The sequence below is a fragment of the Variovorax sp. GW821-FHT09D05 genome, assembly GCF_059416325.1.
In genome coordinates this window covers 443,768-501,438 of sequence record NZ_JBWKOZ010000006.1, presented here as the reverse complement: position 1 = coordinate 501,438, position 57,671 = coordinate 443,768, and the positions used below count along the sequence as shown (strand labels likewise).

Genomic DNA, 57,671 nt, shown 5'->3' with positions numbered 1-57,671 from the left:
GCGCTACAACCAGCTGGCCCGCGACAACGGCCTGACGCCGACGCAGCTGGCGCTGGCCTTCTGCTACACGAAGTGGCAGGTGGCGAGCACGATCATCGGCGTGACCTCGGTGGCGCAGCTGGAAGAAGACCTGGACGTGTACGGCACCACGTTGTCGGCGGAAATCCTGGCGGAGATCGACAAGATCCGCTGGGAGATTCGCGACCCTGCTGCGTAATTCAACGGCCACATTCGCCCTGGGCGGCGGCCAGGGCGAGGGCTGGCAGGCTCAGCAGGCCCATGTTGCCGCCTTTGAACTGGCCCTTCATGCAGTCGCCGTGTGCAGCGCTTGCGACGCCTGCGCTCAACCTGGAATCAAAGGCTGAGCGCGGGGTGCCGTTGAGGTTCTGGCCGGCGCGTTCCGCGAATGAGCGCTCGCGGCCGATGTCGCGCAGGGCGCGGCGGGTGCTTTCCGAATGAAGGATCAGCGGCGCGGGGGTTGTCGTGGCTTGCGGCGGCTGTGTGACTGGCGTAGCGGGGACGGTGATCGCCTTGCCGCGAGCAGTTCGGGGCATGCGCGTGGTTGTCGCGCGTGTGGTCGCAGTCGTGGTTTGCGGCGCCGCTTCCCGCGGTGCGGGAGGCACGGCCTTCACTGGGGCTTCGACCTGCACCACCTCCATGACCATTCGCTTCACCGGGGCGGTCTCGCGGCCGTGCGGCTGCGTGGCGACCAGCAGCAGCCAGAGCACCGCCGCGTGCATCGCCACCACGGCCAGCACCAGCCCGAGGTAGAACGAAGCCGTGGCCACCGGGGCTGGCGTATGCTGCATGGCTGGAATGGAATTCAATGTAGTACGGCAGATTTTTTGCCGTGGAACACCAGGTTTTCTGAAGCGATCCTGAACCCGCAGTTGCCACCGAGATGGCCAAGAAAAGCACTCACACCTCCGAGACGCCCGCCACCCAGCTGCTGCGTGCGCACAAGATCTCCTTCACCGAGCACCCCTACGAGTACGTCGAGCACGGCGGTGCGCAGCGCGGCGCCGAGATGCTCGGGCTCGACCCGTTCACCGTCATCAAGACGCTGGTCATGCAAGACCAGGACGCCAAGCCGCTGATCGTGCTGATGCACGGCAACCGCACGGTGTCGACCAAGAACCTCGCGCGGCAGATCGGCGCCAAGTCGGTCGAGCCCTGCAAGCCCGAGGTGGCGCAGCGGCACAGCGGGTACATGGTGGGCGGTACTTCGCCGTTCGGCACGCGGCGCGAGATGCCGGTGTATGTGGAATCGACCATCCTCGAACTGCCGAGGATCGTGCTCAACGGCGGGCGCCGCGGCTACCTGATCGGCATCGATCCGCAGGTGTGCGTGGGGTTGCTGGGCGCGAAGCCCGTGCAATGTGCGCTGGCAGAATAGCCGGCGCCATGGCGACATCCTCGTCTTCCGACTTCTTTCCCCTGCGAGCCGCTGGCAACCCGGGCCAGGGCACGGCGTTCGCACTTGCCTTTCGCAACGACGAGCGCGAATGGACCGAATCGCTCGACCTGTCGGCGTTGCTGCGCGACGCACTGCTGGCGCGCGGCCAGGCCGCCGCGCTCGCACGCGATGGCTGGGTCACGCTGTCCGACGGACTCTGGCTGCTGCCGCAGATCCTGAGCTACTCGCGCGCCGAGGACGGCAGCGTGCGCACCTCCAGCACCATCGAGGTGGCCCATGCCGGACTCTTGCCGCAGGGCGTCTTCGAGTACCAGCATTCGGGCGGCGAAACCACCGAGCAGGCCCTGACCCGCGGGTTCGACCTGTGGGCGCAGGTCGATCTGGTTGTGTTCCAGGATGCGCTGGGCGGTGAACTCGCCCACTGCACGTCGATGGACATGAGCTGGAAGGAGGGGCGGCAGCGGCGCGTGCTGTTCGGCCCCGTGGCGCACCGGGCGGCGCTGCCGGCGGCCGAGGTTGAGGAAGAGCACCCGTTCTGCCCCTGCTGCCTGTTCACCAATACCTGGGACGCCTTCAAGCCGCAGATCGAATCGGACAGTCTCCACGCCGTGCGCCTCTATGCCGTGCGCGACGCCGAGGGCCAGGTGCAGGCCGACTGCCGCGTCAACGGCGAGGACTGGTCCGCCGGCGCCGAGGCCCTGCGCGCCTATGTGACACAGTGGCCCGACCGCGGCTTCGAGTTTCGCAAGCAGTATGTTGTGATCCAATCGCCGCCCCAGGCGCTCGTCGCCGAATAGAACAACAACCATCCCCCGCGGAGTGCCGTCTTGAGTTTCAACTTGCCTTCCCTCATCGCCATCGTGGCGTCGTACCTGATCGGCTCGCTGTCCTTCGCGGTCATCGTGAGCAAGGCGCTCGGCATGGCCGATCCGCGCAGCTACGGCAGCAAGAATCCCGGCGCCACCAATGTGCTGCGCTCGGGTAATAAAGGTGCGGCGCTGGCCACGCTGCTGCTCGACGCTATCAAGGGCTGGGTGCCGGTGTTCCTGATTCACCGGTTCGGCGCGCAGTGGGGGCTAGGGGAGGGCGTTGCTGCCCTGGCCGGCCTGGCAGCGTTTCTTGGCCACCTGTATCCGGTGTTCTTCGGCTTCCAGGGCGGCAAGGGCGTGGCTACGGCGGCAGGCGTGCTGGTGGGCGTCGCGCCCTGGCTGGGGCTGGCCACCGGCGCCACCTGGCTGATCATCGCCGTCTTCTTCCGCTACTCGTCGCTGTCGTCGCTGGTGGCGGCCTTCTTCGCACCGGCCTACTATCTGATCGGCGGCGGCATCGCGTGGCCGCTCGACCGCACAGTGCTGATCGCGCTCATCGTCATGAGCCTGCTGCTGATCTGGCGGCACCGCGAAAACATCCGCCGGCTCGCGGCCGGCACGGAGTCGAAGCTCGGCTCCAAGAAGAAACAGGACTGAAGAAAGAACACCATGGCCTCCATCACCCGCTTCCACGTCGGCCCCCGTCTCTCGGAGACGGCCGTGCACAACGGCACCATCTACCTCGCGGGCCAGGTGCCCGACGACACCTCGCAGGACATCCGCGGCCAGACCACGCAGGTGCTGGGCATGGTCGATCGCCTGCTGGCCGAGGCCGGCAGCGACAAGTCGCGCATTCTCATGACGCAGATCTTCCTGGCGGACATCACCGACATCACGGCGATGAACGAGGTGTGGGACGCCTGGATTCCGGCCGGCAACACGCCGCCGCGCGCCACCGTGCAGGCCAAGATGGCCAATGCGGCCTACAAGATCGAGATCGTGGTGACGGCCGCGCAGGCCTGACGCTCAATCAATAGCGTTTTTCGAGGACCATCTGGTCCGCGTCGCGCCGCATCGAGAAGCGATTGATGAAGCTGTTGCCCAGCAGCACGAAGGGCATGGCCTGCGGCGAGACGATGGCGTCGATGTCGTAGACCTCGACGTCGCCCACGCGCACCGACTGCAGCCGCAGCTTGTAGCCCGAAGTCGTGCCGTTGGCGGTGTTCATCATGACGCGCTGGCCCTTGCTGTAGTCGAGCCCGATGCGCTGGGCGTCGTCGGCCGAGAGCGCGATGGACGTCGCACCCGTGTCGAGCATGAACGTGACCGGCCGGCCGTTGATGGCGCCTTGCGTCATGAAATGCCCGCGGCTGTCGGCCGACAGCACGACACGGTTTCCGCCCCCGCCTGAGCTGCCACCGCCGCCGATGCTGACCGGCGTGTCCATGCGCAGGCTGACGCGCTTGCCGTCGAGTTCGACCACGGCCTGTTCGGCCTGCAGCGAGAGCAGTTTCACGCCCTGGTAGCTCTCGCCGACCGCCACGGTCTTGGGCGGGTTGCCGTTCACGATCAGGATCGCGCGGCTGCCGATGCTGCCGGTCAGGGTGACCGAGCCGGCGGCATGCGCCACTGCAGCGGCAGCCAGCAGCTGCGCTGCGACGACAAGGGCTTTCATGAAGGGAGCCGCTCAGTCGCGGAAGTTGTTGAACGTGAGCGGCATGTCCGGCACGTCCTTCTTGATGAGTGCCATGGCGGCTTGCAGATCGTCGCGCTTGGCGCCGGTGATGCGCACCGCGTCGCCCTGGATGGCTGCCTGCACCTTGAGCTTGCTGTCCTTGACGATGCGGGTGATCTTCTTGGCCTGCTCGCTTTCGATGCCGCTCTTGACCTTGATGACCTGCTTGACCTTGTCGCCGCCCATCTTCTGGACGTCGCCCTTGTCGAGGAAACGCACGTCGACGCTGCGCTTGGTGAGCTTGCTGCGCAGGATGTCTTCCACCTGCACGAGCTGGAACTCGGCGTCGCCGATCATGGTGATCTCCTTGTCCTTGAGCTCGACGGCGGCGGCCGTGCCCTTGAAATCGAAGCGCGTTCCGATTTCCTTGGCGGTGTTCTCGACCGCGTTCTTCACCTCGGGCAGGTTGGGCTCGCAGACGGTATCGAAGGACGGCATGGACTCTCTCCTGAATTCACTGGTGCTGGATGCGACAATTCTCCCATGATCGTGGAGTCCAACGTCCCGCTGCAGCCCTACAACAGCTTCGGCATCGTCGCGCGTGCGCAGCATCTGGCGCGCATTGCGGGCGAGGCCGACCTGGTCGCGCTGCGCGCCGATCCGGCATGGCGCGACGCGCCCCGGTTCGTGCTGGGCGGCGGCAGCAACATCGTGCTCACGGGCGACGTCAAGCCGCTGGTGCTGAAGATCGAGATCAAGGGCCTGCGGCTGGTGGAAGAAACGCCGCGCGCCTGGATCGTCGAGGCCGGTGCCGGCGAGATCTGGCACGACGCCGTCGAGTGGATGGTGCGCAACGGTTACCCGGGGCTGGAAAACCTGGCTCTCATTCCGGGCACGGTGGGCGGCTCGCCGGTGCAGAACATCGGCGCCTACGGGGTCGAGTTGCAAGACCGCTTCGATTCGCTCGACGCCTTCGACCTGGAAACCGGCCGCAGCTTCACGCTCGACGCCGCCCAATGCGCCTTCGGCTATCGCGATTCGGTGTTCAAGCACGTGCGCAGCGGCCCGAACGACTTCGGCCTGGCGGGCAGGGCGGTGATCACCCGGGTGCGCTTTCGCCTGCCCAAGCCCTGGAAGGCCGTGGTCGGCTACCTCGACCTCGAACGCAAGATGGAAGAAACCGGCAACTTCACGCCGAGCGCACAGGACGTCTTCGACTGGATCTGCGCTATTCGCCGCGCGAAGCTGCCCGACTGGCGCGTGCTGGGCAACGCCGGCAGTTTCTTCAAGAACCCGACCGTCACGCCCGAGCAATGCGCGGACATCATCGCGCGCGACCCCAAGATCGTTCACTACCCGATGGACGACGGCAGCATCAAGCTGGCAGCCGGCTGGCTCATCGATGCCTGCGGCTGGAAGGGCAAGTCGGTGGGCAATGCCGGCGTTTACGAGCGGCAGGCGCTGGTGCTGGTCAACCGCGGCGGCCGCGAGAACCCGGTGACCGGCGGTGAGGTGATGACCCTGGCCAAGGCCATCCAGACCAGCGTGTACGAGCGCTTCGGCATCCGGCTGGAGCCGGAGCCGGTGGTGGTCTGACGGCATGGATCTCGACTTCCTGCACTTGAATTTCCGCCGCCGCATCGGCGCGCTGCTATGGGCCCGACGGGCGGTGCCGCTCATTGCGCTGCTCGCGTTGTTTCTGGGCTCGCGCCGCTGGGGCTCGGTGGTGGCCGTGATTGTGGTGGCGCTGCTGTTTTCGGCGGTGCTCAAGTTCCTCGAAACCAGCTTGCGGCGCCAGTTCATCCGCGAAGCGCGGCTGCCGCCATTCATTGTCGGCAAGCTGTGCGAGGCGCATCCGCAGCTCAGCCGGCGCGATGCCGAACTGGTGCTGCGCGGCCTGCGCCAGTTCTTCATGGCGCACCTGCGCAGCGAGCGCAAGTTCGTGGCGATGCCTTCGAAGGTGGTCGACACGGCCTGGCACGAGTTCATCCTGCACACGCAGGGCTACCAGAGCTGGTGCAAGGCGGCCTTCGGCGGCATGCTGCACCACAGCCCGGCTGAGGTACTGGGCAAGGATGCCCGGCGCAACGACGGCCTGCGTCGCACCTGGTACTGGGCCTGCAAGGAAGAAAGCATCGATCCGCGCAAGCCGGCGCGCCTGCCGCTGCTGTTTGCGCTGGACGTCAAGTTCGCGATCGACGGCGGCTTTCACTATGTGCCCGACTGCCGGGCGGTCGAGCGGTACATCGGCTCGGACGCCCAGTGCGGCACCAGCTTCGGGGAATCGTCTTCGTCGGATGGTGGAAGCGCGGGTGATGCCGGCGGGTTCGGCGGCAGCGAGTCGTCGAGTGGTGGCGGTGACGGTGGCTCCGGCGATGGGGGCGGCTCGTCTGACGGCGGTGGCGGGTGTGGAGGCGGCTGCGGCGGAGGCGGTGGGGACTGACCCTCGCAGCGCACCAATGAAAAACGGGCCCCGAGGGGCCCGTTGTCGTTTCTGCCTCGCGGGAGGCAGAGAGCGGCGATCAGCTTGCGTCGCCGTCGTTGGCCAGCTTCGGCAGCGAAGCGCCTTCGCCCGACGATAGCAGGCCGACCCGGGTGTAGATCGCGAGCTTCTCGCGCGTGTCGACGATGTCGAGGTTGCGCATCGTGAGTTGGCCGATGCGGTCCAGCGGCGTGAACGCGCCCTCGACCTTTTCCATGCTCAGGCGCTCGGGCTTGTACGTCAGGTTGGCCGATTCGGTGTTCAGGATCGAGTAGTCGTTGCCACGGCGCAGCTCGACCGTCACTTCGCCGGTGATGGCGCGTGCCACCCAGCGTTGAGCCGTTTCGCGCAGCATGATGGCCTGAGGGTCGAACCAGCGGCCCTGGTACAGCAGGCGGCCGAGGCGGCGGCCGTTGTCGCGGTACTGCTCGATGGTGTCTTCGTTGTGGATGCCGGTCACGAGGCGCTCGTAGGCGATGAACAGCAGCGCGAGGCCCGGAGCCTCGTAGATGCCGCGGCTCTTGGCCTCGATGATGCGGTTCTCGATCTGGTCGCTCATGCCCAGCCCGTGGCGGCCGCCGATGCGGTTGGCTTCGAGGATCAGGTCGACCAGGTTGGCGTAGCGAACGCCGTTCAGCGCAACGGGCACGCCTTCTTCGAAGCGCACCGAGACGGTTTCGCGCTTGACTTCGACTTCGTCCTTCCAGAAGGCCACGCCCATGATGGGCTGCACGATCTGGATGCCGCTGTTCAGGTGCTCGAGGTCTTTGGCCTCGTGCGTGGCGCCGAGCATGTTCGAGTCGGTCGAGTAGGCCTTTTCGGCCGACATCTTGTAGGCGAAGCCGGCCTTCTGCATGAACGCCGACATTTCGGCGCGGCCGCCCAGCTCGTCGATGAAGACCTGGTCGAGCCAGGGCTTGTAGATCTTGAGGTTGGGGTTGGTCAGCAGGCCGTAGCGGTAGAAGCGCTCGATGTCGTTGCCCTTGTAGGTGCTGCCGTCGCCCCAGATGTGGACGTCGTCTTCCTTCATGGCCGACACCAGCATGGTGCCGGTGACGGCGCGGCCCAGCGGCGTGGTGTTGAAGTAGGTGACGCCGGCGGTGGTCACGTGGAAGGCGCCGGCCTGCAGGGCGGCGATGCCTTCGTTGGCCAGCTGCACGCGGCAGTCGATCAGGCGGGCATTTTCGGCGCCGTAGAGCATCGCCTTGCGCGGGATCTCGTCGTAGTCGGGCTCGTCGGGCTGGCCGAGGTTGGCGGTGTAGGCGTAGGGGATCGCGCCCTTGTTGCGCATCCAGTGGAGCGCCGCGCTGGTGTCCAGGCCGCCCGAGAAGGCAATGCCGACCTTCTGGCCGGCGGGAACGTTTTGGAGGATGGTCGACATGTCAGGTTTCCCGGGTTCGCGGTTCAGCCGAAGTGGCAGATGTAGCTGTAGGGCTCGCCGCTCACGCGGATCTGGAAAGTGGAGTTGCCCGGCACGCTGAACTTCTGGCCGGGGCCCGAGGCCACCCATTCGCTGGTGCCCGACAGCAGGTATTCGCAGCTGCCGGCGGTGCCTTCCATGATCTCGGGGGCGCCGGTGTTGAAGGTGAGGGTGGACGGCAGGATCACGCCGACCGATTTCTTCGTGCCGTCCGCGAGCGTGAGGCTGTGGCTCACGCATTTGCCGTCGAAGTACACATTGGCCTTGGTGGCCACTGCGGCGCTGTTCAGAGTGTCGGTAGTCGTCGTCATTGGGTGGCGCCGGCGCCTGGGCGGTCGGCAAATCGAGGACGCACCGCACCAGCGGCGCACCCGTCAAGGGTTGGAAAAGTCCTCGATTTTAGGGGCTCAGGCAGCTTGGGCCGCCGGCCGGTGGCTCAGCGGTGCCAGCCGCGGTATCCGCCACCCCAGCCGCCACGGTAGCCGCCGCCCCAGCCGCGCGAATAGCCGAGGTTCAGCGAGATGCCGACCGGCGGGTAGACGTAAGGATAGGCATAGGGGTACGCATAGGCCGGCTGCACGTAGACCGGGTCGGCATATACCGGCGCCGGCTGGTAGACCGGGGCGGGGGCGTTGGAGACCACTACGCCCGGTTCGGGCACTACGTTGTCCCAGGGAGAGCCTCCGGACTGCGGGGCGTAGCCGCCGTTGTTGGCCTCGACCGGATAGGTCTGCACCTGCGACTGCGGCGCCACCGGCGAGGTCGTCACGCCGTAGCCGCTGGCCTGGATCGGAATGGTCGCGCCGGGCTGGCTGTTCATGCGGGTGGTGTACTGACGCCCGTTGTACTCGTAGGTGACGTTGTAGTTCACGTCGCTGCCGGTCGTTTCGCGGATCGGGGTGGCGGAAATCACCCGGGCCTGGACCACCTGGTTCTGCTGGGCGTGCACGAGGCCGGTGCCCGCGGCCAGCGTGCCGGCCACGGAAATGCCGGCGAGGGTGCGAAAAACGAGTTTGTTCATGGTGTGTCTCTCCTGCAGATCGCGGTTTGACGCCGGGCCTTGGGTCGGGTTCCGGGGTTTACACGGCGTTGACAGCCCAGGATTCGGCGTCGAACCCTGTCGTAACGGGCTTTTTCGGGCCCCAGTTGACCACCGGCCGCTTGATCAGGCTGGGGTTGGCCAGCAGCACCGCGCGGGCCGAACCGGCGTCGACCACGCCTTCTCGGGTGGCGTCGTCCAGCTTGCGCCAGGTGGTGCCCTTGCGGTTGACCAGGGCCTCCCAGCCGGGCTTCTTCAGCCACTGGTCGAGCTCGGCTTCGGGCACGCCCTGTTTCTTGAAGTCGTGGAAGGTGTAGGCCACGCCATGTTCATCGAGCCAGGCGCGGGCGCGCTTGACGGTGTCGCAGTTCGGGATGCCGTATAGGGTTGTCATGGCCGCGATGATGCCCCGAGCGGCGGGTCGGCGACAATGCCGGCCTCCATGGAAACCCTTAACGACTGGCTCGCGCGCGCCGAGCAACTCCATCCCAAGAACATCGAACTCGGGCTCGAGCGCGCCAAAGAAATGGCGCAGCGCCTCGGCCTGCGCTTCGGCTGCCCCGTCATCACGGTGGCGGGCACCAACGGCAAGGGCTCGACCTGCGCCATGCTCGAATCGATCCTCACGCATGCGGGCTACCGCACGGCGGTGTTCACCTCGCCGCACCTGGTGCGCTTCGAAGAGCGGCTGCGGCTCAAGGGCGAAGCCGTCGATGCTTCCAAACTGATAGCAAGCTTCGAAGTGGTGGAAAAGGCGCGCGGCGACATGCCCTTGACCTACTTCGAGTTCACCACGCTCGGCATCCTGCATTGCATGATCGAGGAAAAGCCCGACGTGGCGATCCTCGAAGTCGGCCTGGGCGGGCGGCTCGACGCGGTCAACATCATCGACACCGATTGCGCGGTCATCACCAGCATCGACCTCGACCACATGGAATACCTCGGACCCGACCGCGAAAGCATCGGCTTCGAGAAGGCCGGCATCCTGCGCCCGGGCAAGCCCGCCATTGTGAGCGACCCGATGCCGCCGCAGAGCGTGATCGACCATGCCAACGCCATCGGCGCCGACCTCTGGCGCTTCGGAACCGACTTCAACGTGTCGGGCGACAAGCAGCAGTGGGGCTGGTCGGGCCGTGGGCGGCGCTACAGCGGGCTGGCCTATCCGGCGTTGCGCGGGGCTAACCAGCTCATCAATGCGGCCGGCGTGCTTGCGGCGCTCGAAGCGCTGCGCCCGCAACTGCCGATCACGGCGCAGGCCGTGCGCAACGGGCTCGCGATGGTCGAGTTGCCGGGCCGCTTCCAGATCGTGCCGGGCGAGCCGGCGCTGGTGCTCGACGTGGCGCACAACGCCCATGCCGTGGCCGCGCTGGCCGAGAACCTCGATGCGATGGGCTTCTACCCCACCACGCATGGTGTGTTCGGTGTGATGGCCGACAAGGATCTCGCACCGATCCTCGCGCGCATCGGGCCGCTGATCGACCGCTGGTACTTCACCGACCTGCCCACCCCGCGCGCGGCCAAGGCGGCCGACCTGCTGGCCAGCTGGCAGGCGCAGAACACGCGCGCCGATGCCTCGGGCAGCGTGTACGCGGGCCCGATGGAAGCGTTGCGCGCAGCCATCGAGCAGGCGGGGCCCGCTGATAGAATCGTGGTCTTCGGATCGTTCTTCACCGTGGGTGGCGTGCTCGAAAACGGCACCCCCCGGCTGCAAGCCAAACACCTGCTGCCAGGCGGCTGATCGTCGGGCTGTCCATACCATCTGGCACCACCTCGCTGCACTCCTTCAGGGATCGAACTTCATGGCGTTTTTCAAGTTCCGCACGCGCGGCCCACAAGGCAACGAAGGACGCAGCGCCCCGGCCGCTGTCCCCGCGGAAAGTGTCGAAACCATGCGTCGGCGTGCGCGCCACCGGCTGCTCGGTGCAGCGGTGCTGGTGCTGCTTGGCGTGATCGGTTTCCCGCTGCTGTTCGATACGCAGCCGCGGCCCGTGTCGGTCGACATTCCCATCGAGATTCCCGACCGCAACAAGGTCAAGCCGCTGCCCGTGCCCGCCACGCCGGTACCCGCCACGAGCACTGCGCCGGCGGCACCCGACAACAGCAGCTCGCGCGTGGCCTCGGCATCGCCCTCGTCCGGCGGCATGATCACCGAGACCGCCGACGGCACGGTGATCGACTCCGGCAAGCCCGTGCCCAGCACGCCGCCCGTCGCGGCCGCCGAGCCCAAGCCTGAACCGAAGCCCAAGCCCGAGCCCAAACCGGAGTCGAAGCCCGAACACAAGCCGGAACCCAAACCAGAGCCCAAGCCGAAGCCCGAAGCCAAGCCGGACCCCAAGCCCGAAGCGAAGCCCAAGTCGGCCGCCTCGGACGACGGCGCCCGAGCCCGTGCGTTGCTCGAAGGCAAGCCCGTCACCACTGCTGCCAAGCCCGCCGCTTCCGATGAAGGTGGCCGCTTCGTGGTGCAGGTGGGTGCCTTCGCCGATGCCGACAAGGCGCGCGAAGTGCGCCAGAAGCTCGAAAAAGCCGGCCTCAAGACCTATGTGCACGTGGCGAAGACTGCCGACGGCGAACGCACGCGTGTGCGTGTCGGCCCCTTCAGTTCACGTGCCGAGGCCGACCGCGCGGCGGAGAAGGTCAAGGGCTTGTCTTTGTCGGCCGCGATCCTCACGTTGTAAGAGCCGTCGCCAGCTGTTGCCGTGGCCTTGCTCGACTGGATCGCCGTCGCGCTCATCGGGGTGTCGATGCTGTTCGGCCTGATGCGCGGGCTGGTGTTCGAAGTGATTTCGCTGATCGGCTGGGTGGCAGCCTTCATTGCAGCCCAGTGGCTGGCTTCCGGTGTGGCGGCATGGCTGCCGTTCGGCGATCCGCAGGGGGCGTGGCGCTATCCGCTGGCCTTCGTGCTGGTGTTCGTGGCGGTGGTGTTTGGCGTGGGCCTGGTGGCCGCGCTCACGCGCAAGTTGATCACGGTCGTGGGTCTGCGGCCGGTGGACCGGATTTTGGGAGCAGCGTTCGGAGCGGCGCGGGGTGCGGTGGCCCTGCTCGTGCTGGCCGTCGTTGTTCATTTGCTGGTGTTGAGCGACAGTGCCTGGTGGCACGAGTCGCGCAGCGCCATTGTTCTCGATGCGGCATTGCAGGGCCTCAAACCCTCGCTGCCTGAAAAGTTGGCAAGCTACCTGCCCTGAGAGGAATCGTTCATGTGTGGAATCGTCGGCGTTGTCAGCAGCGCACCCGTCAATCAGCTGCTCTATGACGCGCTGCTGCTCCTGCAGCATCGCGGCCAGGATGCCGCTGGCATCGTGACCTTGCTCGAACGCAAGTTCTTCATGCACAAGGCCAAGGGCATGGTCCGCGACGTGTTCCGCACGCGCAACATGCGTGCGCTGCCGGGCAATGTGGGCCTGGGCCAGGTGCGCTACCCGACCGCCGGCAATGCGTACAGCGAGGAAGAGGCCCAGCCCTTCTACGTGAACGCGCCGTTCGGCATCGTGCTTGTGCACAACGGCAACCTGACCAACGCGCATGCGCTGCGTTCGGAGCTGTTCTCCACCGACCACCGCCACACCAACACCGAGAGCGACTCCGAAGTGCTGCTCAACGTGCTGGCGCATGAACTCGAGCGCTCTTCGCGCGGCGTGCCGCTGCATCCGGCCGAAGTGTTCGCCGCGGTCAAGAACATGCACAAGCGCCTGCGCGGCTCGTACGCCGTGGTGTCGCTGATTGCCGGCCACGGCCTGCTCGCTTTCCGCGACCCGTACGGCATTCGCCCGCTGTGCATGGGCCGCAGCGCCGACGGCACAGTGATGGTAGCGAGCGAATCGGTCGCGCTGGAAGGTTCGGGCCATGTGTTCGAGCGCAACATCAACCCGGGCGAGGCTGTGTTCATCGACCTCGAAGGCAACGTGCATTCGATGCAGTGCGCCGAAGCGCCGACGCTGAACCCCTGCATCTTCGAATTCGTGTACCTCGCGCGTCCGGACTCGGTGCTCGACGGCATCTCGGTCTACCAGGCGCGTCTGAACCTCGGCGAGACGCTGGCCAAGCGCGTGGTGTCGACCGTGCCGCCGAACCAGATCGATGTGATCATCCCGATTCCCGAATCGAGCCGGCCGAGCGCCACGCAGCTCGCGCACCTGCTGGGCGTGCCGTACCGCGAAGGCTTCGTGAAGAACCGCTACGTCGGCCGCACTTTCATCATGCCGGGGCAGGGCGTGCGCAAGAAGTCGGTGCGCCAGAAGCTCAACGTGATCGCCAGCGAGTTCAAGGGCCGCAACGTGCTGCTGGTCGACGACTCGATCGTGCGCGGCACCACCAGCCGCGAAATCGTGCAGATGGCGCGCGATGCCGGCGCCCGCAAGGTCTACCTGGCCAGCGCCGCGCCGCCGGTGCGCTACCCCAACGTCTACGGCATCGACATGCCGACCAAGGACGAACTGGTGGCGCACGACCGCACCATTGAAGAAATCCGCGAACTGATCGGCTGCGACGCGCTGATCTACCAGGACGTCGACGCCATGAAGCGCGCCATTGGCTCGCTCAACCCCAAGCTCGACGGCTTCGACGCCTCGTGCTTCGATGGCGTGTACGTGACCGGCGACATCGACACCGACGCCATCTCGCGCATGAACGGCAACCGTCCCCGCGTCGAAGAGACCGAAGAAGACTCTTCGCGTCTCGCACTCCCCAACCACAGCGAGTGAGAGCCAAAGAAGTGACCGACGAACGAACCCTGCCGCCCGGACTGCATCGCGACACGCTCGCGCTGCGCACCGGGCTGGCGCCGAGCCAGCACGGCGAGCACTCCGAGGCGCTGTTCCTGACAAGCGGCTTCGTGCAGCCTGATGCCGAAACTTCGGCGCGCCGCTTTGCGGGCACTGAAGCGGGCTTCACCTATTCGCGCACGTCCAACCCGACGGTGGCGAGCTTCGAGCAGCGCCTCGCGGCGCTCGAAGGCACCGAGGCCGCCATCGGCGCATCGACGGGCATGGGCGCGATTCTCATGATGTGCATGGGCCTACTGAAGGCCGGCGACCATGTGATCTGCTCGCGCTCGGTGTTCGGCTCCACGCTGAACCTGTTCGGCAAGGAGTTCGCCAAGTTCGGTGTGGAAACCACTTTCGTCTCGCAGACCGACGTGGCGGAATGGCGCGCGGCGCTGAAGCCCAACACCAAGCTGCTGTTCGCCGAAACCCCGACGAATCCGCTGACCGAGGTGTGCGACATCCGGGCGCTCGCCGATCTCGCGCACGGCGCGGGCGCGCTCCTGGCCGTAGACAACTGCTTCTGCACGCCGGCGCTGCAGCGCCCCACCGAACTGGGCGCCGATCTCATCATCCATTCGGGCACCAAGTACCTCGACGGCCAGGGCCGAGTGATGGCTGGCGCGATCTGCGGGCCATCGAAGCTCATCGTCGACGTGTTCGGCCCCGTGGTGCGCACCGCCGGCATGGCGCTGTCGCCGTTCAATGCGTGGGTCGTGCTCAAGGGCATGGAAACGCTGGGCATCCGCATGCAGGCGCAATGTGCGAACGCACTGGCCGTTGCGAAATGGCTCGAAGCGCAGCCGGGCATCGCACGCGTCTATTACCCGGGGCTCGCTTCGCATCCGCAGCATGAACTGGCGATGCGCCAGCAGGCGGGGAAGGGCGGGGCGGTCGTGTCCTTCGACGTGGTCGGCAACGACCCCGAGACGGCGCGCGCCAATGCCTTCCACGTGATCAACAGCACGCGCGTGGTCAGCATCGCGACCAACCTTGGCGACACCAAGACCATCATCACGCACCCCGGTACGACCTCGCATGGGCGCCTCACCGAAGTGCAGCGCCAGGCCGCAGGCATCAGCCAGGGGCTGATCCGCCTCGCGGTCGGCCTCGAGTACATCGACGACATCACGGCCGACCTGCAGCGCGGCCTGAGCACCCTGACAACCTGATTGATTCATGACCGGCAAAGTTCGCACCCGCATCGCACCGTCTCCCACCGGCTTTCTTCACCTGGGCACGGCCCGCACTGCGCTCTATTCGTGGGCTTATGCGCGCCACCACGGCGGCGAGTTCGTGCTGCGCATCGAAGACACCGACGTGGCCCGTTCCACGCAGGACTCGACCGACCAGATCCTCGCGTCGATGCACTGGCTGGGCCTCGATTACGACGAAGGCCCGATCTACCAGATGCAGCGCCTGGAGCGGTATCGCGAAGTGATCGCGCAGATGCTTGCGGCTGGCACGGCCTACCACTGCTACTGCACGCCGGCCGAACTCGACGAGATGCGCGAGGCGCAACGCGCACGCGGCGAAAAGACGCTGTACGACCGCCGCTGGCGCCCCGAGCCGGGCAAGGTGCTACCGCCCGTGCCCGAAGGCGTGCCGCCTGTTGTGCGCTTCTGCAATCCGCCCGAAGGCGACGTGACGTGGAACGACCTCGTCAAGGGCGAGATCACCATCAACAACCGCGAGATCGACGACCTCATCATCCTGCGGCCTGACGGTGTGCCCACCTACAACTTCGCGGTGGTAGTCGACGACTGGGACATGAACATCACGCACGTGTTCCGTGGCGACGAGCACATCAACAACACGCCGTGGCAGATCAACATCTTCCGCGCGCTCGGCGCACCGTTGCCCGAGTTCGGCCATGTGCCCGTGATCCTCGGCGACGACGGGCAGAAGCTGTCGAAGCGCCGCGGCGCCGTGAGCGTCACTGCCTACGAAGACAACGGCTACCTGCCCGAAGCGATGCTCAACTACCTCGCGCGCCTCGGCTGGAGCCACGGCGACGACGAACTCTTCACGCGCGAACAGATGGTGAGTTGGTTCGACGGTTCGCACCTGTCGAAGAGCCCCGCGCAGTGGGATGCAGCCAAGCTCGCATGGGTCAACGCGCAGTACATCAAGGCGAAGAGCGGCGACGAACTCGCACCGCTTGTTGCAGCACAGTTGCAAAAGCGTGGCATCACGGCCGACGAACGTTTGCCCGCGATCTGCGCGCTGTTCAAGGACCGTTGCGACACCACAGTGGCATTGGCCGACTGGGCTGCGGCGTTCTATGCGGACATCAACGTGAGCGATGCCGATCGCGCGCAGCACATCACTGATGCAGTGAAGCCAGCGATCGCAACGCTCGCAGAAAAATTGACGACGGCTGCCTGGGATAAGGCCTCGATCGCAGTTATCATCAAAGAAGTTCTCGCGACACATGCATTGAAAATGCCGGTGTTAGCGATGCCAGTACGAGTGCTTGTGATGGGGACATCGCAGACACCGTCCCTCGATTCAGTGCTCGAAATTTTTTCCCGCGAAAAAGTTATCGAGCGATTGAAAAAGGCCTGAAAAATCGGGCTATAATTCGAGGCTCGACACCCACACGGGGGTATAGCTCAGCTGGGAGAGCGCTTGCATGGCATGCAAGAGGTCATCGGTTCGATCCCGTTTACCTCCACCATCAAAGTGTCGAGAAGGTATGAAGTGCTGATCGCAGCACGTCCAAGGTTTTGACCCTATCGTCTAGAGGCCTAGGACACCACCCTTTCACGGTGGCTACCGGGGTTCGAATCCCCGTAGGGTCGCCAGTTTCACTTCGGTGAAGCAGGCACAAGTGGCAACACTTGGCTCCGTCAAACGAGCGAACGTTGTCTACCAGGAGTGGTAGTTCAGTTGGTTAGAATACCGGCCTGTCACGCCGGGGGTCGCGGGTTCGAGTCCCGTCCACTCCGCCAGTCAGAAGCCCTTGCAGCTCAATGAGTTGCAAGGGCTTTTCACTTTCTGGCTTCCCCACGCAATTACTTCATCTTGCTGCTTCGGGGCGTGTCACGCCTGCGAGTTGCTGCTCGTTCGACAGCAGGAAGTCGATGAAGGCGCGCACGCGCCGAGGCATCGCCCGGCTCGCGGGATAGACCAGTGATGCGAGCTTTGGCGCGGGCTCGAAGTCTTGCAGCAATCTTTCGAGCCGGCCATTGGCGAGGTGCTCGCCCACAACGAACATCGGCAGGTGCGCGATGCCCAACCCGGCCACTGCCATTGCCGCGAGGTGGTGCATGTCGTCCGACCGCACTGCGGCTCGTGGCTCGATCTGCAGCGGGCCTTCCGACGTCTTGAAATTCCACGGATCCTCGCGACCATCTGGCCGCGTGTAGGCCATGCATCGATGCTCAAGAAGCTCTTCGGGCCGTGATAGCCGCGACATCTCTTTGAAACAGGCAGGTGCCGCAACGGTGACGAACTGACCGTATCCAAGCGGCCGTGCCACAAGGCTCGAGTCGGGCAGGGCGCCCACCGCGATCGCGACATCCAGTCCCAGGTCGAAGATGTCTGACAGCCGCATGGTCGACACGATCTCGATGCGCAGCTTCGGATGCCGCGCGAGCAGTGCTGGTAGCAGCGGCGCCACGAGAAACGTTCCGAAGAGCGGCGGCAACCCCACGCGCACCGTGCCGGCCACCGCGCGCGTGCCCGCGCCAGCTTCTTCCGCCGCTTCGGCCAGCAGGTCGAAGGCCCGCGCACAACGCTCGTGAAACGCCATGCCTTCCTCGGTCAGATGCAAGGCCCGCGTCGTGCGCGCCAGCAACTGCACGCCGAGATCGCTTTCGAGCCGGCCAATGGCCTTGCTCACGGCCGATGGCGTCATCGCGTGCAGTGCCGCTGCGGCGGTGAAGCTGCCCGCATCGGCCACGGTCACGAACACGCGCGCATCGGCCTCCGAGATTGGCAACTCGTGAGTCCGGCTCATCAATCTTGTGCCCTCAACCCGCTTTTTCATGAAGCCCCTCGCGGCCACCATTCGTGGCGTGCACATCGATCACGTCAACACAACCCCGTCTGACCACCAACAGGAGCCGATCATGAAACTCTTCTACAGCCCCGGTGCTTCTTCATTGTCCCCGCACATCGTGCTGCGCGAGGCTGGTCTGACCGCGGAGATGGTCCGCGTCGACCTCGAGACCAAGACGCTGCCCGCCACCGGACAGAGCTATCTGCCGATCAACCCCATGGGCAAGGTGCCCGCGCTCGAATTCGACGACGGCGCGGTGCTCACCGAAGGTCTCGCCGTGCTGCAATACCTTGCCGATCTCGCGCCAGCCTCGCGGCTCGCGCCGGCTGCCGGCACCATGGCCCGCTATCGCCTGGCCGAAGCCCTGAGTTTCGTGGCCACCGAACTGCACAAAGGCTTTGCGCCGATGTTCGATCCCGACGTGCCGGCAAGCTACAAGCACAGCCTGATCGCGGACACACGCACCTTCGATCGCATCGCATCGCTGGTGCAGCCGGGGCCGTACATCCTCGGCGAACACTTCACTGTCGCGGATGCGTACCTCTATCCGATCCTGCGCCTCGGCCGTCATGCGGGACTCGATTTTTCCTCATGGCCGGCGATAGGCCACTACATGGAACTGGTTGCAAAACGCCCCTCCGTGCGCGCTGCGATGCGGGCCGAAGGCCTCATTGAAGACTGTTCGATGAAGGCCTGAAGCGACCGCGTTACATCCGGGCTCTCGCAGTCGAATAAACTCCGCCCCGCTTGCAGCTTGTATTCGTGCTGCGCCGCCATAGGCAACATGGCGAAATCAAACCTAATAGGAACTCAGTTGAACCGCATCGAACTCGTCGAAAAAATCGTCACCGCCCACAACGTCAGCAAGGCAGAAGCTGCGCGCATTCTCGAGACCGTTACCGGCTCGATCGTCGCCGCAGTGAAGAAGGGTGACCCCGTCCAGATCGTCGGCTTCGGCACTTTCAAGCAAGTGGCGCGCGCCGCACGCTCGGGCTTCAACCCCAGCGCGGGCACCAAGATCAAGATCGCCGCACAGAAGGTGCCGAAGTTCGTGCCGGGCGCTGCCTTCAAGGCCGCCGTGGACCCGAAGGCTGCAAAGCGCAAGGCCGACAGCAAGGCAGTGGCTGCCAAGCCCGCAGCAGCGAAGAAGGCCGCAGCACCCGCCAAGAAGGCCGTGGCTGCCAAGAAGAAGTAAGAAGCTGCGACTGCAGAAATAAGAACGGCCCCTCGGGGCCGTTTTTATTTGGTGGTGCATTTATGCGCCGCTTCAGTCGGGTTCGATCACACCTTCGCTCAGATAGCGCTGGTATTCGGCAATGGGAATCGCCGTCGTCTGCGTGCTGCCGCCATCGCCCCAACTCAGCACGGCGCTGTCGGGCGCCAACTGGACCTCTATCGGCCCTTGGGGAATGAGGATCAGGGGGCCGTCGCCGGCCCGGTATTCGACATTTCCTGTGACTTTCGCGTTCGCTGCCATGGTTTCGTTCCTCGGGATGTTGGGGAATGCGGGGGCGGGCCTCAAGCGTATCGGATATGGCGACTCGTGGGGTATCGCGCTGCGGCGATGCGTGTAGGCGAACGTCCATCGGAAGCGCCCGTCACATCGGCGTAACGCGCGGCGTGGCACGCTCGCGCTTCGAATGACGAAGCGTTTCAGAATTCTTGTTGCTGTGTCGATGGCCTGCCTGGCGATCCTGGCGGCAGCCGTCGCGTGGCGACTGACTGCCGGCAGCGATGCGCAGGCTCGCGTGGCGGATGCAGCCCCGTCGCTAGAAATCCGCTGGCACGGCGGCGGCATCGTGCTGCAGGGCGCGGTGCAGGACATCGCCACGCAGCACGCACTGGCGGAGGGCGCAGCCGCGCGCCTGGGCGGCGAGAGCGATCAGGTGACCGACTGGCTCGACATCACGCCCGCGGCGCTGCCGGTGGCCGATGCCGCATCGCTCGCCCGGCTCATCCTTCTAGGGCAGGAAGGCTGGCACCTGCAGCGGCGGCCGACCGAGGGCTGGCTCGCCGTGCAATCGCTGACTGACGAGCGCAGCGTGCAGGCAAAGGCGCTGCTGCAGGCCGCCTTCGGCCCTGGCGTTGCGATGCGTCTCGTGCTCCTGCCTTGAGCGGGCGATCTCCTTGCGGGCTCAAGGGGCCTTCACGGCACCGTCATGTGCCGTCCCCAGCATCCGCTGCATTCAAAACAGAGGAGAGAGGTTCCCATGCATCCATCGTTCAAGCGCCTTGCCGTTGCCGGCGTGGTGGCCGCCACCCTGACTGCCTGCGGCGGCAGCGACAACTCAAACAATTTCATTCCTTTCGTGCCACCGCCCGCGGCAACCAACCCGCCGCCGGCGTCGCCCACCGTGCCCGGCACCATGGACGTGAAGCTCATCGCCTTCAACGACCTGCACGGCAACCTCGAGCCGCCGAAGCTGTCGATCAGTGCGCCTGCCAAGGGCGGCGGCACGGTGCCGGTGCCCGCCGGTGGCGCGGCCTACCTGGCCTCGGCCATCGCCTCATTGAAGGCCAAGAACCCGAACAACGCGGTGGTATCGGCCGGCGACATGATCGGCGCCTCGCCGCTGGTCTCGGCACTGTTCCTCGACGAGTCGACCATCGAAGCCGTGAACGCGATGAAGATCGATTTCAACGCGGTCGGCAACCACGAGTTCGACAAGGGCCAGACCGAACTGCTGCGCATGAAGAACGGCGGCTGCGCGAAGAACACCGCGCTCGAACCCTGCCGCGTCAACAAGAGCTTCCCGGGCGCCAACTTCGGCTTTCTCGCGGCCAACACCGTGAAGGGCGACGGCAACACGCTGTTCCCCGCCACCGGCATGAAGACCTTCACGAAGGACGGCGCCACAGTGAAGGTGGCGTTCATCGGCATGACGCTGAAGGGCACGCCGAACATCGTGACGCCTGCCGGCGTCGCGGGCCTGACTTTCAAGGACGAGGCCGACACCGCCAACGCGTTGATCCCGCAGCTGAAGGCGCAGGGCGCGGACGCCATCGTCGTCGTCATCCATGAAGGCGGCACCACTACCGTGGGCTACAACGACAAGAGCTGCGCCGGCCTGAGCGGCGACATCCTGCCGATCCTCAACAAGCTCGACACCTCGGTCGACATCGTGATCTCGGGTCACACGCACCGCTCGTACGTGTGCGACTACGGCAAGACCAACCCGGCCAAGCCCTTCCTGCTGACCAGCGCCGGCCAGTACGGCACGCTGCTGACCGACATCAACCTGACCATCGACACCCGCACGCGCAAGGTGACGGCCAAGGCGGCCGACAACGTGATCGTGCAGGGCGAGGCCTACACCAGCGGCACCACCACCGTCGCGCTGACCGACCAGTACCCGACCTTCGACAAGAACCAGGAAGTGGCTGCGCTCATCAACCAGTACCTCACCATCGCCGGACCGCTGGTGCAGCGCGTGGTGGGCTCGCTCACCGCGACGGCCACGCGCACGCTGACCGCATCGAAGGAAAGCGTGCTGGGCAACCTGATCGCCGACGCACAACTGACAGCGACCAGCCCGGCCGGCAAGGGCGCCGCGCAGATCGCCTTCATGAACCCGGGCGGCGTGCGCGCCGACCTCGCGCCCGCCGGCGACGGCAGCGTGACCTACGGCCAGATCTTCGCCGTGCAGCCTTTCGGCAACAGCCTGGTGGTGAAGACCATGACCGGCGCGCAGATCAAGGCCGTGCTGGAGCAGCAGTTCAACAGCGGCTCCAACACCGTGGCCGCGCCGAAGGTGCTGCTGCCCTCCGCAGGCTTCACCTACAGCTACAGCACTTCGGCGCCCGCTGGCTCGCGCATCAGCAACTTGTCGCTCAACGGAACCGCGATGGCCGACGGCACCAGCTACCGCGTGACGATGAACAGCTTTCTGGCTACCGGCGGTGACAACTTCACCGTCTTCAACCAGGGCACGGACACGCTCGGCGGCGATCAGGACGTAGACGCCCTGGAGGCCTACATCAAGGCGAACAGCCCGCTGACACCACCGGCGACGAACCGCATTACGGTTCTGCCCTGAGCGGTTGCTGGCGAAGGGGGCGGGCCGTGTTCGGCCGGCCCGCCTGCCCGGATGACCAACGCGCCAGCCACCAGCAACTGAGCATCGCCTGCAGCACGGCGATGCCCAACAAGAAGCCGAAGCTCGGCCCGAGGGCGTAGAACAGGCCCAGCCCGAGCAGTGCCTGCGCGAGCCAGTTCGTCAGCGCCATGCACCCCATGGGCGAGAGCTTGCGCAACCAGTGCCGCCAGCGGGTCTGCTGGAACAGCAGCACGAAGGCCGCCATGCAGAACAGGCTGAGCGCGATCTGGTGCAGCAGGCGCATCACCCTGACACCCGCGCCGCCGGAGTCCCACAACATCAGCGGCACGGTCGTTGCCAAGCTCACGACGAGCGCCACCTTCAACAGGCGAACCCAGAGCCGCCGGTGGGCGACGGACTCCTGCAGCATGCGCCGAACGAGCAGGCGTATGGAGTTGGGCTTCTCCCCAGGCCGCACCGCCTGCATCGCGAAGCCCAGGCCGAAGAGCAGGGCGAGCAGTGCGATCGACGTCCCGATGAATTCGAGCAGTGAAGAACTGCGCAGATTGAACAGTGGTACGCCGAACAGCGCGAAGCCGCGTAGCGAGTCCAGCAGTTCAAGGCGGCGGGTGCTACCGGCGCCTGGGTGGCGCGACGGCCTTGCGAGGTCGAATGTCATGGGAGTGCGCAAAGTGGGGTCGCTGCGATGCTATGAATCTGCATTGCACGAACATTGCGTTTGGGCCGCCTCCAGTCCGGCCCTGGGCGCACTACCGTTCGCCAATGCCGTGACCTTGCGTAGGCCGATGTCTCCAACCCGATTTGTGCCGGTTTTGCAGACTTAGCATGAGCAAATCTGCTGTCGAAGGCAGAGATTTCTTCGCCGACTCATGTTCTTTGCAAAGGATTTCGTCATGAAAACCATGAACTTCCGCATGCTGGCGCGTTCATCCGCCGTGGCGGCGTGCAGCCTGGCCTTTGTCGGGTGCACCACCACGCGACCGCAGGATCAGTCCAGCAGCGCGTCTTCGCGCACTTCCATCGACGCCCAGGTCGATGCCTCGCTGTCCAAGCTGTACGACTCCGTGAGAGGCTCACGCGAGCTGGTCGCCAAGTCGAGCGGCGTGCTGGTGTTTCCTGCCGTGATGGGGGCCAGCTTGGGCGTGGGCGCTGAATACGGCCGGGGCGCCTTGCGCGTGAACGGGCGCACGCAGTCGTACTACAGCACCACCGCCGGGTCGGTGGGCTTCCAGGCGGGTGCGCAATCGAAGGCGGTGATCTATCTGTTCACCACGCAGGCGGCGCTGGACAAGTTCCGCAGCAGCAAGGGCTGGACAGCGGGCGCTGACGCCACTGTGGCGCTCGCGACCATCGGGGCCAACGGCAGCATCGACACCAACACGCTGCGCCAGCCCGTGGTGGGCTTCGTGATGACGAACGTGGGGCTGGAAGCCGGCGTCTCGCTGTCGGGCGCGAAGATCAGCGAAATCCAGCCGTAGCAGGCTGCTGGGCTCAGTGGCCGAGCCGGGCCTGCAGCTCGGCCACTTGTTTGCGCAGGGCCTCGTTCTCGGCTGTGAGTTCGGCCACGCGCTGTTCCAGCGCCTGCACCGCATCCGGCCTGGCTTGTTGTTGTTCGTCGTCCGAATGCGCTTCGGCGGACTCCTCACGCGGCTTCTTCTTCGACTCGCGCACGCGCTTGGCGGCCTGCTTGAGCTCGTCCTTGCCGGCGTTCGCGGCCGAGACCTGCTCCTCGGCCGGCAGCGTGGCCACGGCAGCTGCGGTGTTGATCGAGATCACGCCCGACTTCACGGCTGCCACCAGTTCTGGCGCGGCCTGCTTCTGGATCTTTTCGATCATCCCGACCTGGCTGCTGCTCAGGCGTGCGGCCTTGGCGATGGCTTCGCGGCTGCTCAACGGCGCGGGTGGCGGCAGGGTGGGGGCTGACGCACTGTCGTCCGGCGAGCCGTCGGCGGGGGGATCGACGTCGAACGGGGCGTCGGACGCCGAGGCTGGCTCAGCAGCGACGCGGCTGCGCTGCTTGTCGACGATGTCCTTCTTCCGCAGCGCCAGCACGCCGCGCAGGAAATCCGAAATGCTGCGCCGGCCCAGGTGCTGGTCGATCATCCAGAGATGCACGTCCTCGATGGTCTTGAAGCGCGTGTTCTGCACCGTCTTGAACGGCAGGTCGTGTTTCTGGCAGATGCCATAGCGGTTGTGGCCGTCCACCAGCACGTCGCCCCACAGCACCAGGGCGTCGCGGCAGCCCTCGGCCAGGATGCTGCGTTCCAGCGCTTCGTGTTCCTCCGGCGTCAGTGGGTCGATATAGGCTTTGAGTTCTTCGTTGACGACGATGTTCATGAGGGGGCGGGAAGCGGAACGGGGCAAAGGGGCGGAATTTTAGATGCGCCCGGCCGACGGGCTTTCGAGACGTCGTCCGGGTGTCTCTGTTTGGTGCATCCAAACGTCTATAGAGGTAAGGACACAGTCGCAAATTTGCGCTGTCATCCTTTTGTAAATATTAATGATTCTTATTTAAATATGTGGCCGGAGAGCCGCAGCCACGCCAATGCGCCCGACGCGCGCCGTTCCGAATTTCGACGCCTGGCCCCAATCTGGAGTTGCTCAAAAAATGCTGTCACTCACGTCCGAATCTTCTCTGGGAGATGTTTTCGTCGCCAACCGGGCCCAGCTTCTGCACGTGGCCCGCAGGATCGTCCGCACCACGGACCTTGCCGATGATGTCGTGCAGGACGCTTATCTCCGCATTGCCGACGGCGCCTGCGACCGCAAGGTCGACAAGCCCATGGGCTATTGCTGCCAGGTGGTGCGCAATCTCGCACTCGACCATTGCCGCCGCCAGTCCCTCGAAGCCACCTACCGCACCTTCGACGTGGACGTCGAGACGCTCGATGTCCCGGGACCAGCGTCGCCGGACCGCGTGATGCGCGACCGGCAGGCTGTCGGCCTGATCGAGAAAGCGCTGTCGGCGCTGTCCCCGAGGACGCGCGTGGCCTTCCAGCTCTACCGTCTCGAAGGCCTCACGCAGCGCGACATCGCGGCGCAGATGGGCTGCGCGCTCGGGCTCGTGAACCGCCTGATTGCCGAGGCGGACGAAGCCATCGGCGCGATGCGTCACCTGATCAAGGATTGACGCAGACAAACTCTCGTGCCGCTTCGTGTAAGGTAAAACCGTACACGCATGGCACAAGAGCAAGACGACCTCATCTGGCGCACCGCATGGGACTGGGTGCGGCGCGAGCACGACCGCGAGAATTTCGGCGAAGGTTCGCGTGTCGAAATGGTGGAGTGGCTTCTCGCCGACCCCGCCCACCGCAAGGCCTATGACAAGGCCGCCCGCCTCTGGCTGCTCGCGGGTCTGGTGCCTCCCACCATCGACGTCGATGCGTGGAAGAAAAACCAGAACCGGGCATCCCCCGAAGACGCAGCACCCAGCGACGACGACGCCTGATCGTCGCCAGCGCGCCGCCTGGCCGCTCCCCGCACCGGGGTGAACAGATTCGGTCCCGAATCGTCATGTTGATCAGAAGCCCAGCAATCGGCCACACACCGGCCCGCTTGCCCGCCTGCTTCCTCAATCAACCGCACAAGGACCGCCCATGTCTACCAGCTGCTTCGATCGCGAAGACGAAACCTTCATCGTCCTGGTCAACCAGGAAGACCAGTACTCCATCTGGCCTCACTGGAAGGCCGTGCCCAGCGGCTGGAAGGCTGTCGACGGGGTAAAGGGCGACAAGAAGACCGCGCTCGAATTCGTCGAGAAGAACTGGACCGACATGCGCCCCAAGTCGCTGCGCGACTGGATGGCCGCGGAAGCTGCCGCAAGCTGATGGCCGGGCCGGCGAGGGTTTCGCTGCTGTGTCTGCCCTGCGCGGGCGCCAGCGCGACGATGTATTTGCGCTGGCGGCATCAGCTGCCGCGCTGGATCGAGCTCGTGCCCGTCGAACTGCCGGGTAGGGGCATGCGCATGGGCGAGCGCTTCGTCGAAACCTACGATGCCCAGGTCGCGCGGATCTGCGCCGAGCAGACGAACGCGATGCACGGCAGCTTCGCGATCTTCGGGCACAGCATGGGCGCATTGCTGGCCTATGGCGTCGTGCAACGTCTGCGCGCGCTCGGCCGGCCGTTGCCGCTGGCGCTTTTCGCGTCGGGCAGTTCCGCGCCGTCGCGGCGCGACCTGAGCCGCCTCCCCGACACGCATGACGAAGCCGCGCTGATTGCCGATCTGCGCAAGCAGGGCGGCACCCCCGAAGAAGTCTTCGCCAGCGCCGAGCTGATGCGCATCACCCTCGACACGCTGGGCGCGGACTACCGCGTGTGCCAGAGCTTCGAATACACGGCCGATGCGCCTCTTCCAATGCCTCTGCATGTCTTCGCGGGCCGACAGGACGACATGGACGCGGCGCGCATCGAGGCCTGGTCGGCACATGCCGGTGGCGCGTTCACGCTCGACTGGTTCGATGGCGGCCACTTCTTCATCCGTCAGCACGAGGCGGCCTTCCTGGCTGCACTGACGCGCCGTCTGGGGCAGGCCATGGCCGGCAGGCATCAAGGCTCATTGCATGGGCATCGACTTGACGCGGCATGAGTGAACGCAGCCGGCCCGGTGCCGGCTGCGCCCCTACTAATTTTCTGGAGTGAGCGAGATGGCAGACACGGCAGCAACGACGGTGAATCCGGGGCATCACCCGGTGTCCGCAAACTTCGTGGAACACCTGCGGGCATTGGCGCAAAGCCGGCCGGACGACGTCTGGCTCACGGTGGTGGGCGAGGCGGATGGCGCCTACTTCGAGAAGCCGGTCACCTACGCCGTTTTCGAGTCGCGCGTGCGCGCGCTGGCATCCTGCCTGCAGCAGCAGTTTGCGAAGGGCGAGCGCGCCCTCGTCATGCTGGACAACGACGACCATTACGCGGTGAGCATGCTGGCGTGCTTCTACGCCGGCGTGATCGCGGTGCCGGTGTTCCCGCCCGAATCCATGCGGCCGCAGCATCTCGCGCGGCTGACGGGCATTGCGGAAGACTCGCAGGCGCGCTGCGTGCTGACCTCGGCGGCGATGCGTGCTGCGATGGACGGCGCGGCCGATGCGTTCGCGCAGGCCGAGATGATTGCCGTCGACGAGGTGAGTCCCGCGCTCGCCGATGCATGGATGCCGTTCGCGCCCGCTGTGGACGATGCTGCGTTCCTGCAATACACCTCGGGCTCGACCTCCGCCCCCAAGGGCGTGATCGTGACCCACGGCAACCTCATCGCCAACGAGCGCGCCATCCGTGACGGCATGGGCATCGGGCCGGAGGACAAGTTCGTGTCGTGGGCGCCGCTCTATCACGACATGGGCCTCATCGGCGGCCTCATGCAGCCGCTCTACAGCGGCATTCCGCTGGTGCTGACCTCGCCGCGCTACTTTCTCGAAAGCCCGGTGCGCTGGCTCGAACTGATCTCGCGCCATCGTGCCACCCTGAGCGGCGGTCCCGACTTTGCCTATCGCCTCTGCCTCGACCGCGTGAAGGGCGCGCGGCTCGCGGGGCTCGACCTCTCGACATGGCGCGTCGCCTACACCGGCGCCGAGCCCGTGCGCGCAGACACCGAAACCGAATTCATCGAGCGATTCGCGCCCGCAGGCTTCGGCCCCGACGCCGTGTATGCCTGCTACGGCCTCGCGGAAGCGACCCTGTTCGTCACCGGTGGACAGCGCGGCGCCGGGCTGGTCGCGCGCGCCTTCTCCGCCGATGCGCTGGCCAGGGGCGAGGGCGTGGAAAGCGCGCAGGGCACGATGCTGGTCGGCTGCGGCGCCGCGCCGGACGGCCACGACGTGCGCATCACCGACCCCGATTCGCTGGCCGCGCTAGACGCCGGCCGCGTCGGCGAAATCTGGGCCAGCGGCCCGAGCATCTGTGCCGGCTACTGGGGCAAGGAACGCGAAACCAGCGAGACCTTCGCCATGCATGAAGGGCAGCGCTGGCTGCGCACCGGCGATCTCGGCTTCATGCACGGCGGGCAGCTCTATGTGACGGGCCGCATCAAGGACCTGATCATCGTTCGCGGGCACAACATCTACCCGCAAGACATCGAGCGCACAGTCGAGGCCGAGATCGAGGCCGTGCGCAAGGGGCGAGTCGCCGCCTTCGCGGTGTCGAGGCCGGATGGCGAAGGCATAGGCGTGGCAGCGGAAGTTTCGCGCAGCATGCAGAAGCTCGTGCCTCCGCACCTGCTGGTCGATGCACTGGGTGCGGCGGTCAGCGAGGTGTTCGGCGAGGCGCCGTCCGCCGTGGTGCTGCTCAACCCGGGCGCGCTGCCCAAGACATCGAGCGGCAAGCTCCAGCGCCAGGCGTGCCGCGCGGGGCTTGCGGCACGCAGCCTCGATGCGTACGCAATCCACGAGCACGGCGTCTTCACACTCGGCGGCAGCGGGTCTTCGATTCCGGCGGAAGCGCCGGTGCTCGACGAAGTCGGAGAAGCGGTCTCGGCCATCTGGCAGGAAGTGCTCAAGTGGCCCGTAGACCGTGCGTTGGCGCACGACGCGCACTTCTTCACCTCAGGCGGCAATTCACTGGCCGCGGTTCAAGCGTGCGCGCGTATCGCCCGGCACTGGAACATCGAATTCGATCTGCGCGACCTCTTCGAGCAGCCCCGGCTGAATGCTTGCGCGGCCATCGTGCGCAGCCGCGAGGACCGTCCGGGCCGCGTGCCCGGCACGGCGGCCATCGAGCCGCTGTCCGCCGAGCGCCGGCTGCAGCCCTTGCCGTTGTCGCACGCACAGGAGCGTCAATGGTTCCTGTGGAAGCTCGCGCCGCAGAGCACGGCGTATCACATGAGCGGCGCGCTGCGCCTGTCGGGCGCGCTGGATGCCGCCGCGATGCATGCTGCGTTCGAAGACATCGCCGCGCGCCACGAGTCGTTGCGCACGGTATTCCTGGCAGGCGCTGACGGCACGGCAGAGCAGCTGATCAGCCCGTCGTGGGCACCGCTTCTGAACCTGATCGATCTGCATCACCTCGCGGCCAGCGAGCGCGAAGCACGTGCCGCAGAAGAAGCGCAGCGCCTGCATGCCGCGCCCTTCGACCTGACGCAGGGGCCGTTGCTGCGCGTGGCGTTGATCCGCCTGTCGGACACCTCGCACCTGCTGGTGGTGGTGATGCATCACATCATTTCCGACAGCGCGTCGATGCAGGTGCTGCTCGATGAACTGGCGGCCGGCTATGCCGCGCGGCTGAAGGGCGATGCCCCGTCGCGCCGCACCGCACCACGAATCCAATACGTCGATCATGCGGCGTGGCAGCGCAACTGGCTCGCCGCGGGCGAGGCCGAGCGGCAACTGGCCTGGTGGCGCGCGCAGCTCGGCGAAGAGCATCCTGTGCTGGCGCTGCCGATCGACCGTCCGCGCACGGCGCAGATCGGCTATCGCGCGGCACGCCACAGCGTCGAAGTGCCCGGGGCACTGCTGGCCGGCTTGCGCCAGGCCGCGGCTAGCGAGGGCGCCACGCTGTTCATGGTGCTGCTGGCCGGCTTCCAGGCGCTGCTGCACCGCTACACCGGGCAGGAAGACATCCGCGTCGGCGCTCCGGTGGCAAACCGCAGCCGTGTCGAGGCGGAAAACATCATCGGCTTCTTCGTCAATACGCTGGTGTTGCGCAACCGGATCGGTGGGCGCATGCGGCTGTCGGATGTCGTGGCGCAGGCGAAAGAAGCGGTGCTGGGCGCGCAGACGCACCAAGACCTGCCCTTCGAGCAATTGGTCGAAGCACTGCAGCCGCAGCGCAGCCTGAGCCAGAGCCCGCTGTTCCAGGTGATGTTCAACCATCTTGTCGAAGACTATCGGGCGTTGGCGCAGCTGCCGGGGCTCGAGGTTGCGCACCATGCGCTGCCAGACGGAACTGCGCAATTCGAACTCGTGCTGGAAGCCCGCGAGACACCCGATGGCCGGTTGACGCTGGGGCTGGTCTACGCGGCGGAGCTGTTCGATCGGGAGACGATCGAGCGGATGGCGGGGCACTACGTGGCGGTGCTGGAGGCATTGACTGCCCAGCCTGAGCTGGCAGTGGGCGATGTGGCGCTGGTAGGGGCGGCGGAGCGCGCGCAGCTTGTGGCGTGGAGCGAGAACCCGCGCCGCCACGAAGGCGCACAACCCGTGCATCGCCAGATCGAGGCGCACGCGAAGTCGAAGCCGCAGGCGCCCGCTTTGGTCTTCGGCGATGAAGCCCTGAGCTATTCGGAACTCAATGCCCGTGCGAATCGCCTTGCCCACCGCCTGATCGGCATGGGCGTAGGCCCCGATGTGCTGGTGGGCATCTGCGTGGAGCGCTCCACAGAAATGATGGTGGGCATCCTTGCAGTGCTCAAGGCAGGCGGCGCCTACGTGCCCCTTGACCCCGAGTACCCCGCAGACCGCCTTTCCTACATGGTCGAAGACAGCGGCATCGCATTGCTGCTGACCCAGAGCCACCTGCGAGATCTCATCCCCGGTGTCGACGCATTGCAGGTGCTGGAACTCGACACCCTCGATACAGCGTCCGAGTCCGAGGCCGATCCGCAAGTCAGCCTGCACGGCGAACACCTGGCCTACGTCATCTACACCTCAGGCTCCACAGGCCGCCCCAAGGGCGCAGCCATCCGCCATCAAGCCCTGTACAGCTGCATGGCCTGGATGCAGGAGTTCTACACCCTCGCAGGTGCTGACACGGTCCTGCACAAGGCCCCCTTCGGCTTCGACGTGTCGGTCTGGGAGATGTTCTGGCCATTGACCTCAGGGGCAAGACTGGTCATCGCCAACCCGGGCGATCACCGGGATCCGGTGCGCCTGGTCGAACTCATCCAGAAGCACCAGATCACGACGCTGAACTTCGTGCCCTCGATGCTGCAGGCGTTCCTGGCGTACGAGGGCATCGAAGCGACGACGAAGCTCAAGCACATCATCTGCGGCGGCGAGGCCATGCCCGCAGCCACGCAAAGAGAAGCACTTCAACGCCTGAGCGGCGCCACGCTGCAGAACCTGTACGGCCCGACGGAGACGACGATCCACGTCACGCAGTGGACGTGCCGGGATGACGGCAGCAGCCAGGTGCCGATTGGCCGGCCGATCAGCGAGACGCAGGCGTACGTGCTGGACGCCAGCCTGAACGAAGTACCGGCAGGTGTGGCGGGAGAGTTGTACCTGGGGGGCATCAACCTCGCACGGGGCTACCTGAAGCGACCAGCACTGACGGCAGAGCGCTTCATCGCAGCGGCCAACGGAAGCCGGCTGTACCGCACGGGCGATCTGGTGCGCTGGAACAACGAGGGGCAGCTGGAGTACCTGGGGCGCATCGACCACCAGGTGAAGGTGCGGGGCTTCCGTATCGAGCTGGGGGAGATAGAGGCGCAGTTGCAAGCCCAGCCCGAAGTCAGGGAGGCGGTGGTCGTCGCGAACGAAGGCCCCGCAGGAGCGCGGCTCGTGGGCTACGTCTCGGGGCAAGGCATAGACACAGCCACGCTGCGAGAGCGCCTTGCAGAGGCGCTGCCCGACTACATGGTGCCCAGCGTCATCGTGGTGCTCGATGCCCTGCCGCTGAACGCCAACGGCAAGGTAGACCGCAAGGCACTCCCCACCGCCGCCATCACCAGCGACAAACCCTACGAAGCCCCGCAAGGCCCCATCGCCGAAACCATCGCCGCCATCTGGGCCGAAGTGCTGCAGATGGACAAGGTCGGCACTCACGACAACTTCTTCGATCTCGGCGGGCACTCGCTGCTGCTGGTTCGCGTGCACCGCCTGCTCGAAGACAGGCTGCGCACCACCGTCGCACTGGTCCAGCTTTTCAAGTACCCCACGGTCGGTTCGCTGGCCCAGTGGATGGCGCGCGGCGCCGATGCACCCGCGGCGTTGTCGCCCACGGCCGGCGACGACCGTGCGCTGCGCCAGCGCGCCGCCTTGCTTCAACGTCGCAAATCCGCGGAAAGAGTCAACTGATGAACACCCTCAACGCGCAGGCCGCGCAGGCCGATGCAGCCACCGGCATCGAGATCGCCATCGTCGGCATGGCGGGCCGCTTTCCGGGCGCCGAAGATGTCGATGCGTTCTGGCGCAACATCCGCGACGGTGTGGAGTCCATAGCCGGCTTCACCGACGAGCAGCTGCGCGCGCAAGGCATCTCGCAGGAGCTGCTCGACGATCCGGCCTACGTAAAGGCGGGCGTCCAGTTCAAGGGCTTCGACCAGTTCGACGCCGGCTTCTTCGGCTACTCGCCGCGCGAAGCCGAGTACCTCGATCCGCAGCAGCGCATCTTCCTGGAGTGCGCATGGGCAGCACTGGAGCACGCCGGCTGCGACGCGCATACCTGGCCGGGCAAGATCGGCGTGTACGCGGGCGAGGGCCCCAACCTGTACCTCATGCGGCACCTGCTGCCCGCATTCGGCCTGGGCGACGGACGCGGCATCGCCGACCTGCTGGGCCTCATGAGCGGCAACTCCGGCGGTTCGCTGTGCACCCGCGTGGCCTACAAGCTCAACCTGCGCGGCCCGGCAGTGACGGTGCAGACCGCCTGCTCGACCTCGCTGGCCGCGGTGCACACAGCCTGCCAGGCGCTGCTGGGCTACGACTGCGACATGGCGCTGGCCGGCGGCGTGTGGCTCAACCTGCTGCAGGACGGCGGCTACCTCTACCAGGCCGGCGCCATCCTCTCGCCCGACGGCCACTGCCGCGCCTTCGACGAGAAGGCCGCGGGCACGGTAATCGGCAGCGGCGCAGGCCTCGTGGCACTCAAGCGCCTGGACGACGCGCTGCGCGACGGCGACACCATCCACGCCGTCATCAAGGGCACGGCCGCCAACAACGACGGCGCCGACAAGGTCGGCTTCACCGCGCCCAGCGTGAACGGCCAGGCCGAAGTCATCCGCGCGGCGCAACTGATCGCTGGCGTGACGGCCGAATCCGTCGGCTACATCGAGGCGCACGGCACAGGCACGGTGCTCGGCGACCCGATCGAGCTGGCCGCGTTGACGCAGGCCTTCCGGGCCGATTCAGATCGCACCGGCTACTGCGCCATCGGCTCCGTCAAGACCAACGTCGGCCACCTCGATGCGGCGGCCGGCGTCACCGGCCTCATCAAGACGGTGATGGCGCTCAAGCACAAGACGCTGCCGGCCAGCCTGCACTACGAGCGGCCCAATTCGCAGATCGATTTCGCGGCGAGCCCGTTCTATGTCAATGCCACCACCAAGGCATGGCCCGCGGGTGCCGCGCCGCGCCGCGCGGGCGTCAGCTCGTTCGGCATCGGCGGCACCAATGTGCACGTGGTGCTCGAAGAGGCGCCGGCCGCGAAGCTGGTTGAAAGCCCGTCCAGCTGGCAGGTGCTGCCGCTGTCGGCGCAGAACGCCGCTGCGCTGCAGGAGGCCGGCCGGCAGCTCGGCCGCCATCTCGAAGCGTCTGCCGGCCAACCGCTCGCCGACATCGCGCACACCTTGCAGAGCGGCCGCCGCCCGTTGCCGCTGCGCGCGGCCATCGTTGCCAACGGCCATGCCATGGCTGCGCAGACGCTGCTGTTGCCCGAGGGCGGCTTCGAGCAGGTGATGCGCGCGCCGGCCACCGCGCCCGAGGTCGCCTTCCTGTTCCCCGGCGGCGGCACGCAGCACGCCAACATGGGCGCGGCGCTGTACCGCGACGACCCGGTGTTCCGCGGTGAGGTCGACCGCTGCTGCGCCTTGCTGAACGACGCGATGGGCATGGACCTGCGCCAGCTGCTTTACCCCGCAGCCGGCGCCGAAGCTGCGGCCGACCAGAAGCTGTCGTGTATCGAATACACGCAGCCCGTGCTGTTCATCGTCGAGTACGCGATGGCCCGCGCCTGGATGGCGCGCGGCGTGCAACCCGCCGTGATGCTGGGCCACAGCCTTGGCGAATACGTGGCCGCCTGCCTGGCCGGCGTGTTCAGCCTGGAAGACGCGCTGCGCATCGTCACCACGCGCGGCCGCTTGATGCAATCGATGCCCGCCGGTGCCATGACGGCCATCGCGCTGACCGAGGCCGAACTCGCACCGTTCCTCCAGGCGGGCTGCGACATCGCCGCGATCAACGGCCAGCAGCTGTGCGTGCTCGCGGGGCCGCTGCAGGCCATCGAAGCGGCAGAAAAGCAACTGCTCGCCGGTGGCCTGATGCCGCGCCGCCTGCACGTTGCCATCGCTTCCCACTCGGCCATGACCGAGTCCATCGTGGCCGAACTGCAGCAGGTGGTTGCCTCGGTGCCGCGCCATGCGCCGCGCATTCCTTTCATCTCCAACGTCACCGGCCAGCCGATCACGGCCGAGCAGGCGGTGGACCCGGCCTACTGGGGTCGCCATCTGCGCAGCACCGTGCGCTTTGCCGACGGACTCGCCGCGCTGCTGGGCGTGGCCGGGCGCGTCGTGCTCGAAGTGGGCCCCGGCGAAACGCTGGCGGGCCTCGCGCGCCAGCATCCGATGGCCGGGTCGGCCGCAGGCATCTGGGCGAGCCAGGCGCATCCGCAGCAGCAGGCCCGCAACGAGCGGCAACTGGCCAGCGTGACCGGCGCGCTCTGGTGTGCCGGTGTCGAGATCGACTGGGCCGCCTGCCGCGCGGGCCAGCCGCGCCGCCAGGTGCCGTTGCCTACCTATCCGTTCCAGCGCCAGTCGTACTGGATCGAGGCGGGCACATTCGAGGGCAGCGCCAAGGCAGGGCCGGCAGCCGACGCCTTCTACGTGCCCACCTGGAAGCGCACCGAGCCGCTGCTGGCGGTGCACACCCCCGCGCCGACCGGCACCTGCACGCTGGTGTTCGGCGAAACGCGCAGCCTCACCGACAGCCTGATCCGCCACCTGCACCGTGAGGCCGACGCGCATCCCGTGGTCTGGGTGGAGCAGGGGCCGGGCTTCGTCGAGATCAGCCCGCGCCACTACGCGGTGCGCCCCGGCGAGCGTGCCGACCACGAGCAGGTGCTGCGCAAGGTGCAGGCCGAGCTGGGGCCGGTCTCGAAGATCTATCACCTGTGGAGCGTGGACGACGAGCTTGCAGTGCCTTCGCAGTCGAGCGAGATGCTGGAGCGCGGCTTCTTCAGCCTGCTGGCCCTGGCGCAGGCCCTCGACAGCGCGTCGGCCGGCAGCGAGCGCAAGCTGGCGATCCAGGTCGTCACCAACCAGATGGAAGACGTGAGCGGGCTGGAGCCCCTGTGCCCCGAGAAGGCCACGCTGTTCAGCCTGGCCAAGGTGATCGGGCAGGAGTATCCCCACATCGACAGCCGCGTCGTCGATGTGGTGCTGCCCACAGCCGGCAGCGATGCCGAGGCATGGTTGGTGAAGCAGCTCGCGGCCGACATGCCGGCGCGCCACGACGAGCCGCTGGTGGCGTACCGCGGCCCGCATCGCTGGGTCAAGGCCTACGAGCCGCTGGCGCTGCCTGCGCCGGGCGCGGGGCCGCAGCAGCGGCTGCGCACCAATGGCGTCTACCTGATCACCGGTGGCCTCGGCGGCGTGGGCCTTTCCGTGGCGCGGCACCTTGCCAAGTCGTGGCAGGCGAAGCTGGTGCTTTTCGGGCGCACGCCGTTGCCCGAGCGCAGCACCTGGGAGGCGCTGGCCGCATCGCCGGAGCAGCCGGCGGCATTGCGCCAGAAGCTGCTGCAGCTGCTCGAACTCGAAACCCTTGGCGGCGAAGTGCTCGCGCTGTCAGCGGACGTGTCTGATGCCGCGCAGATGAAGGCCGCCACCGCGCAGGCCCGGCTGCGCTTCGGCGCCATCCACGGCGTGATCCACGCGGCGGGCCATGCCAGCAGCGGGATGATCGGCCAGCGCACCCGCGCCATGGTCGACGCGGTGTTCGCACCCAAGCTGCGCGGCACGCAGGCGCTGCTCGAAGCAGTGCGCGAAGACGCACTCGATTTCGTGCTCTTCTGCTCATCCATTTCCAGCATGGCCGGCGGCCTGGGCATGAGCGACTACGCCGCGGCCAACGCGTACCTCGACGCACTGGCCGCGCAGGTGCAGCGCAGTGCGCGCCACGCGGTGTTCTCGGTCAACTGGGACGCCTGGCGCGACCTTGGCATGGCCGCTGGCATGGTGCTGCCCGAAGGCGTCGGCATGGACGGCCCCGAAGGCGCGCTGGCGCTGGAACGAATCGTCAACGGCCCGGCGTTCTCGCAGGTCGTGATCTCCACGACCGACCTGACGCAGCGCCTTGGCGAGCTCGACAGCGGCATGCTCGAGCTGATCGAGTCCGGGCCGCTGGCCCACGCCGCGCGCGCGGGCCGTCGCAACCACCCGCGCCCCGCGCTCGACACGCCCTACGTCGCGCCCGACGGCGACCTCGAGACCGGCCTTGCCGCCGTCTGGCAGGACATGCTGGGCATTACCGCCATCGGCATCCACGACAACCTGTTCGAGCTGGGCGGCGACTCGCTGCTCGCCATCCAGATCCTGGCGCGCGTGCGCAAGGCTTACGAGGTCGAGCTGCACCCGGCCGCCTTCTTCAAGGCGCCAACCATCGCCGACTTGGCCCTGCTGGTCGAGACCCGGTTGATCGAAGAGATAGAGAACAGCGAGAACGGCGACCCGGCCGATGCCGCCACACCGGACCGACTGTCCGCCACCGTCTGAAACAAGCACCGTCATGCCCGAAATCCAGGATATCTCCGCACGCCGCGCCAGCCTGAGCGCCGAACAACGCGCCAGGCTGAAAGAAAGACTGCGCGGTGCGAATGTGGCCGGCACGCGAGAGGCCGGGAGCGCCATTCCCCCGCGCCCGCAGAAGGACCGGGCGCCGCTGTCTTTTGCCCAGCGCCGGCAGTGGTTCCTGTGGAAGCTGGACCCGGCCCGCACCGCCTATCACCTGAGCGGCGGCCTGGTGCTCACGGGGCAACTGGACACCGAGGCCCTGCGCGCGAGCATGCAGGCGCTGGTCGACCGCCACGAGTCGCTGCGCACCGTGTTCCGCGAGGAAGGCGACGGCGAGGCGGAGCAGGTCATTCTTGAGACCTTGACGGTTGAACTGCCGTGCATCGACCTGAGCGCGCTCGACACTGAAGCGTGCGAGGCAGCCATCCAGCACGAGGTGCGCAGCATTCGCACCGAGCTTTTCGACCTCACGCGCGGCCCGCTGATGCGCACCGTGCTGCTGAAGACCGGCGCGCAAACGCATCGGCTGCTGGTCGTGATGCATCACATCGTGTCCGACGGCTGGTCCGTGCAGCTCACGCTGGACGAGCTGGCCGCGCAGTACGCCGCGCGCGTGCAGGGGCAGCCAGCAGCGCAGCCCGCACTGACGGTGCAGTACGCCGACTACGCCGTCTGGCAGAACCAGTGGCTCGACGGCGGCGAGGGCGAGCGCCAGCTCGCATGGTGGCGCGATCACCTGGGCACCGAGCAGCCGGTGATCTCGCTGCACACCGACCGCCCGCGCAACGCCGATGGCCGCTACGGCTCGGCACGCGTCACCGTCGCGCTGCCGGCCGACACCGTCGCGCGGCTGCGCCAGCAGGCCCAAGGGCAAGGCGCGACGCTGTTCATGGCGCTGCTCGCAGGCTTCAATGCGCTGCTGTTCAGGCACACGGGGCAGACCGATGCGCGCGTCGGCGTGCCCATTGCCAACCGCAACCGCGCGGAGACGGCGGGCGTCGTCGGCTTCTTCGTCAACACGCAGGTGCTGCGCTCGCAAATCGGCGCGCGCACGACGCTGGCCGAGTTGCTGGTGCAGACGCGTGACACCGCCATCGGCGCGCAGACCCATCAGGACCTGCCGTTCGAGCAGTTGGTCGGTGCGTTGCGGCCCGAACGCAGCCTGAGCGCGAACCCGCTGTTCCAGGTGATGTTCAACCACGTGCGACGCGACCATCGCTCGCTGGCCGAATGGCCGGGCGTGTCGGTTCAGCGGCTGGATTTCGAGGAAGAGGATGCGCAGTTCGAGTTGACGCTGCAGACGCTGGAACTCGAAGACGGGCGGGTCGATGCGACTTTTCTCTACGCGGCGGAGCTGTTCGATCGGGAGACGATCGAGCGGATGGCTGGGCACTATCTGTCGGTGCTGGAGGCATTGGCTGCCCAGCCTGAGCTGGCAGTGGGCGATGTGGCGCTGGTGGGGGCTGCGGAGCGCGCGCAGCTTGTGGCGTGGAGCGAGAACCCGCGCCGCCATGAGGGCGCACAGCCCGTGCATCGCCAGATCGAGGCGCATGCGAAGTCGAAGCCGCAGGCGCCTGCTTTGGTCTTCGGCGATGAAGCCCTGAGCTATTCGGAACTCAATGCCCGAGCGAACCGGCTGGCTCATCGCCTGATCGGCATGGGCGCAGGCCTAGATGTGCTGGTGGGCATCTGCGTGGAGCGCTCCACAGAAATGATGGTGGGCATCCTCGCCGTGCTCAAGGCGGGTGGTGCTTATGTACCCCTTGATCCTGAGTACCCCGCAGACCGTCTTTCCTACATGGTCGAGGACAGCGGTATCGCGCTGCTCCTGACCCAGAGCCACCTGCGTTCGCTGATCCCGGGTGCCGATGCATTGCAGGTGCTGGAACTCGACACCCTCGATACAGCGTCCGAGTCCGAGGCCGATCCGCAAGTCAGCCTGCACGGCGAACACCTGGCCTACGTCATCTACACCTCAGGCTCCACAGGCCGCCCCAAGGGCGCAGCCATCCGCCATTGCTCGCTGTTCAGCTGCATGGCCTGGATGCAGGAGTTCTACACCCTCGCAGGTGCAGACACGGTCCTGCACAAGGCCCCCTTCGGCTTCGACGTGTCGGTCTGGGAGATGTTCTGGCCATTGACCTCAGGGGCAAGACTGGTCATCGCCAACCCGGGCGATCACCGCGACCCGGTGCGCCTGGTCGAACTCATCCAGAAGCACCAGATCACGACACTGAACTTCGTGCCCTCGATGCTGCAGGCCTTCCTGGCCTACGAGGGCATCGAAGCGACGACGAAGCTCAAGCACATCATCTGCGGCGGCGAGGCCATGCCAGCAGCCACGCAGAGGGAAGCACTTCAGCGCCTGAGCGGCGCCACGCTACAGAACCTGTACGGGCCGACGGAGACGACGATCCATGTCACCCAGTGGACGTGCCGGGACGACGGCAGCAGCCAGGTGCCGATCGGGAGGCCGATCAGCGAGACGCAGGCGTACGTGCTGGACGCAAGCCTGAACGAAGTGCCCGTGGGCGTGGCCGGTGAGCTGTACCTGGGGGGCATCAACCTCGCACGGGGCTACCTGAAGCGGGCAGGACTGACGGCAGAGCGCTTCATCGCGACAGACAACGGAAGCCGCCTGTACCGCACGGGCGATCTGGTGCGCTGGAACAACGAAGGGCAGCTGGAGTACCTGGGGCGCATCGATCACCAGGTGAAGGTGCGGGGCTTCCGTATCGAGCTGGGGGAGATCGAGGCGCAGTTGCAGGCGCAGCCGGAAGTAAGAGAAGCAGTCGTCGTCGCGAACGAAGGCCCCGCAGGAGCGCGGCTCGTGGGCTACGTCTCGGGGCAACGCATAGACACCGCAACGCTGCGAGAGCGCCTTGCAGAGGCGCTGCCCGACTACATGGTCCCCAGCGTCATCGTCGTGCTCGATGCACTGCCGCTGAACGCCAACGGCAAGGTAGACCGCAAGGCGCTGCCAGCACCGGAGTTCACGAGCGACAGGGCGTACGAGGCGCCCGAGGACGAGATCGAGCAGGCGCTCGCAACGATCTGGGCCGATGTGCTCGGCGTCGCCCGCGTGGGCCGCAACGACAACTTCTTTGAACTCGGCGGCGACTCCATCCTCAGCCTCAAGGTAGCGGCGCGCGCCGCCAGGGCCGGCGTGCAACTGAATCCCCGACAGGTGTTCGAACACCAGAGCCTGTCGCGCATCGCCCATGCCATCAGGATCGATCACGCTTCACAGGCACCGGCAATTCCCGTACTGACGACAACGCAGCGCGTCGGCACCCTCGCGCTGTCCCACGCGCAAATGCGCCAGTGGTTCCTGTGGCAGCTCGACCCCGCAAGCACCGCGTACCACATCAGCGGCGCACTGAAGCTGGAAGGCAAGCTCGATGTAGAGGCCGTGCGCGCGAGCTTCAACGCGCTGGTGCAGCGCCACGAGTCACTGCGCACAGTGTTCCGCGCCGACGCGCAAGGCCTGGCCCGGCAACTGATCCGCGAAGCCGGGGCGCTGGACATCGCCATGGTCGATCTCGCGGCACTGCACACCGGGCAGGAACGCGAAGCGCGCAGCAGGGAAGAAGCCCTGCGCCTGAGCCACACGCCCTTCGACCTGGGCGAAGGCCCGCTGCTGCGCGTAGGCCTGATCCGCCTGGCGCCCGAGGAGCACATGCTCGTCGTGGTGATGCACCACATCGTGTCCGACGGCTGGTCGATGCAGGTCATCGTCGACGAATTCGTGGCGCAGTACAGCGCACGCGTGCAAGGCTCGGTTGCAGAGTTGCCTCCATTGCCGATCCAGTACGCCGACTACGCCGCATGGCAGCGCGACTGGCTGGAAGCCGGCGAGCGCGACCGCCAGCTGGCGTACTGGACGCAGCACATCGGCACCGAGCAGCCCGTGCTGCAACTGCCCACCGACCACGCAAGAAAGGCCGACGGCCGATACAGCGCCGTGCGGCATGGATTCGAACTGCCGGGCGATCTCGTGCAGCGGCTGCACCGGCGCCTGCAGGGTCAGGGCGCGACGCTGTTCATGGGCTTGCTTGCGGGCTTCCAGGTGCTGCTCAGCCGCTACACCGGCGAGTCCGACATTCGCGTGGGCGTGCCGGTTGCCAACCGCCACCGCGCCGAAACCGAAAGCGTGATCGGCTTCTTCGTCAACACGCAGGTGCTGCGCAACGTGCTGGACGGTCGCGAGAGCCTGACGCAGGTGCTGCTACGCGCCAGGGACGCCGCGCTCGGCGCACAGGCCCATCAGGACCTGCCGTTCGAGCAGTTGGTGGAGGCGCTGCAGCCCGAGCGCAGCCTGAGCACCAGTCCGCTGTTCCAGGTCATGTTCAATCACCAGCGCGGCGACCTGAAGGCGCTGCAGAACCTGCCCGGCCTCACGCTGACCGAGTGCGACCTGGGCGCGCAGGCCGCGCAGTTCGAACTGACGCTGGAAACCACTGAAAGCGCCGATGGGAGTGTGCGAGCGAGCCTGCGGTACGCCGCGGAACTGTTCGAGCCTCGAAGCATCGAGCGCATGGCGGGACACTACCTCGCGGTGCTGTCCGCCCTGGCCGATCACCCCGAACAGCCGGTGGGCGACGTGGCGTTGCTGGGCGAAGCCGAGCATGCGCAACTGGCGGCATGGGGCGCGCGCAAGCGGGCGGCTGAAACGAGTGAGCCGATTCATCGGCTGATCGAGAAGCAGGTTCGGGCGCATCCCGAAGCGCCAGCGCTGTCCTTCGGTGAGCAGACGCTCAGCTACGCCGAGCTCAATGCACAAGCCAACCGCCTCGCACACCGGCTGATCGCCTTGGGCGTGCGGCCCGAGACCAAGGTGGGCATTGCAGTGGATCGCTCCATCGAGATGGTGGTGGGCATCCTGGCGATCCTGAAGGCCGGCGGTGCCTACGTGCCGCTGGATCCGGAATATCCGGCCGACCGGCTGGCCTACATGGTCGGCGACAGTGGCATCGCCCTGCTGCTCACGCAGAGCCATCTGCAGGTGCCAGGCACCGAAGCGCTGCAGGTGCTGGCGCTGGACACGCTCGGCCTGGCCGAAGAGCCGTCGCACGATCCGCAGGTCGAACTGCACGGCGAGAACCTCGCCTACGTCATCTACACGTCGGGCTCCACGGGCCGGCCCAAGGGTGCGCAGCTGTGCCATCGCAACGTGAGCCGCCTGTTGAGCGCCACAGATGCGTGGTTCGGCTTCGGCGCTGACGACGTCTGGACGATGTTCCACTCCTACGCCTTCGACTTCTCCGTGTGGGAGATCTTTGGCGCCCTGTGCACCGGCGGCAAGCTGGTGGTCGTGCCGTTCTGGGTGAGCCGCTCGCCTGAAGACTTTCTGCAGCTGCTGCGCAAGGAGCGCGTCACGGTGCTCAACCAGACGCCCTCGGCCTTCGGCCAGCTGGCCGGCCTGCCCCAGGCGTACGAAGGCGGCCTGGCGCTTCGCACAGTGATCTTCGGCGGCGAAGCGCTGGACCCGCAACGCCTGCGCGGGTGGATAGAGCACCACGGCGACGACAGCCCGCAGCTGATCAACATGTACGGCATCACTGAGACCACGGTGCACGTGACCTGGCGGCGCATCACCGCTGCGGACGTCGGCGAGGCGCGCAGTCCGGTGGGCATCGCGATCCCGGACCTGGGGCTTCGGGTGCTCGACGGGCAGCTCAACCCGGTGCCGCTGGGCGTGGCGGGCGAGCTGTACGTCTCGGGTGCCGGGCTGGCGCGCGGTTACCTGAACCGCGAGGGCCTGACGGCAGAAAGATTCATCGCAGCAGAAGACGGAGAGCGGCTGTACCGCACGGGCGACCTGGTGCGGTGGAACAACGAGGGTCAGCTGGAGTACCTGGGCCGCATCGACCACCAGGTGAAGGTGCGGGGCTTTCGCATCGAGCTGGGCGAGATCGAGGCAGGGTTGCTGGCGCAGCCTGAGGTGCGCGAAGCCGTGGTCGTTGCGAACGACGGCCCTGCGGGGACCCGGCTGGTGGGCTATGTGTCGGGGCAGGACATCGACACCGCCGTGCTGCGCGAGCGTCTCGGCGAGGCGCTGCCCGACTACATGGTGCCCGCGGTGCTGGTGGTACTCGACGCACTGCCGCTGAACGCGAACGGCAAGGTGGACCGCAAGGCGCTGCCCGCACCGGAGTTCACCGCGTGCAGCGCGTACGAGGCGCCACGGGACGAGACCGAGGAGAAGCTCGCCGCCATCTGGGCGGAGGTGCTGGGTGTCGAGCGCGTGGGGCGCAACGACAACTTCTTCGAGCTTGGCGGGCACTCGCTGCTTTCCGCGCGGCTGGTGGCGCGCCTGCATGCCACCATGCAAAGCGAACTCACGATCCGCGACGTCTTCCAGTACCCGACCCTGGCCGCCATGGCCGCCCGGATCGCCGAGGCCCTTCGGGACAGCCCCGTGGTCCAGGCCCTTTCAGAAATCGATTCGCTAATCGACAGCATGGAGACCGTTTGATGGAAACCACAGCAACCCGTCGCATCGCCGAGCGCTTCTCCCGGTTGTCGACCGAGCAGCGCCGCGTGGTGTACGAGGGGATCCGTTCCAAAGGCCTGACGCTCGACCAGTTTCCCATCCTCCCGCGCGAAGACGCGGCGCAGGACCTCTGCCATGTCTCCTACGCGCAGCAGCGCCAGTGGTTCCTGTGGCAGCTCGATCCGCAGAGTACGGCCTATCACATCAGCGACGCGCTCAAGCTCACGGGCGCACTGGATGTAGACGCGGTACGCACGAGCTTCAAGGCATTGGTGGCGCGCCACGAATCGTTGCGCACGGTGTTTCGCGCCGATGCCGACGGGCTCGCCGAGCAGGTGATTCGCGAAGACGGCGAACTCGACTTCTCGCTGCTGGACCTCAGCCTGACGGACGCCGACGCCCGCGAAGCGATGGCCCGCGAAGCAGCACACCGCATCGGCAACACGCCCTTCGACCTGACGCAAGGACCGCTGCTGAGGGTGGCGCTGATCCGCCTGGCGCCTGAAGCGCACGTGCTGGTGCTGGTGATGCACCACATCGTCTCGGACGGCGGGTCGCTGCAGATCATCGTGGACGAGTTTGTGGCTCAGTACCGCGCCTGCGTGCAGCACGAAGCGGTGGCGCTGCAGGCAATGCCGATCCAGTACGCCGACTACGCCGTGTGGCAGCGCCACTGGCTGGAGGCCGGCGAGCAGGAGCGCCAGCTCGCCTACTGGAAGGCGCAGCTCGGCGCGACGCAGCCGGTGCTGCAACTGCCGCTCGACCGCGCCCGAAGGCCCGATGCCCGGTATGGCGCGGCCGCCCATCGGGTCGAGTTGCCCGTGTCGCTGGTTCAGGGCCTGCAGAAGCGGGCCCGGAGCCAGGGGGGCACGGTGTTCATGGTGCTGCTGGCCGGCTTCCAGGTGCTGCTCGGTCGCTACAGCGGCCAGCAAGACATTCGCGTGGGAGTGCCGATTGCGAATCGCCACCGTGTGGAGACTGAAGGCGTCGTCGGCTTTTTCGTCAACACGCAGGTGCTGCGCGCCGTGGTCGACAACCGCACCAGCCTGTTGCAGGTGCTGGCGCAGACGCACGAGGCGGCATTGGGCGCGCAGATGCATCAGGATCTGCCATTCGAGCAATTGGTCGAGGCACTGCAGCCCGAGCGCATTCCGGGAATCCAGCCGCTGTTCCAGGTGCTGTTCAATCATCAGCGCGCGGATTTCTCGGGACTGGAGGGGCTGACGGGGCTTGCGCTGGAGCCCTACGACCTGGGAGCCCAGGCCGCGCAGTTCGAGCTGATGCTGGTCACCGACGAGAGCCCCGACGGCCGGCTGCATGCGAAGTTCAGCTATGCGGCAGAGCTGTTCGATGCCTCGACCATCGAGCGCATGGCCGGCCACTACCTGACGGTGCTGCAGGCACTGGCGGACCACCCCGAACAGGCCGTGGGCGAGGTGACGTTGTTGAGCGAAGCCGAACGGGCGCAGCTCGCGGCCTGGGGTGCCGATTCGCAAAGCTTTCCGGATGCGACGCCGGTGCACCGGCTGATCGAAAGGCAGGCTGCGCAGCAGCCCGAAGCGGCAGCGCTGGTGTTCGGCGACGAGATGCTGAGCTACGGCGAACTCAACGCCAGGGCCAACCGCCTCGCGCACCACCTGATCGCGCTGGGCGTCAAGGCGGAAACGAAGGTGGGGATCGCGGTGGAGCGCTCCATGGAAATGGTGGTGGGCCTGCTGGGCATCCTCAAGGCCGGCGGCGCTTATGTTCCGATGGACCCGGAGTACCCCGCGGAGCGGCTGGCCTACATGGCGCAGGACAGCGGCGTTGCGCTGCTGCTGACGCAAAGCCATCTGCAGTCGCAGGTGCCGGGCGCCGAGGGATTGCGCGTGCTGGCGCTCGACACGCTGGACCTGGACGCACAGCCCGCAAGCGACCCGCAGGTCGCGCTGCACGGCGAGAACCTCGCCTACGTGATCTACACCTCGGGCTCCACCGGCAGGCCCAAGGGCGCGCAGATGAGCCATCGCAACGTGACGCGGCTGCTCGGCGCCACCGATGCCTGGTTCCGGTTCGGCCGGCAAGACACCTGGACCCTTTTCCATTCCTATGCCTTCGATTTCTCGGTGTGGGAAATCTTCGGCGCGCTGTGCACAGGCGGCAAGCTGGTCATCGTGCCGTTCTGGGTCAGCCGGTCACCCGAAGACTTCCTGCAACTGCTGCGGGCGCAGAAGGTGACGGTGCTCAACCAGACGCCTTCGGCGTTCGGCCAGTTGATCAGCCTGCCGCAGGCCTACGAGGCTGGCCAGGAGCGCCTGGCGCTGCGCGCGGTGATCTTCGGCGGTGAGGCCCTGGACCCGCAGCGGCTGCGCCGGTGGATCGAGCACCACGGAGACGAAAGCCCGCAGCTGGTCAACATGTACGGGATCACCGAGACGACGGTGCATGTGACCTACCGGCGGATCACGGCGGCAGACCTGGGCCGGCAGCGCAGTCCGGTCGGCCTTGCCATTCCGGACCTCGGGCTGCGGGTACTCGATGCGCATCTGAACCCGGTGCCGGTCGGCGTGGCCGGCGAGTTGCATGTCTTCGGCGCCGGCCTCGCGCGCGGCTACCTGCACAGGGCCGGCCTGACGTCGGAACGCTTCGTCGCGGGAGCGGACGGAGAGCGGCTGTACCGCACGGGCGACCTTGTGCGCTGGAACAACGAGGGGCAGCTGGAGTACCTGGGCCGCATCGACCACCAGGTGAAGGTGCGGGGCTTCCGCATCGAGCTGGGAGAGATCGAGGCGCAGTTGCTGGCGCTGCCCGAAGTGCGCGAGGCGGTTGTGGTGGCCGACGAAGGCCCCGCCGGCACGAGGCTGGTGGGCTACGTATCGCCGCATGCCGGCCAGGCGATCGACGTTGCGCAGCTGAAGGAGCGGCTGGGCCAGGCGCTGCCCGACTACATGGTTCCCGCGGCAATCGTCGTGCTGCAAGGATTGCCGCTCAACACGAACGGGAAGGTAGACCGCAAGGCGCTGCCGGCTGCGGAATTCACGAGCGAGCAGGCGTACGAAGCGCCCGAGGGCGAGGTGGAAGAGAAGCTCGCGGCGATCTGGGCCGAGGTGCTGGGCGTGGCGCGCGTGGGGCGGCAGGACAGCTTCTTCGAACTCGGCGGCCATTCGCTGCTGGCGCTGCGGCTTTTGGAGCGCATGCGCGCCCAGGGCTGGGCGGCACAGGTGCGCACGCTGTTCCAGCAGCCACGGCTCGGCGCCTTCGCGCAGGCGCTGGCGCAGGAGCCGGTGCGGCGGGAAGTGATTGTTCCGCCCAACGGCATTCCGGCGGATTGCAGGGCGATCCAGCCGGAGATGCTGACGCTTGTGGCGCTGGATGCGCGGCAGATTGCGCGCATCGAGGCGGCGGTGCCGGGCGGGGCGGCCAACGTACAAGACATCTACCCGCTGGTGCCGATGCAGGAGGGGATGCTCTTCCACCACATGCTGCAGACGGAGGGCGACGCATACATCACGCTGAACCGCCTGAGTTTCGAGAGCCGCGAAAGGCTCGAGCACTTCGTCGCCAGCTTCAACGAAGTGATTGCGCGCCATGACATCCTGCGAACGGCCGTGATGTGGGAAGACCTGCCCGAACCGGTGCAGGTGGTGCATCGCAAGGCGTTGCTCGAGCTCCAGTGGCTGGCAGATGCCGAGCCGAGTGGTGCGAGCGCGGCCGCGCGGCTCGATGCGCACGTCGACCCGGCCCGCTACCGCATCGACGTGCGCAATGCACCGATGCTCAGGGCCATCGCCGCTCACGACACGGACAACGGCCGCTGGCTCCTTCAACTGGCAAACCATCACCTGGTGGTGGACCACACCACGCTGGAGCTGGTCGTCGAGGAAATCGCGCTGATCCAGCAAGGGCGAAAGGCCGAGCTGTCGGCGCCCGTGCCGTTCCGGCGCTTCGTCGGGCAGGCCAGGCTGGACGTGAGCCAGGCCGAGCACAAGGCCTTCTTCAGCCGGATGCTCGCCGATGTGGAGGAGCCGACGGCGCCGTTCGGCCTGCTCGACGTGCAGGGCGACGGCACCCGCGTGCGCGAAACCTCGCTCGCGCTGGACGCCCGACTCGCGTTGCAGGTCAGGCGGCAGGCACAGAGACATGGCGTGAGCGCCGCGGCGCTGTTCCACCTGGCCTGGGCGCTGGTGGTGAGCAAGACCACGGGCAGGGACGACGTGGTGTTCGGCACCGTGCTGTTCGGCCGCATGCAGGGCGGCGCGAATGCCGACCGGGCGCTGGGCATGTTCATCAACACGCTGCCCGTGCGCGTTCGGCTGGGAACGCAAGGCGTGCAGGCATGCGTGCGCCAGACGCATGCGGCACTGATCGAGCTGATGCATCACGAATACGCCAGCCTCTCGCTGGCCCAGCGCTGCAGCGGACTGCCGGAGCGGATGCCGCTGTTCACGGCGCTGCTGAATTACCGCTACGGCGCGCAGCAGGGCAAGGCGGCGCAGAAGGGCCCGCTCTGGGAGGGCATGGAGATCCTCGGCAGCAGGGAGCGCACCAACTACCCGATAGAGATGTCGGTGGACGACCTGGGCGAGGGCTTCGGGTTGGTCGCGCAGATTCACGAGGCCGTGGATGCCGGGCGCGTGTGCGACCTGATGGTTGCAGCTGTCGAGGCCGTGGCGCAGGGCCTGTCGCTGCAGCCCGACTGGCCGGTCTGCGAACTCGGGGTGATGTCCGATGGCGAGCAGCGCCAGCTTGCCGCGTGGGGTGAAAACACCGTGCGGTATGCAGGAGATGTGCCGGTGCACCGGCTGATCGAGCGACAGGTCGCGGCACATCGCGATGCAGTGGCGCTGGTCTTCGGCGACGAGGTGCTGAGCTACGGCGAACTCAATGCGCGAGCCAACCGCCTCGCGCACCATCTGATCGCCCTGGGCGTGAAGCCGGAGACGAAGGTGGGGATTGCAGTGGAGCGCTCCATCGACATGGTGGTTGGCGTGCTCGCGATCCTGAAGGCCGGCGGTGCGTATGTGCCGCTGGACCCGGAGTACCCGGTGGACCGGCTGGCCTACATGGTGGCTGACAGCGGCATCGCGCTGCTGCTCACGCAGAGTCACCTGAGAGCCCTGGTGCCGGGCGCCGAGGCGCTGCAGGTACTGGCACTGGACACGCTGGACACCGGCGGCTGCTCCGATGCGGACCCGCAGATCGCGCTGGGCGGCGAGAACCTGGCCTACGTCATCTACACCTCCGGCTCCACGGGAAAACCGAAAGGCGTGATGGTGCGGCACCTGTCGCTCAGCCACTTCATGCTGAGCATGAAAGACGCACCGGGCATGACGCAGGACGACGTGCTAGTCGCAGTCACTTCCCTGTCGTTCGACATCGCTGCCCTGGAGCTGTATCTGCCGCTGCTCAGCGGTGCGCGCCTCGTGCTGGCATCGAGGGATGTGGTGCGAAGCGGCAGTGCGCTCGGGAAACTGATGGATGACTGCGGCGCCACGGTGCTTCAGTCCACGCCCGCGGGCTGGCGGCTTTTGCGGGCTACCGGATGGAACGGCGGTCGGCTTGCGAACTTCAAGGGCCTGTGCGGTGGAGAAGCGCTGCAGGAAGACCTTGCGGAAGACCTGCGGGCGATCGGCGTCGAGCTCTGGAACATGTACGGCCCCACCGAAACGACCATCTGGTCGACGGCGGCCGAGGTTCGCGGCAGGCCTCGCATCGGCGGACCGATTGCGGCCACAACGCTCCACGTGCTGGACGGATTCCTGAACCCGGCGCCGGTAGGTGTGCCGGGCGAACTGTTCCTGGGCGGCATCGGCCTGGCGCGCGGCTACTTCCAGCGCGCGGGCCTGACGTCCGAGCGCTTCATTGCGGCGAAAGACGGTCAGCGCCTGTACCGCACGGGCGACCTGGTGCGCTGGAACGCAGAAGGCCAACTGGAGTACCTGGGTCGCATCGACCACCAGGTGAAGGTGCGGGGCTTCCGCATCGAGCTGGGAGAGATCGAGGCGCAGTTGCTGGCGCAGCCCGAAGTGCGCGAGGCCGTGGTAGTGGCGCGCGAAAGCGCGAGTGGCGCATCGCTGGTCGCCTACATCGCATTGCAGGCGGGGCAGGCGATGGAGGTGGCGATGCTGCGCGACCGGCTCGCGGTGGTGCTGCCCGACTACATGGTGCCGGCCGCCATCGTCGTGCTCGACCGCCTGCCTTTGAACGGAAACGGCAAGGTCGACCGCAAGGCACTGCCGGAGGCGGAGTTCACGAGCGACCGCGCATACGAGGCGCCCGAAGGCGAGGTGGAACAAGAGCTGGCTGCGATCTGGGCCGAGGTGCTGGGCGTTGCACGCGTGGGGCGGCATGACAGCTTCTTCGAGCTCGGCGGGCACTCCCTGCTGGCCGCACAACTCGCGTCGAGGGCACGCGTCGACGGCGGCTTCGAGTTGCCGCTGCGCAAGATATTCGAGCACCCGGTGCTTCGAGACCTTGCGAATGTCGCCCGGCAGGCGAGGCATGGCACCCCGTTGTCCAGCCAGGCACCGGTGCTGCAACCGGTCGAGCGCATGGCCGACATGAAGCTCTCGCCCGCGCAACAGCGCTTGTGGCTGGTGAACCGGCTGTCGGACGGTTCGACCGGCAAGCACTCGGCCTATAACATCTCGGCGGCGCTGCGGTTGTCGGGAGCGCTCGATGTCGATCTGGTGCGGGCCACGCTCGATGCCATCGTGCAGCGGCACGAAGTGCTGCGGACCTGCTTCCCCGAGAACGACGACGGCGACCCCGTGGCGCGCATCGCGCCAGAGAGCGAGCTCGTCGTTCCGTTGACGGATATTTCGCACCTGTCGGGCGAGTTCCGGGCGACAGCGATGAACGACGCGCTCGCCGCGCATGCGGGCACCGCGTTCGACCTGACAACGCGCCCGACCTTTGCGGCGGCCGTGCTGCGCTTGCAGCCCGAGGAGCACGTGCTGCTTCTGTGCGTGCATCACATCGTGTTCGACGGTTGGTCGGAAGCCGTCTTCATCCAGGACTTCATGGCCCTCTATGCGGCGCTGCGGGAGGGGCGTGGCTCACCCCTTGCACCGCTCGCGATCCAGTACGCGGACTACGCCGACTGGCACCACCGCAAGCTCGCGCAGAACCTTGCGCAAGACACCGCGTTCTGGCGCGACTACCTCGATGCCGCTCCCGCCGTTTCCACGCTCAAACCCGATCGCACCCGTCCCCCTGTGGCTTCGGTGGCGGGCGACACGGTCGGCATCGATATCGGGAGCGAGCTCGCGCAGGCGCTGCAGGGCCTGGCGCGGGAGCAGAAGACCTCGCTCTACGTGCTGCTGCTGTCGGCCTTCCTGCTCGTGCTGCACCGGCAGGCCGCGTCGGACGACCTGGTGGTCGGCACTGACGTTGCAGGGCGCGACCATCCGGCGCTCGAAGACCTGATCGGCTTTTTTGTCAGCGTCGTGCCGTTGCGTTCCCGGCTCTTGCCAGCACTGCCATTCGTGCAGTGGCTCTCGACGGTCAAGGAGAGCACGCTGTCGGCCTTCGAGCACCAGGACGTGCCTTTCGACCAGATCGTCGAGCTGGTCGGCGCGCCCCGCAGCCGCCAGCACAACCCGCTGGTGCAGGTGCTGTTCGTCATGCAGAACATGCCCGAAGAACGCTTCGAGATCCCGGGTGTCGTCATCGAGCCGATCGCGAAACCCGGAACGACATCGAAGTTCGACCTCGCGGTCTTCGTGAGCGAGAACGAAAGCGGCCTGCGGGCCGAGTGGACCTTTGCCTCCAGCCTGTATGTGCGCGAAACCATCGAACGCGCATCCGCCGCGTGGCGCGATCTCCTGCAGCAGGTTGTCGCGGCACCCAACGGCGTGCTGGAGAGTTTCGTCATTCAATCCAACCCGGAAAGAAAAACCATGTCATCTACTTCGCCTGCGCTGGGCAAACTGCAGAAGCTCAAGAAATTCGCGGACAAGGACCGCGACGTCCAGTCGGCACCGCGCTCGCCCGTGCGCACGTCCTTCCTGTCGGACCAACGGACCTTTCCGCTGGTCATCGAGGCCACGAGCAGCGACATCGACGCGGTGGCATGGGCCCGGGAGCAGCGTGACTACATCGAGGCCAGCCTGCGCAAGCACGGCGGCATCCTGCTGCGCAATTTCGGCCTGCGTACGCCGCAGGAATTCGAGGCTTTTGCAGAAGTGATCGAGCCCGAGCTCTACGGCGGCTACGGCGACCTGCCGAAGAAGGAAGGCGGGCGCAACACCTATCGCTCGACGCCGTATCCCGAGCGCCAGATGATCCTGTATCACAACGAGAGCTCGCACCTCGACCGCTGGCCGCGCAAGCAGTGGTTCTTCTGCGAGCTGCCTTCGCCCGTGGGCGGCGCCACGCCCATCGTCGATTGCCGCGAGATGCTGCGCCATCTGCCGGCCGACATGGTGGCGGAGTTCGAGCGTAAGGAGCTGTTGTACGTGCGCACCTTCGTGCCCCGGTTCGACGTGAGCTGGCAGGACTTCTTCAAGACCGACAGCAAGGCGGAGGTCGAGGCGCGTCTCGCACTGGCGGGCACCGATTGGCGCTGGCTGGACGAGGAAACGCTGCAGACCCGCACCCGTTGCCCGGCGGTGATCACGCACCCCGTCACGGGCGAGCGCGTTTTCTTCAACCAGATCCAACTGCACCATGTGAGTTGCCTGGAGGCGGACGTGCGCGAAGACTTGCTGGTCATGGCCGGAGGCCTGGATCGCCTGCCGCGGCACGTGACCTACGGCGACGGTACGCCGATCGATGATGAGACCATGGCGATCGTCGGCCGTGCCTACGAGGCGTGCGCCGTGCGCTTCGACTGGCGCCAGGGCGATGTGGTGATGCTCGACAACATGCTCGCGGCACACGCGCGGGACCCGTACGAGGGGCCGCGCAAGATCGTGGTCGCCATGGGCGCGATGTTCGACCGCGCTGCCCAGCAACCCGTTGTGTCCGAGGGTTGAAGCCATGGCTGCCATCCTTGAAACCACGAGTTCCGCTTTGCCGCTCAGTCCGGAGCAGCGTGCCATCTGGGCTCAGCACGGAGAACAGGCCGCGACCGGCGCGCCCAAGCTCGTGCTGCTGGCCGATCTCGACGGCGAGCTCGATGCGGCGCGCCTGCAGGCTGCGGTGCAGTCGGTGGTGCAGGCCCATGTGGCGCTGCGCTCGGCTGTGTTGCAGGTTCCCGGCTTCCGGGGCCTGCGGCAACAGGCACTCGATGCGGTGGTCGCGCCGGGCCTGAAAAAAATCGACCTTCGCGGCAATGACGACAGTGCGGCCGCGCTGGCCGACTGGATCGCCGTGTGTACGGAAGAGCCGCTGGATGTCGCGAGCGGCGCGCTGCTGCGCATCGGAGTCGCCCGGCTCGGAGAAACACGACACAAGCTCCTGCTGGTTGCCAGCGTGTTCGCCGCGGACAAGGGCAGCCTGCAGGGCTTGCTGGATCAGATTGCCACGGCCTACCTGACGGGGCAGGTCGTCGATGCGGACGAGGTCTTCCAGTACGCGCAGTTCGTCGAATGGCGCCAGGAGCTCGACAGCGACGACGAAGCGGCCGACGGGCGTGGCTACTGGCATGCCTACATCGACCGCGCCGACATGCTGCAGGCGCCGCGCCTGAACACCCGGGCGGACGGGGAGCGCGAAGGCACACCGACTCGCATCAGCCTCGCCCTTCCTCTTGACGCGGCGCTCGCCGCCCGCATGCAGGAAGTGGCCGGGCAGCTCGGGTGCGGCACCGACTTGCTGCTGCAGGCCGTTTGGTGGCTGCTCGTGGCCCGGCTGACGGGCCACCGGCCATTCGTTGCCGGCTGGCAGAACGATTGCCGGCGCAACTACGAAGTGATGCAGGCAGCAGTGGGCGTCTTCGAGAAGATCCTGCCCGTGGTCGTGGATGTCGCGCCTGAAGAGCGCTTATCCGACTGGATCGGGCGCCTGGGCAAAACAGTCGAGGCGCATACCGAGGCGCAGGAGTACTGGGCAATCGATGCGCCGCCGATCTCCGCGCACCTCGACGTGGGCTTCGGTTTCGACGAGGCGCCTGTGCGGTCGCACGGCGCCGTGTCATGGCGTGTGGACACCGCGCCCGGGCCGCAGCCTTGTTTTGAGCTGGCCCTGCAGGTCGGCCAGGCCGGGCAGGCGTTCACGCTGTCCGTGCATGCGGACGCATCGCGCTATTCATCGCAGGCCGTGGAGCGGTTGCTGTGGCAGTACGGCACGTTGCTTGAAGATGCCGTGGCGCAGCCTCGCGCGACGGTTGGCAGTCTCGTGCTGGTCGGTTCGCGCGAGCGCGAATTGCTGTTGCTCGCAGCCCGTGGCGAGGAGGCGGATTTCGGAACCCTCACGCTGGCCGAGCAGGTCGCCGGCTGGGCTCTGACGACGCCGGACGCGCCCGCGCTGGAGGCAGGCGATGTGCTTCTGAGCTACCGCGAATTCGATGCGCGAATCAACCGGATGGCGCACTGGCTGCAGGCCAAGGGCGCCACGGCCGGAGCGCTGGTGGCGCTCAACCTTCCGCGGTCGGTCGACTTGCTGGTAGCGATGTTCGCGAGTTGGCGCATCGGGGCGGGCTACCTGCCGCTGGACCCCGAATGGCCCGCTGCACGCCGCCAGGCCGTGCTGGAAGACGCCGTGCCGTCGCTCGTGCTCCATGCCACCGGGTCGGCTTCGCCCGGCGATGCGCCGTGGCGGCAGGCATCGCTCGGTGACATGGACCGGGGCGGCTTTGCCGACAGCGCGCCGGCACACCAGCCTGCGATGCGTGACCTGGCCTATGTGCTCTACACCTCGGGTTCGACGGGAACGCCCAAGGGCGTGGTGATCGAGCAAGGGCAATTGCTCAACTACGTGGCGGCGGTGTCGTCGGCCATGGACCTGGGCCGCTGCCGTCGCTGGGCGCTCACCAGCTCGGTCGTCGCGGACCTGGGCAACACGGCGCTCTTCGGTGCGTTCCACAACGGCGCCTGCCTCGTCGTGGCGGACCCCGGCGACGTGAAGGATGCGCGCGCTTTCGCGGGCTTCATGCGCGAACGCCGGATCGACGCGCTCAAGATGGTGCCCTCCCACCTGGAGGCCTTGCTCGAGGACGATGCACCGAAGCTGCCCGACACGCTGGTGCTGGGCGGCGAGGCCGCACCGCGCTCGCTCATCGAGCGCATCGCGCGGCTCGCACCGCAGACCGTGGTCTACAACCACTACGGCCCCACGGAAACGACGGTGGGTGTGATGGTGCATCGTGTGCCGGCAGAAGGCGCCTCGTCTTCGGTGCTGCCGCTGTCGCGCGTGCTGGCGAACAACCGCATCCATGTACTGGATGAGTCCCTGCGCGTGGTGCCGAGCGGTGCGCTGGGGGCGGTGTATGTCGGCGGTGCGCAGCTGTGCCGCGGCTATCTGAACCGGGAAGTGGAAGGCGCTTTCGTGGCCGATCCATTTCAGCCCGGGCAAAAGCTCTACCGTACGGGCGACCTGGCTTGCGTGCTGCCCGAGGGCGGCATCCGCCTGGCAGGGCGGGCTGACGACCAGGTCAAGATCCGTGGCTTTCGTGTCGAACCGGCCGAGGTGGAGGCGGTGTTGCTGTCGCAGCCCGGCGTACGGCAGGCCGTGGTGCTGGCGGTGCCGGCCGGCGGAGGCGACGCCGAACTCCGGGCCTTCGTCGTGGCAGACGAGTTGCTCGCATCGGAGGCCGACCGTTCGGCGCTGACCGGGCGGCTGGGTACGCTGCTGCCCGCGCACATGGTGCCCGCACGCTGCACCTTCGTTGCGGAGTTCGCGCGGCTGCCGAACGGAAAAATCGATCGCCAGTCGTTGCTGTCCGCAGCAAAGGTCGATGACCGGAAGCCGGTGGCAACGGCCCCGCGCGACGCACTCGAATCGGTGCTGGCGCAGTGCATGGCCGGCCTCGTTCAGCGCGACGTCATCGGCGTGGAAGACGACTTCTTCGAACTGGGCGGGCACTCGCTGCTCGTGATCAAGCTGGTGGCGCGCATCCGCAAGCTGCTGCGACTCGATATCGCGCCGGGGCTGGTGTTCGACCATCCCACCGTCGCCACGCTGGCGGCGGCGCTTCGCGCGCTGGAGGAGCAGGACGTCGAGCGGATGGAACTGCTGGCGCACACGCACGAGCAAGCTCGCCTCAAGGACTCAGGATCAGTTTGATATGCAGGATGGAACAGTGATGAACATCACCGATGCGGCGCAGCGGATTTCGGCAGCAGACGAGTGGGCGGAGGAAGACGACGAAATCCGCCGTCGAGTGTCGAACGGCGACGAGGTGCCGTTGTCCCATGCGCAGGAGCAGCTCTGGTTCCTGCAGTGCCTGGAGCCGGGGCTGACGGCCTACAACCTGCCGAGGATGCTCCGCCTGCAGGGCCCGTTGGATGCGGATGCGCTCGAGCGGGCGTTCCAGGCCGTGATCGATCGCCACGGCATCCTGCGCACCCGCTTCTTCGAGAAAGACGGCGTTCCCATGCAGCAGATGGTGCAAGACGTGACGTTCGTGCTGGAGCGGTTCGATCTGTCCCTGGAGTCCGGGGTCGTGCGGCAGGCGCGTGTCGATGCGCTGACGAGCGAGATGGCCCTGCACGTGTTCGACCTGGGCGCCGCGCCCGCACTGGTGGCGAGGTTGATCCGGCTGTCGGACGAAGAGCATGTGCTGACGGTCTGTCTGCATCACATCGTGTCGGATGCCTGGTCCAACCCCATCCTTGCGGCGGACCTCGCTTCGGCCTACCGCCTGGCATTGGCCGCGGGCGCGGCCGTGCGGCTGCCGGCCTTGCCGGTCCAGTACGCCGACTACGCACTGTGGCAGCGGGAACGCCTGCAGGGCGAGGCCCTGGCGACGCAGCTGAACTACTGGAACACCCATCTGGGTGCCGACGTGCCGCCGCTGGAACTGCCGCTGGACGGGGTTCGTTCCTCGCGGCAGACCTTCGACGGTGCCGTGCATCGCTTCGAGCTGGAGCCTGCACTAGCCGTGGCGTTGCAGAAGTTCTGCCGCACGGAAAAGTGCACGCCCTTCGTGGTCCTGCTCGCGACGTGGCAGATGCTGCTGGGCTGGTACAGCGGCCAGAACGACTTTGCCGTCGGCGTGGCCAATGCCGGTCGCCATCGCGACGAGGTACGCGATCTGGTGGGTTTTTTCATCACGACCCAGGTGTTCCGGGCGCGGCTCGAGCCGCGCGCCACGCTGCTCGAAATCTGCCGACGGGTGCGACGCGATTCGTTGTCCGCGCTGGAGCATGCGGACCTTCCCCTCAAGGCGCTGCTGGCCAGCCGCAACGTGAAGCGCGACGCGTCGCGCAATCCGTTGTTCCAGGTGATGTTCGGCGTGCAGATGGGCGACAGCGCTGCCGGCCTCGCGTTCGGCGACGCGCGCACGGAGGAGATCGGTGCCCGCAATGCGAGCGCGAAGTTCGACCTGTCACTGGATTTCTTCATCGAACCGACGCGGGCGCACGCCCAGATCGAATACAACACGGGCCTTTTCGGCGAGGCGACGGTGGCGCGACTGGCAGGCTGGTACGTGCGCCTGCTCGAGGCATTGACGGTCGATCCGGGGCAGGCCTTTTCGGGCGTCGATCTTTGCAGCGCGGCGGAGCGCGCGCAACTCGCGGCGTGGGGTGTGAACACGCAGCGCCATGAAAACGCGACACCGGTGCATCGGCTGATCGAAGGGCAAGCGCAACGAACCCCGGATGCGCCGGCCTTGAGCTTCGGCGAAGAGACGCTGAGCTACGCGCAGCTCAATGCGAGGGCGAACCGCCTCGCGCATCATCTGATTGGCCTTGGCGTAAGGCCAGAGGCGAAGGTGGGCATCGCGGTGGAGCGCTCCATCGAGATGGTGGTGGGGATCCTGGCGATCCTGAAGGCAGGCGGTGCGTACGTGCCGCTGGATCCGGACTACCCGGCGGACCGGCTGGCCTACATGGTGGCCGACAGCGGCATCGGGCTGGTGTTGACGCAGAGCCATCTCACCGTGCCGGGCACCGAGGCCGTGCAGGTGCTGTCGTTCGACATGCTGGACGTTCGCGCCGAATCCGAGACAAATCCGCAGATTGCGTTGAGCGGCGAGAACCTCGCCTACGTCATCTACACCTCCGGCTCCACCGGAAAGCCGAAGGGCGTCGCCAACCGTCATGGCGCCTTGTACAACCGCCTTGCCTGGATGCAGCAAGCCTATGCACTCGGCGCCAACGACACCGTGCTGCAGAAGACTCCCTTCAGCTTCGACGTGTCGGTGTGGGAGTTTCTCTGGCCCTTGATGTTCGGTGCCCGCCTGGCGGTTGCCCTTCCGGGCGACCACCGCGACCCGGCACGCTTGCGAACTTTGATCGGGCAGCACCGGGTCACGATCCTGCACTTCGTGCCCTCGATGCTGCAGGCCTTCCTGGCCCACGAGGGCATCGAGGCTTGCACCAGTCTGCGGCGCATCGTGTGCAGTGGCGAGGCCCTGTCGGCCGAAGCACAGAACGAAGTGTTCAGGCGGCTGCCGCAGGCAGTGCTCTGCAATCTCTATGGCCCGACCGAGGCCGCGATCGACGTGACGCACTGGACCTGCCGGGATGACGGGCGGAGCCAGGTGCCGATCGGACGACCCATCAGCGACACCCGGGCGCATGTGCTGGATGCGGAACTCAACCAGGTAGCTGCAGGAGCGGCGGGAGAGTTGTACCTGGGCGGGGTTAACCTTGCACGCGGCTATCTCAACAGGGCGGGCCTTACCGCAGAGCGCTTTGTTGCGACGGAAGATGGAGCCCGGCTGTACCGCACGGGCGACCTCGTTCGCTGGAATGCGGAGGGCCAACTGGAGTACCTGGGCCGCATCGATCACCAGGTGAAGGTGCGGGGCTTCCGCATCGAACTGGGCGAGATCGAGGCGCAACTCCTGGCGCAGCCCGAAGTGCGCGAAGCGGTGGTGGTGGCACGAGATGCCGC

Annotated in this window: 39 protein-coding genes and 3 tRNA genes (2 of these 42 running past the window's edge); 31 read left to right on the top strand and 11 right to left on the bottom strand. The window is 66.8% G+C overall.

Features of this window, described 5'->3' with window-relative positions; genetic code table 11:
* Positions 1–217 carry the final stretch of an aldo/keto reductase gene (locus tag AC07O3_RS19320; protein ID WP_093077907.1) on the top strand. 845 nt of this gene lie to the left of the window's left edge, so the window shows 217 of its 1,062 coding nt (coding positions 846–1,062); its start codon lies beyond the left edge, outside the window; it ends in the stop codon at positions 215–217.
* Position 218: 1 nt separating this feature from the next.
* Here AC07O3_RS19320 and AC07O3_RS19315 read toward each other — a convergent pair whose 3' ends face one another.
* Positions 219–809, bottom strand: coding sequence for a hypothetical protein (locus AC07O3_RS19315; RefSeq protein WP_093077905.1), 591 nt, complete (start codon positions 807–809; stop codon positions 219–221).
* A gap of 92 nt (positions 810–901) precedes the next feature.
* Here AC07O3_RS19315 and AC07O3_RS19310 point away from each other — a divergent pair, with 92 nt between their 5' ends.
* The 4 genes from AC07O3_RS19310 to AC07O3_RS19295 are packed head-to-tail and all read left to right on the top strand — an operon-like array spanning position 902 to position 3,249.
* Entirely contained in the window at positions 902–1,396 is a 495-nt protein-coding gene (locus AC07O3_RS19310; RefSeq protein WP_093077904.1) for an aminoacyl-tRNA deacylase, read from the top strand.
* 8 nt (positions 1,397–1,404) lie between these two features.
* Complete coding sequence (locus AC07O3_RS19305; protein ID WP_093077902.1) at positions 1,405–2,214, top strand: DUF6348 family protein; 810 nt, start codon at positions 1,405–1,407, stop codon at positions 2,212–2,214.
* A gap of 30 nt (positions 2,215–2,244) precedes the next feature.
* Positions 2,245–2,883, top strand: coding sequence for a glycerol-3-phosphate 1-O-acyltransferase PlsY (gene plsY, locus AC07O3_RS19300; protein WP_093051725.1), 639 nt, complete (start codon positions 2,245–2,247; stop codon positions 2,881–2,883).
* A gap of 12 nt (positions 2,884–2,895) precedes the next feature.
* Positions 2,896–3,249, top strand: coding sequence for a RidA family protein (locus AC07O3_RS19295; RefSeq protein ID WP_093051722.1), 354 nt, complete (start codon positions 2,896–2,898; stop codon positions 3,247–3,249).
* Between the two features lie 7 nt (positions 3,250–3,256).
* Here the strand turns inward: AC07O3_RS19295 and AC07O3_RS19290 are convergent, their stop codons facing one another.
* Both AC07O3_RS19290 and AC07O3_RS19285 read right to left on the bottom strand, forming a co-directional pair.
* Complete coding sequence (locus tag AC07O3_RS19290; RefSeq protein WP_093051719.1) at positions 3,257–3,901, bottom strand: retropepsin-like aspartic protease family protein; 645 nt, start codon at positions 3,899–3,901, stop codon at positions 3,257–3,259.
* A 12-nt stretch (positions 3,902–3,913) separates the two neighbouring features.
* A complete protein-coding gene (locus tag AC07O3_RS19285) occupies positions 3,914–4,399 on the bottom strand; it encodes a YajQ family cyclic di-GMP-binding protein (RefSeq protein WP_093051716.1) in 486 nt (161 codons plus the stop codon).
* 45 nt (positions 4,400–4,444) lie between these two features.
* On the opposite strand from AC07O3_RS19285, the gene murB reads away from it, so the two are divergent.
* Together murB and AC07O3_RS19275 are read left to right on the top strand one after the other, a co-directional pair.
* Positions 4,445–5,497, top strand: coding sequence for a UDP-N-acetylmuramate dehydrogenase (murB, locus tag AC07O3_RS19280; protein WP_093077901.1), 1,053 nt, complete (start codon positions 4,445–4,447; stop codon positions 5,495–5,497).
* Positions 5,498–5,501: 4 nt separating this feature from the next.
* The gene (locus tag AC07O3_RS19275) at positions 5,502–6,344 is read left to right on the top strand and encodes a glycine-rich domain-containing protein (protein ID WP_495340057.1); all 843 of its coding nucleotides are present in this window, start codon (positions 5,502–5,504) and stop codon (positions 6,342–6,344) included.
* A 79-nt stretch (positions 6,345–6,423) separates the two neighbouring features.
* On the opposite strand, the gene argG is transcribed toward AC07O3_RS19275, so the two are convergent.
* The 4 genes from argG to AC07O3_RS19255 all read right to left on the bottom strand — a co-directional run bounded on the left by argG (position 6,424) and on the right by AC07O3_RS19255 (position 9,236).
* Positions 6,424–7,764: an argininosuccinate synthase gene (gene argG, locus AC07O3_RS19270; protein WP_093051703.1), complete on the bottom strand. Its 1,341-nt coding sequence runs from the start codon at positions 7,762–7,764 to the stop codon at positions 6,424–6,426.
* A 23-nt stretch (positions 7,765–7,787) separates the two neighbouring features.
* Positions 7,788–8,114, bottom strand: a complete 327-nt coding sequence (ppnP, locus tag AC07O3_RS19265) for a pyrimidine/purine nucleoside phosphorylase (protein WP_093051699.1) — start codon at positions 8,112–8,114, stop codon at positions 7,788–7,790.
* Between the two features lie 125 nt (positions 8,115–8,239).
* Entirely contained in the window at positions 8,240–8,824 is a 585-nt protein-coding gene (locus tag AC07O3_RS19260) for a glycine zipper 2TM domain-containing protein (protein ID WP_495340056.1), read from the bottom strand.
* Positions 8,825–8,882: 58 nt separating this feature from the next.
* Positions 8,883–9,236, bottom strand: a complete 354-nt coding sequence (locus AC07O3_RS19255) for an ArsC family reductase (RefSeq protein ID WP_097198633.1) — start codon at positions 9,234–9,236, stop codon at positions 8,883–8,885.
* Between the two features lie 36 nt (positions 9,237–9,272).
* On the opposite strand from AC07O3_RS19255, the gene folC reads away from it, so the two are divergent.
* From folC to AC07O3_RS19210, 9 genes are all read left to right on the top strand, one after another.
* Positions 9,273–10,580: a bifunctional tetrahydrofolate synthase/dihydrofolate synthase gene (folC, locus tag AC07O3_RS19250; protein ID WP_495340055.1), complete on the top strand. Its 1,308-nt coding sequence runs from the start codon at positions 9,273–9,275 to the stop codon at positions 10,578–10,580.
* 61 nt (positions 10,581–10,641) lie between these two features.
* Positions 10,642–11,517, top strand: coding sequence for an SPOR domain-containing protein (locus AC07O3_RS19245; protein ID WP_495340054.1), 876 nt, complete (start codon positions 10,642–10,644; stop codon positions 11,515–11,517).
* A 21-nt stretch (positions 11,518–11,538) separates the two neighbouring features.
* Positions 11,539–12,024, top strand: coding sequence for a CvpA family protein (locus tag AC07O3_RS19240; RefSeq protein ID WP_093051684.1), 486 nt, complete (start codon positions 11,539–11,541; stop codon positions 12,022–12,024).
* 12 nt (positions 12,025–12,036) lie between these two features.
* Positions 12,037–13,539 (top strand): amidophosphoribosyltransferase, encoded by a 1,503-nt coding sequence (gene purF, locus AC07O3_RS19235; protein WP_093051681.1) that lies wholly within the window; start codon positions 12,037–12,039, stop codon positions 13,537–13,539.
* Positions 13,540–13,550: 11 nt separating this feature from the next.
* The gene (locus AC07O3_RS19230; protein WP_093176888.1) at positions 13,551–14,771 is read left to right on the top strand and encodes an O-succinylhomoserine sulfhydrylase; all 1,221 of its coding nucleotides are present in this window, start codon (positions 13,551–13,553) and stop codon (positions 14,769–14,771) included.
* Positions 14,772–14,778: 7 nt separating this feature from the next.
* A complete protein-coding gene (gltX, locus tag AC07O3_RS19225; RefSeq protein ID WP_495340053.1) occupies positions 14,779–16,167 on the top strand; it encodes a glutamate--tRNA ligase in 1,389 nt (462 codons plus the stop codon).
* 36 nt (positions 16,168–16,203) lie between these two features.
* Positions 16,204–16,279 (top strand) — tRNA-Ala (locus tag AC07O3_RS19220).
* 51 nt (positions 16,280–16,330) lie between these two features.
* A tRNA-Glu gene (locus AC07O3_RS19215) sits at positions 16,331–16,406 on the top strand.
* A 70-nt stretch (positions 16,407–16,476) separates the two neighbouring features.
* Positions 16,477–16,553: transfer RNA gene (locus AC07O3_RS19210), tRNA-Asp, on the top strand.
* 68 nt (positions 16,554–16,621) lie between these two features.
* Here AC07O3_RS19210 and AC07O3_RS19205 read toward each other — a convergent pair.
* Entirely contained in the window at positions 16,622–17,563 is a 942-nt protein-coding gene (locus tag AC07O3_RS19205) for a LysR family transcriptional regulator (RefSeq protein WP_176928719.1), read from the bottom strand.
* Between the two features lie 28 nt (positions 17,564–17,591).
* Here AC07O3_RS19205 and gstA point away from each other — a divergent pair, with 28 nt between their 5' ends.
* Together gstA and AC07O3_RS19195 are read left to right on the top strand one after the other, a co-directional pair.
* Positions 17,592–18,302 (top strand): glutathione transferase GstA, encoded by a 711-nt coding sequence (gene gstA / locus AC07O3_RS19200; RefSeq protein ID WP_495340052.1) that lies wholly within the window; start codon positions 17,592–17,594, stop codon positions 18,300–18,302.
* A 117-nt stretch (positions 18,303–18,419) separates the two neighbouring features.
* On the top strand, positions 18,420–18,800 hold the full coding sequence (locus AC07O3_RS19195; protein WP_093051666.1) for an HU family DNA-binding protein: 381 nt from the start codon (positions 18,420–18,422) through the stop codon (positions 18,798–18,800).
* Between the two features lie 72 nt (positions 18,801–18,872).
* On the opposite strand, the gene AC07O3_RS19190 is transcribed toward AC07O3_RS19195, so the two are convergent.
* On the bottom strand, positions 18,873–19,082 hold the full coding sequence (locus AC07O3_RS19190) for a hypothetical protein (RefSeq protein ID WP_093051663.1): 210 nt from the start codon (positions 19,080–19,082) through the stop codon (positions 18,873–18,875).
* A 163-nt stretch (positions 19,083–19,245) separates the two neighbouring features.
* Here AC07O3_RS19190 and AC07O3_RS19185 point away from each other — a divergent pair, with 163 nt between their 5' ends.
* The gene (locus AC07O3_RS19185) at positions 19,246–19,719 is read left to right on the top strand and encodes a hypothetical protein (RefSeq protein WP_495340051.1); all 474 of its coding nucleotides are present in this window, start codon (positions 19,246–19,248) and stop codon (positions 19,717–19,719) included.
* Between the two features lie 96 nt (positions 19,720–19,815).
* On the top strand, positions 19,816–21,642 hold the full coding sequence (locus AC07O3_RS19180; protein ID WP_495340050.1) for a bifunctional metallophosphatase/5'-nucleotidase: 1,827 nt from the start codon (positions 19,816–19,818) through the stop codon (positions 21,640–21,642).
* On the opposite strand, the gene AC07O3_RS19175 is transcribed toward AC07O3_RS19180, so the two are convergent.
* Complete coding sequence (locus AC07O3_RS19175; RefSeq protein ID WP_495340049.1) at positions 21,626–22,321, bottom strand: DUF418 domain-containing protein; 696 nt, start codon at positions 22,319–22,321, stop codon at positions 21,626–21,628. The two genes, AC07O3_RS19180 and AC07O3_RS19175, sit on opposite strands and share 17 nt — an antisense overlap.
* Before the next feature lie 235 nt (positions 22,322–22,556).
* Here AC07O3_RS19175 and AC07O3_RS19170 point away from each other — a divergent pair, with 235 nt between their 5' ends.
* Positions 22,557–23,141 carry a BPSL1445 family SYLF domain-containing lipoprotein gene (locus AC07O3_RS19170; protein WP_495340048.1) on the top strand — a complete coding sequence of 195 codons (585 nt, stop codon included), beginning with the start codon at positions 22,557–22,559 and terminating at the stop codon, positions 23,139–23,141.
* Between the two features lie 13 nt (positions 23,142–23,154).
* Here AC07O3_RS19170 and AC07O3_RS19165 read toward each other — a convergent pair whose 3' ends face one another.
* Positions 23,155–24,000, bottom strand: coding sequence for a ParB N-terminal domain-containing protein (locus tag AC07O3_RS19165; RefSeq protein ID WP_093176898.1), 846 nt, complete (start codon positions 23,998–24,000; stop codon positions 23,155–23,157).
* Between the two features lie 271 nt (positions 24,001–24,271).
* On the opposite strand from AC07O3_RS19165, the gene AC07O3_RS19160 reads away from it, so the two are divergent.
* The 10 genes from AC07O3_RS19160 to AC07O3_RS19115 form a co-directional block, all read left to right on the top strand.
* A complete protein-coding gene (locus AC07O3_RS19160; protein ID WP_093051649.1) occupies positions 24,272–24,793 on the top strand; it encodes a sigma-70 family RNA polymerase sigma factor in 522 nt (173 codons plus the stop codon).
* Between the two features lie 48 nt (positions 24,794–24,841).
* Positions 24,842–25,111 (top strand): DUF4880 domain-containing protein, encoded by a 270-nt coding sequence (locus tag AC07O3_RS19155; protein WP_495340047.1) that lies wholly within the window; start codon positions 24,842–24,844, stop codon positions 25,109–25,111.
* Positions 25,112–25,259: 148 nt separating this feature from the next.
* Entirely contained in the window at positions 25,260–25,490 is a 231-nt protein-coding gene (locus AC07O3_RS19150; RefSeq protein ID WP_097198644.1) for an MbtH family protein, read from the top strand.
* The gene (locus AC07O3_RS19145; protein ID WP_495340046.1) at positions 25,490–26,248 is read left to right on the top strand and encodes a thioesterase II family protein; all 759 of its coding nucleotides are present in this window, start codon (positions 25,490–25,492) and stop codon (positions 26,246–26,248) included. The genes AC07O3_RS19150 and AC07O3_RS19145 overlap by 1 nt, the downstream gene beginning before the upstream one ends.
* Before the next feature lie 58 nt (positions 26,249–26,306).
* Positions 26,307–31,604 carry an amino acid adenylation domain-containing protein gene (locus AC07O3_RS19140; RefSeq protein WP_495340045.1) on the top strand — a complete coding sequence of 1,766 codons (5,298 nt, stop codon included), beginning with the start codon at positions 26,307–26,309 and terminating at the stop codon, positions 31,602–31,604.
* Positions 31,604–36,232, top strand: coding sequence for a type I polyketide synthase (locus AC07O3_RS19135; RefSeq protein ID WP_495340044.1), 4,629 nt, complete (start codon positions 31,604–31,606; stop codon positions 36,230–36,232). Before AC07O3_RS19140 ends, AC07O3_RS19135 begins: the two co-directional genes overlap by 1 nt.
* A gap of 13 nt (positions 36,233–36,245) precedes the next feature.
* Positions 36,246–42,728 (top strand): amino acid adenylation domain-containing protein, encoded by a 6,483-nt coding sequence (locus AC07O3_RS19130; protein WP_495340043.1) that lies wholly within the window; start codon positions 36,246–36,248, stop codon positions 42,726–42,728.
* Positions 42,728–51,703, top strand: a complete 8,976-nt coding sequence (locus AC07O3_RS19125) for an amino acid adenylation domain-containing protein (RefSeq protein ID WP_495340042.1) — start codon at positions 42,728–42,730, stop codon at positions 51,701–51,703. Before AC07O3_RS19130 ends, AC07O3_RS19125 begins: the two co-directional genes overlap by 1 nt.
* A 4-nt stretch (positions 51,704–51,707) precedes the next feature.
* Entirely contained in the window at positions 51,708–54,893 is a 3,186-nt protein-coding gene (locus tag AC07O3_RS19120; protein ID WP_495340041.1) for a non-ribosomal peptide synthetase, read from the top strand.
* Positions 54,894–54,912: 19 nt separating this feature from the next.
* Positions 54,913–57,671, top strand: the 5' portion of a protein-coding gene (locus AC07O3_RS19115; protein ID WP_495340040.1) for an amino acid adenylation domain-containing protein. It continues 1,276 nt past the right edge of the window; the window shows 2,759 of its 4,035 coding nt (coding positions 1–2,759); it begins with the start codon at positions 54,913–54,915; the stop codon falls past the right edge of the window.

Excerpts from the sequence above, each read along its gene's own strand:
- AC07O3_RS19310 (WP_093077904.1), top strand. The coding sequence starts at position 902 with ATGGCCAAGAAAAGCACTCACACCTCCGAGACGCCCGCCACCCAGCTG.
- AC07O3_RS19130 (WP_495340043.1), top strand. The coding sequence starts at position 36,246 with ATGCCCGAAATCCAGGATATCTCCGCACGCCGCGCCAGCCTGAGCGCC.
- AC07O3_RS19160 (WP_093051649.1), top strand. The coding sequence starts at position 24,272 with ATGCTGTCACTCACGTCCGAATCTTCTCTGGGAGATGTTTTCGTCGCC.
- AC07O3_RS19120 (WP_495340041.1), top strand. The coding sequence starts at position 51,708 with ATGGCTGCCATCCTTGAAACCACGAGTTCCGCTTTGCCGCTCAGTCCG.
- AC07O3_RS19245 (WP_495340054.1), top strand. The coding sequence starts at position 10,642 with ATGGCGTTTTTCAAGTTCCGCACGCGCGGCCCACAAGGCAACGAAGGA.
- ppnP (WP_093051699.1), bottom strand. The coding sequence starts at position 8,114 with ATGACGACGACTACCGACACTCTGAACAGCGCCGCAGTGGCCACCAAG.
- AC07O3_RS19140 (WP_495340045.1), top strand. The coding sequence starts at position 26,307 with ATGGCAGACACGGCAGCAACGACGGTGAATCCGGGGCATCACCCGGTG.
- murB (WP_093077901.1), top strand. The coding sequence starts at position 4,445 with ATGATCGTGGAGTCCAACGTCCCGCTGCAGCCCTACAACAGCTTCGGC.
- AC07O3_RS19275 (WP_495340057.1), top strand. The coding sequence starts at position 5,502 with ATGGATCTCGACTTCCTGCACTTGAATTTCCGCCGCCGCATCGGCGCG.
- AC07O3_RS19175 (WP_495340049.1), bottom strand. The coding sequence starts at position 22,321 with ATGACATTCGACCTCGCAAGGCCGTCGCGCCACCCAGGCGCCGGTAGC.
- AC07O3_RS19165 (WP_093176898.1), bottom strand. The coding sequence starts at position 24,000 with ATGAACATCGTCGTCAACGAAGAACTCAAAGCCTATATCGACCCACTG.
- purF (WP_093051681.1), top strand. The coding sequence starts at position 12,037 with ATGTGTGGAATCGTCGGCGTTGTCAGCAGCGCACCCGTCAATCAGCTG.
- gstA (WP_495340052.1), top strand. The coding sequence starts at position 17,592 with ATGAAGCCCCTCGCGGCCACCATTCGTGGCGTGCACATCGATCACGTC.
- gltX (WP_495340053.1), top strand. The coding sequence starts at position 14,779 with ATGACCGGCAAAGTTCGCACCCGCATCGCACCGTCTCCCACCGGCTTT.
- AC07O3_RS19135 (WP_495340044.1), top strand. The coding sequence starts at position 31,604 with ATGAACACCCTCAACGCGCAGGCCGCGCAGGCCGATGCAGCCACCGGC.
- AC07O3_RS19285 (WP_093051716.1), bottom strand. The coding sequence starts at position 4,399 with ATGCCGTCCTTCGATACCGTCTGCGAGCCCAACCTGCCCGAGGTGAAG.
- AC07O3_RS19145 (WP_495340046.1), top strand. The coding sequence starts at position 25,490 with ATGGCCGGGCCGGCGAGGGTTTCGCTGCTGTGTCTGCCCTGCGCGGGC.
- AC07O3_RS19150 (WP_097198644.1), top strand. The coding sequence starts at position 25,260 with ATGTCTACCAGCTGCTTCGATCGCGAAGACGAAACCTTCATCGTCCTG.
- AC07O3_RS19315 (WP_093077905.1), bottom strand. The coding sequence starts at position 809 with ATGCAGCATACGCCAGCCCCGGTGGCCACGGCTTCGTTCTACCTCGGG.
- AC07O3_RS19185 (WP_495340051.1), top strand. The coding sequence starts at position 19,246 with ATGACGAAGCGTTTCAGAATTCTTGTTGCTGTGTCGATGGCCTGCCTG.
- AC07O3_RS19205 (WP_176928719.1), bottom strand. The coding sequence starts at position 17,563 with ATGAGCCGGACTCACGAGTTGCCAATCTCGGAGGCCGATGCGCGCGTG.
- AC07O3_RS19190 (WP_093051663.1), bottom strand. The coding sequence starts at position 19,082 with ATGGCAGCGAACGCGAAAGTCACAGGAAATGTCGAATACCGGGCCGGC.
- AC07O3_RS19290 (WP_093051719.1), bottom strand. The coding sequence starts at position 3,901 with ATGAAAGCCCTTGTCGTCGCAGCGCAGCTGCTGGCTGCCGCTGCAGTG.
- AC07O3_RS19260 (WP_495340056.1), bottom strand. The coding sequence starts at position 8,824 with ATGAACAAACTCGTTTTTCGCACCCTCGCCGGCATTTCCGTGGCCGGC.
- folC (WP_495340055.1), top strand. The coding sequence starts at position 9,273 with ATGCCGGCCTCCATGGAAACCCTTAACGACTGGCTCGCGCGCGCCGAG.
- AC07O3_RS19295 (WP_093051722.1), top strand. The coding sequence starts at position 2,896 with ATGGCCTCCATCACCCGCTTCCACGTCGGCCCCCGTCTCTCGGAGACG.
- AC07O3_RS19305 (WP_093077902.1), top strand. The coding sequence starts at position 1,405 with ATGGCGACATCCTCGTCTTCCGACTTCTTTCCCCTGCGAGCCGCTGGC.
- argG (WP_093051703.1), bottom strand. The coding sequence starts at position 7,764 with ATGTCGACCATCCTCCAAAACGTTCCCGCCGGCCAGAAGGTCGGCATT.
- AC07O3_RS19255 (WP_097198633.1), bottom strand. The coding sequence starts at position 9,236 with ATGACAACCCTATACGGCATCCCGAACTGCGACACCGTCAAGCGCGCC.
- AC07O3_RS19180 (WP_495340050.1), top strand. The coding sequence starts at position 19,816 with ATGCATCCATCGTTCAAGCGCCTTGCCGTTGCCGGCGTGGTGGCCGCC.
- AC07O3_RS19155 (WP_495340047.1), top strand. The coding sequence starts at position 24,842 with ATGGCACAAGAGCAAGACGACCTCATCTGGCGCACCGCATGGGACTGG.
- AC07O3_RS19125 (WP_495340042.1), top strand. The coding sequence starts at position 42,728 with ATGGAAACCACAGCAACCCGTCGCATCGCCGAGCGCTTCTCCCGGTTG.
- AC07O3_RS19170 (WP_495340048.1), top strand. The coding sequence starts at position 22,557 with ATGAAAACCATGAACTTCCGCATGCTGGCGCGTTCATCCGCCGTGGCG.